53 protein-coding genes (2 of these 53 cut by a window edge) are annotated in these 57,671 nt (G+C 32.6%); 27 read left to right on the top strand and 26 right to left on the bottom strand.

Annotated features, from left to right (window positions below):
- Window positions 1-405, top strand: partial view of an alpha/beta fold hydrolase gene (locus A5893_RS08970; protein ID WP_068822233.1) — the 3' portion only. It extends 360 nt beyond the left edge of the window; 405 of the gene's 765 nt are visible here — the last part of the coding sequence; its start codon lies off the left edge, out of view; the stop codon is at window positions 403-405.
- Here the strand turns inward: A5893_RS08970 and A5893_RS08965 are convergent.
- Window positions 397-1,104, bottom strand: coding sequence for an RluA family pseudouridine synthase (locus A5893_RS08965; RefSeq protein ID WP_068822232.1), 708 nt, complete (start codon window positions 1,102-1,104; stop codon window positions 397-399). The genes A5893_RS08970 and A5893_RS08965 overlap by 9 nt on opposite strands.
- Window positions 1,105-1,197: 93 nt before the next feature.
- On the bottom strand, window positions 1,198-2,013 hold the full coding sequence (gene panB / locus A5893_RS08960; RefSeq protein ID WP_068822231.1) for a 3-methyl-2-oxobutanoate hydroxymethyltransferase: 816 nt from the start codon (window positions 2,011-2,013) through the stop codon (window positions 1,198-1,200).
- Window positions 2,014-2,226: 213 nt separating this feature from the next.
- On the opposite strand from panB, the gene carA reads away from it, so the two are divergent.
- Window positions 2,227-3,327, top strand: a complete 1,101-nt coding sequence (carA, locus tag A5893_RS08955; RefSeq protein ID WP_068822230.1) for a glutamine-hydrolyzing carbamoyl-phosphate synthase small subunit — start codon at window positions 2,227-2,229, stop codon at window positions 3,325-3,327.
- Between the two features lie 63 nt (window positions 3,328-3,390).
- Here the strand turns inward: carA and A5893_RS08950 are convergent, their stop codons facing one another.
- A complete protein-coding gene (locus A5893_RS08950; RefSeq protein WP_068822229.1) occupies window positions 3,391-4,047 on the bottom strand; it encodes a porin family protein in 657 nt (218 codons plus the stop codon).
- 201 nt (window positions 4,048-4,248) lie between these two features.
- Window positions 4,249-5,037 carry a C40 family peptidase gene (locus A5893_RS08945; RefSeq protein ID WP_068822228.1) on the bottom strand — a complete coding sequence of 263 codons (789 nt, stop codon included), beginning with the start codon at window positions 5,035-5,037 and terminating at the stop codon, window positions 4,249-4,251.
- A gap of 116 nt (window positions 5,038-5,153) precedes the next feature.
- On the opposite strand from A5893_RS08945, the gene A5893_RS08940 reads away from it, so the two are divergent.
- Window positions 5,154-5,618 carry a universal stress protein gene (locus tag A5893_RS08940; RefSeq protein WP_068822227.1) on the top strand — a complete coding sequence of 155 codons (465 nt, stop codon included), beginning with the start codon at window positions 5,154-5,156 and terminating at the stop codon, window positions 5,616-5,618.
- A 74-nt stretch (window positions 5,619-5,692) separates the two neighbouring features.
- Complete coding sequence (locus A5893_RS08935; RefSeq protein WP_068822226.1) at window positions 5,693-6,979, top strand: anthranilate synthase component I family protein; 1,287 nt, start codon at window positions 5,693-5,695, stop codon at window positions 6,977-6,979.
- A 34-nt stretch (window positions 6,980-7,013) separates the two neighbouring features.
- Here A5893_RS08935 and A5893_RS08930 read toward each other — a convergent pair whose 3' ends face one another.
- From A5893_RS08930 to A5893_RS08905, 6 genes are all read right to left on the bottom strand, one after another.
- On the bottom strand, window positions 7,014-7,817 hold the full coding sequence (locus tag A5893_RS08930) for a M48 family metallopeptidase (protein ID WP_094336718.1): 804 nt from the start codon (window positions 7,815-7,817) through the stop codon (window positions 7,014-7,016).
- Between the two features lie 10 nt (window positions 7,818-7,827).
- Window positions 7,828-8,481, bottom strand: a complete 654-nt coding sequence (gene plsY, locus A5893_RS08925) for a glycerol-3-phosphate 1-O-acyltransferase PlsY (RefSeq protein ID WP_068822224.1) — start codon at window positions 8,479-8,481, stop codon at window positions 7,828-7,830.
- A gap of 40 nt (window positions 8,482-8,521) precedes the next feature.
- A complete protein-coding gene (nadC, locus tag A5893_RS08920; protein WP_068822223.1) occupies window positions 8,522-9,370 on the bottom strand; it encodes a carboxylating nicotinate-nucleotide diphosphorylase in 849 nt (282 codons plus the stop codon).
- A 44-nt stretch (window positions 9,371-9,414) separates the two neighbouring features.
- Window positions 9,415-9,801 carry a DUF4783 domain-containing protein gene (locus tag A5893_RS08915; RefSeq protein ID WP_068822222.1) on the bottom strand — a complete coding sequence of 129 codons (387 nt, stop codon included), beginning with the start codon at window positions 9,799-9,801 and terminating at the stop codon, window positions 9,415-9,417.
- A 76-nt stretch (window positions 9,802-9,877) separates the two neighbouring features.
- Window positions 9,878-11,020 carry a magnesium/cobalt transporter CorA gene (gene corA / locus A5893_RS08910; RefSeq protein WP_068822221.1) on the bottom strand — a complete coding sequence of 381 codons (1,143 nt, stop codon included), beginning with the start codon at window positions 11,018-11,020 and terminating at the stop codon, window positions 9,878-9,880.
- 15 nt (window positions 11,021-11,035) lie between these two features.
- Window positions 11,036-11,647 carry a WbqC family protein gene (locus A5893_RS08905; protein ID WP_068822220.1) on the bottom strand — a complete coding sequence of 204 codons (612 nt, stop codon included), beginning with the start codon at window positions 11,645-11,647 and terminating at the stop codon, window positions 11,036-11,038.
- A 39-nt stretch (window positions 11,648-11,686) separates the two neighbouring features.
- On the opposite strand from A5893_RS08905, the gene A5893_RS08900 reads away from it, so the two are divergent.
- Window positions 11,687-12,571, top strand: a complete 885-nt coding sequence (locus A5893_RS08900) for a lysophospholipid acyltransferase family protein (RefSeq protein ID WP_068822547.1) — start codon at window positions 11,687-11,689, stop codon at window positions 12,569-12,571.
- The gene (locus A5893_RS08895) at window positions 12,564-13,586 is read left to right on the top strand and encodes a glycosyltransferase family 2 protein (protein ID WP_068822219.1); all 1,023 of its coding nucleotides are present in this window, start codon (window positions 12,564-12,566) and stop codon (window positions 13,584-13,586) included. Before A5893_RS08900 ends, A5893_RS08895 begins: the two co-directional genes overlap by 8 nt.
- A 10-nt stretch (window positions 13,587-13,596) precedes the next feature.
- Here A5893_RS08895 and aroQ read toward each other — a convergent pair whose 3' ends face one another.
- Window positions 13,597-14,013 (bottom strand): type II 3-dehydroquinate dehydratase, encoded by a 417-nt coding sequence (aroQ, locus tag A5893_RS08890; protein ID WP_068822218.1) that lies wholly within the window; start codon window positions 14,011-14,013, stop codon window positions 13,597-13,599.
- A gap of 83 nt (window positions 14,014-14,096) precedes the next feature.
- On the opposite strand from aroQ, the gene A5893_RS08885 reads away from it, so the two are divergent.
- Together A5893_RS08885 and xerD are read left to right on the top strand one after the other, a co-directional pair.
- Window positions 14,097-14,894 (top strand): Fic family protein, encoded by a 798-nt coding sequence (locus A5893_RS08885; RefSeq protein ID WP_068822217.1) that lies wholly within the window; start codon window positions 14,097-14,099, stop codon window positions 14,892-14,894.
- Between the two features lie 8 nt (window positions 14,895-14,902).
- Complete coding sequence (xerD, locus tag A5893_RS08880) at window positions 14,903-15,802, top strand: site-specific tyrosine recombinase XerD (RefSeq protein ID WP_068822216.1); 900 nt, start codon at window positions 14,903-14,905, stop codon at window positions 15,800-15,802.
- Between the two features lie 116 nt (window positions 15,803-15,918).
- On the opposite strand, the gene prmC is transcribed toward xerD, so the two are convergent.
- Together prmC and A5893_RS08870 are read right to left on the bottom strand one after the other, a co-directional pair.
- On the bottom strand, window positions 15,919-16,755 hold the full coding sequence (gene prmC / locus A5893_RS08875) for a peptide chain release factor N(5)-glutamine methyltransferase (RefSeq protein ID WP_094336717.1): 837 nt from the start codon (window positions 16,753-16,755) through the stop codon (window positions 15,919-15,921).
- Window positions 16,756-16,762: 7 nt separating this feature from the next.
- Window positions 16,763-18,682 carry a tetratricopeptide repeat-containing sensor histidine kinase gene (locus A5893_RS08870; RefSeq protein WP_068822214.1) on the bottom strand — a complete coding sequence of 640 codons (1,920 nt, stop codon included), beginning with the start codon at window positions 18,680-18,682 and terminating at the stop codon, window positions 16,763-16,765.
- 62 nt (window positions 18,683-18,744) lie between these two features.
- On the opposite strand from A5893_RS08870, the gene ribD reads away from it, so the two are divergent.
- The 6 genes from ribD (at window position 18,745) to A5893_RS08840 (ending at window position 25,004) form a co-directional block, all read left to right on the top strand.
- Window positions 18,745-19,788, top strand: coding sequence for a bifunctional diaminohydroxyphosphoribosylaminopyrimidine deaminase/5-amino-6-(5-phosphoribosylamino)uracil reductase RibD (gene ribD, locus A5893_RS08865; RefSeq protein WP_068822546.1), 1,044 nt, complete (start codon window positions 18,745-18,747; stop codon window positions 19,786-19,788).
- Window positions 19,788-20,645 (top strand): DMT family transporter, encoded by an 858-nt coding sequence (locus tag A5893_RS08860; protein WP_068822213.1) that lies wholly within the window; start codon window positions 19,788-19,790, stop codon window positions 20,643-20,645. Before ribD ends, A5893_RS08860 begins: the two co-directional genes overlap by 1 nt.
- Window positions 20,635-21,249, top strand: a complete 615-nt coding sequence (locus tag A5893_RS08855; RefSeq protein ID WP_068822212.1) for an IMPACT family protein — start codon at window positions 20,635-20,637, stop codon at window positions 21,247-21,249. Before A5893_RS08860 ends, A5893_RS08855 begins: the two co-directional genes overlap by 11 nt.
- Complete coding sequence (locus tag A5893_RS08850; RefSeq protein WP_068822211.1) at window positions 21,246-22,106, top strand: nucleoside phosphorylase; 861 nt, start codon at window positions 21,246-21,248, stop codon at window positions 22,104-22,106. The genes A5893_RS08855 and A5893_RS08850 overlap by 4 nt, the downstream gene beginning before the upstream one ends.
- 375 nt (window positions 22,107-22,481) lie before the next feature.
- The gene (locus tag A5893_RS08845; RefSeq protein ID WP_068822545.1) at window positions 22,482-23,063 is read left to right on the top strand and encodes a 7-carboxy-7-deazaguanine synthase QueE; all 582 of its coding nucleotides are present in this window, start codon (window positions 22,482-22,484) and stop codon (window positions 23,061-23,063) included.
- Window positions 23,064-23,096: 33 nt separating this feature from the next.
- Entirely contained in the window at window positions 23,097-25,004 is a 1,908-nt protein-coding gene (locus A5893_RS08840; protein WP_068822210.1) for an OmpA family protein, read from the top strand.
- A gap of 43 nt (window positions 25,005-25,047) precedes the next feature.
- Here A5893_RS08840 and metA read toward each other — a convergent pair whose 3' ends face one another.
- Window positions 25,048-25,992 carry a homoserine O-acetyltransferase MetA gene (metA, locus tag A5893_RS08835; protein WP_068822209.1) on the bottom strand — a complete coding sequence of 315 codons (945 nt, stop codon included), beginning with the start codon at window positions 25,990-25,992 and terminating at the stop codon, window positions 25,048-25,050.
- Between the two features lie 325 nt (window positions 25,993-26,317).
- On the opposite strand from metA, the gene A5893_RS08830 reads away from it, so the two are divergent.
- On the top strand, window positions 26,318-26,635 hold the full coding sequence (locus A5893_RS08830; protein ID WP_068822208.1) for a hypothetical protein: 318 nt from the start codon (window positions 26,318-26,320) through the stop codon (window positions 26,633-26,635).
- Window positions 26,636-26,962: 327 nt separating this feature from the next.
- Here the strand turns inward: A5893_RS08830 and A5893_RS08825 are convergent, their stop codons facing one another.
- The 9 genes from A5893_RS08825 to A5893_RS08785 all read right to left on the bottom strand — a co-directional run bounded on the left by A5893_RS08825 (window position 26,963) and on the right by A5893_RS08785 (window position 39,394).
- Window positions 26,963-28,378, bottom strand: a complete 1,416-nt coding sequence (locus A5893_RS08825) for an alanine/glycine:cation symporter family protein (protein WP_068822207.1) — start codon at window positions 28,376-28,378, stop codon at window positions 26,963-26,965.
- A gap of 577 nt (window positions 28,379-28,955) precedes the next feature.
- Window positions 28,956-32,183 (bottom strand): type I restriction endonuclease subunit R, encoded by a 3,228-nt coding sequence (locus A5893_RS08820; RefSeq protein ID WP_068822206.1) that lies wholly within the window; start codon window positions 32,181-32,183, stop codon window positions 28,956-28,958.
- Window positions 32,180-33,160 (bottom strand): DUF3644 domain-containing protein, encoded by a 981-nt coding sequence (locus A5893_RS08815; protein WP_068822205.1) that lies wholly within the window; start codon window positions 33,158-33,160, stop codon window positions 32,180-32,182. The genes A5893_RS08820 and A5893_RS08815 overlap by 4 nt, the downstream gene beginning before the upstream one ends.
- A 3-nt stretch (window positions 33,161-33,163) precedes the next feature.
- Window positions 33,164-34,624 carry a restriction endonuclease subunit S gene (locus tag A5893_RS17460; RefSeq protein WP_082911383.1) on the bottom strand — a complete coding sequence of 487 codons (1,461 nt, stop codon included), beginning with the start codon at window positions 34,622-34,624 and terminating at the stop codon, window positions 33,164-33,166.
- Window positions 34,621-35,076: a nucleotidyltransferase substrate binding protein gene (locus A5893_RS08805; protein ID WP_068822204.1), complete on the bottom strand. Its 456-nt coding sequence runs from the start codon at window positions 35,074-35,076 to the stop codon at window positions 34,621-34,623. Before A5893_RS08805 ends, A5893_RS17460 begins: the two co-directional genes overlap by 4 nt.
- The gene (locus A5893_RS08800; RefSeq protein ID WP_068822203.1) at window positions 35,069-35,329 is read right to left on the bottom strand and encodes a hypothetical protein; all 261 of its coding nucleotides are present in this window, start codon (window positions 35,327-35,329) and stop codon (window positions 35,069-35,071) included. The genes A5893_RS08805 and A5893_RS08800 overlap by 8 nt, the downstream gene beginning before the upstream one ends.
- Complete coding sequence (locus A5893_RS08795; protein WP_068822202.1) at window positions 35,322-36,917, bottom strand: type I restriction-modification system subunit M; 1,596 nt, start codon at window positions 36,915-36,917, stop codon at window positions 35,322-35,324. Before A5893_RS08795 ends, A5893_RS08800 begins: the two co-directional genes overlap by 8 nt.
- A 660-nt stretch (window positions 36,918-37,577) precedes the next feature.
- Window positions 37,578-37,886 (bottom strand): hypothetical protein, encoded by a 309-nt coding sequence (locus tag A5893_RS08790; protein WP_068822201.1) that lies wholly within the window; start codon window positions 37,884-37,886, stop codon window positions 37,578-37,580.
- Window positions 37,887-38,020: 134 nt separating this feature from the next.
- Window positions 38,021-39,394, bottom strand: coding sequence for an exonuclease domain-containing protein (locus A5893_RS08785; protein ID WP_068822200.1), 1,374 nt, complete (start codon window positions 39,392-39,394; stop codon window positions 38,021-38,023).
- A gap of 107 nt (window positions 39,395-39,501) precedes the next feature.
- Here A5893_RS08785 and A5893_RS08780 point away from each other — a divergent pair, with 107 nt between their 5' ends.
- The 9 genes from A5893_RS08780 (at window position 39,502) to A5893_RS08740 (ending at window position 51,439) form a co-directional block, all read left to right on the top strand.
- Window positions 39,502-40,218 (top strand): FKBP-type peptidyl-prolyl cis-trans isomerase, encoded by a 717-nt coding sequence (locus tag A5893_RS08780; protein ID WP_068822199.1) that lies wholly within the window; start codon window positions 39,502-39,504, stop codon window positions 40,216-40,218.
- Window positions 40,219-40,553: 335 nt separating this feature from the next.
- Window positions 40,554-40,952, top strand: coding sequence for a GxxExxY protein (locus A5893_RS08775; RefSeq protein WP_068822198.1), 399 nt, complete (start codon window positions 40,554-40,556; stop codon window positions 40,950-40,952).
- Window positions 40,953-41,493: 541 nt separating this feature from the next.
- Window positions 41,494-42,258 (top strand): ABC transporter ATP-binding protein, encoded by a 765-nt coding sequence (locus A5893_RS08770; RefSeq protein ID WP_068822197.1) that lies wholly within the window; start codon window positions 41,494-41,496, stop codon window positions 42,256-42,258.
- Window positions 42,259-42,283: 25 nt separating this feature from the next.
- Window positions 42,284-43,381, top strand: a complete 1,098-nt coding sequence (locus A5893_RS08765; RefSeq protein WP_068822196.1) for an ABC transporter permease — start codon at window positions 42,284-42,286, stop codon at window positions 43,379-43,381.
- A 468-nt stretch (window positions 43,382-43,849) separates the two neighbouring features.
- On the top strand, window positions 43,850-44,899 hold the full coding sequence (queA, locus tag A5893_RS08760; RefSeq protein ID WP_068822195.1) for a tRNA preQ1(34) S-adenosylmethionine ribosyltransferase-isomerase QueA: 1,050 nt from the start codon (window positions 43,850-43,852) through the stop codon (window positions 44,897-44,899).
- A 66-nt stretch (window positions 44,900-44,965) separates the two neighbouring features.
- Entirely contained in the window at window positions 44,966-45,646 is a 681-nt protein-coding gene (locus A5893_RS08755) for a 2-C-methyl-D-erythritol 4-phosphate cytidylyltransferase (protein WP_068822194.1), read from the top strand.
- 99 nt (window positions 45,647-45,745) lie between these two features.
- Window positions 45,746-48,565: a S9 family peptidase gene (locus tag A5893_RS08750; protein WP_068822193.1), complete on the top strand. Its 2,820-nt coding sequence runs from the start codon at window positions 45,746-45,748 to the stop codon at window positions 48,563-48,565.
- Between the two features lie 608 nt (window positions 48,566-49,173).
- Entirely contained in the window at window positions 49,174-50,367 is a 1,194-nt protein-coding gene (locus A5893_RS08745) for a pyridoxal phosphate-dependent aminotransferase (RefSeq protein ID WP_198342296.1), read from the top strand.
- A 97-nt stretch (window positions 50,368-50,464) separates the two neighbouring features.
- Entirely contained in the window at window positions 50,465-51,439 is a 975-nt protein-coding gene (locus tag A5893_RS08740) for a bifunctional heptose 7-phosphate kinase/heptose 1-phosphate adenyltransferase (protein ID WP_068822192.1), read from the top strand.
- Between the two features lie 2 nt (window positions 51,440-51,441).
- On the opposite strand, the gene A5893_RS08735 is transcribed toward A5893_RS08740, so the two are convergent.
- The 3 genes from A5893_RS08735 to A5893_RS08725 all read right to left on the bottom strand — a co-directional run bounded on the left by A5893_RS08735 (window position 51,442) and on the right by A5893_RS08725 (window position 55,221).
- Window positions 51,442-52,566 carry a PAS domain-containing sensor histidine kinase gene (locus A5893_RS08735; RefSeq protein WP_082911381.1) on the bottom strand — a complete coding sequence of 375 codons (1,125 nt, stop codon included), beginning with the start codon at window positions 52,564-52,566 and terminating at the stop codon, window positions 51,442-51,444.
- Window positions 52,567-52,712: 146 nt separating this feature from the next.
- On the bottom strand, window positions 52,713-53,984 hold the full coding sequence (locus A5893_RS08730) for a M16 family metallopeptidase (protein WP_068822191.1): 1,272 nt from the start codon (window positions 53,982-53,984) through the stop codon (window positions 52,713-52,715).
- A 1-nt stretch (window position 53,985) separates the two neighbouring features.
- Window positions 53,986-55,221 (bottom strand): M16 family metallopeptidase, encoded by a 1,236-nt coding sequence (locus A5893_RS08725; RefSeq protein ID WP_068822190.1) that lies wholly within the window; start codon window positions 55,219-55,221, stop codon window positions 53,986-53,988.
- A 180-nt stretch (window positions 55,222-55,401) separates the two neighbouring features.
- Between A5893_RS08725 and A5893_RS08720 the strand changes: the two genes are divergently transcribed.
- From A5893_RS08720 to A5893_RS08710, 3 genes are all read left to right on the top strand, one after another.
- Complete coding sequence (locus A5893_RS08720) at window positions 55,402-56,613, top strand: serine hydrolase (protein ID WP_094336723.1); 1,212 nt, start codon at window positions 55,402-55,404, stop codon at window positions 56,611-56,613.
- A 90-nt stretch (window positions 56,614-56,703) separates the two neighbouring features.
- Window positions 56,704-56,982, top strand: a complete 279-nt coding sequence (locus A5893_RS08715) for a hypothetical protein (RefSeq protein WP_068822188.1) — start codon at window positions 56,704-56,706, stop codon at window positions 56,980-56,982.
- A gap of 318 nt (window positions 56,983-57,300) precedes the next feature.
- Window positions 57,301-57,671 carry the 5' portion of a response regulator transcription factor gene (locus A5893_RS08710; RefSeq protein ID WP_068822187.1) on the top strand. 295 nt of this gene lie beyond the right edge of the window, so only the first 371 of its 666 coding nucleotides appear in the window; the start codon lies at window positions 57,301-57,303; its stop codon lies off the right edge, out of view.

Below are 57,671 nucleotides of genomic sequence, written 5' to 3'. Positions count from 1 at the left end.
AATAAATTAGTTACAATTAGTTCTAGATGGGATTATGGTAATGTTTTAGCAACTAAAGAATTATTAGAAAATGAAGATGCCGAATATAGAAGAAAGAATAATCCAGAATCTTATCATCAATATCAAATGTTAAATCCAATACCTGATTTTGATTTATTAACAGAGCAATTGCATAAAATGTGGTTCAAAAAAGAAAGTTATCCTGGCAGAGACATCAAGAATATCAAATCCGAAACTTTAATTATAAAAGGCGATAAGGATAATGTGATTCAAAGGTCATTCGTTGTTGATGTCGCTGAAAGAATTCCCAATTCAAATTTAATGATCGTTCCTTTTGCAAAACACTTGGTTTTTGAAGAAAAATCAGAAATTTTAATGAAAGCGATTAATGAATTTTTAGTTTAAAAAACTTTCAAATTTTTCCCAAAAACCATCTTTAGGTAAGGGAGCGAAAATTTTAATTCTCTCCTTTTTTACAGGATGGATAAATTCTAATTTTAATGCATGTAAACTGATGCTTTTTTTTCTGCTACCGCGAGGATAACCATACTTATTATCGCCAACAATTGGACTTCCTAAAGTTGCTAACTGCACTCGTATCTGGTGCGGCCGACCAGTAAGAGGATCGACTTCAATTAAATAATATTCATTTAAATAGCCTAAAACCTTAAAATCAAGCTGTGCTCTTTGGCTGCCTTTTATTTCTGTATTGTATGCTGTAGTAATATTCTTTTTAGGGTTTTTTACTAAATAATGTTCTAAAGTTCCTTCCATTTTAGATGGCTTTTGCCTAACTACAGCCCAATATGTTTTCTTCATTTCCCGCTCTTTAAACATTTTGTTAATGCGTTCTAAAGCTTTAGAAGTCTTTGCAAACAAAATAACACCGCTTACGGGTCTATCTAAACGATGTACCACGCCTAAAAAAGCACCATTTGGTTTATTGTATTTCTCTGCGATGTATGCTTTTACCATCTCATCCAAAGAAGGATCACCGGTTTCGTCTGTCTGCACAATCCATCCTGCTTTTTTATAAACCGCAATTAAATGGTTATCCTCATAAAGGATATCTTTTTCGGTTATTTTATAGAAATCTTCTTCCATTTTTTCAGCTGTGAGTATTGAGATGCGAGAAATTTGTAATCAAAAAAATAATCAATTATCAACAACTAACTAACTAACTAACTAACTAACTAACTAATACTGCTCTTTATCACTAGGAAAATCGCCACTTTTCACATCCTTTATATAAGATTTTACAGCACCATTAATTTGATCAAATAAATCTAAATACTGACGTAAAAACCTTGGAGTAAAACCTTTAGTTAAACCAATCATATCATTAACCACTAAAACTTGTCCATTGCAATGTTGTCCAGCACCAATTCCAATTGTTGGAATTGTAATGCTCTCACTAACTTCTTTTGCTAAAAGTGCGGGAATTTTTTCTAAAACTACCGAAAAGCAACCAGCTTCTTCAATTCTTTTTATGTCTGATTTTAATTTTTGTGCTTCAGCTTCTTCTTTTGCCCTAACGGTATAGGTTCCAAATTTATATATTGATTGTGGCGTTAAACCTAAATGCCCCATTACTGGAATTCCAGCAGCAACAATACGTTCAATTGATTCTGCAATTTCAACTCCGCCTTCCAACTTTACACCATGCGCACCAGATTCTTTCATAATCCGGATGGCCGAATTTAATGCTTCTTTAGAGTTACCTTGATAAGAACCAAAAGGCAAATCCACAATTACCAAAGCTCTGGTTGTGCCACGTATAACAGATGCGGCATGGTAAATCATTTGGTCAAGCGTAATTGGCAATGTAGTTTCATGCCCTGCCATTACCATAGAAGCAGAATCGCCCACTAAAATAATATCAACACCACCTTCATCAACTACTTTAGCCATAGAATAATCATAAGCGGTAAGCATTGCTATCTTCTCCCCCCTATTTTTCATTTCCTGTAAAATATGGGTGGTTACTCTTTTAACTTCTTTATGAACAGACATTGATTTCAGTTTAATTTATTTCTGTTGAGATTTCAAAGTTAGAAAAATGATTGCTATTAAAAATTGAAATAATACTTAGTCAATCCGACAAAAAAATATAAATTTGCATCCCGAGATGAGTATTAAACATTTCTTGTTTTCTTTAAAAAACTCACGGAACATCCTTCCGCTCTCATTCTGTTTCTTTTTAAACCTCAACAAAATTTATAAAGCATGAACGCAAATTACACCAAATTACCAGCTATTCTTCTTTTAGCAGATGGTACAGTTTATCATGGAAAGGCAGCAGGAAAAATCGGTACTACTACTGGAGAAATTTGCTTTAATACAGGTATGACCGGATATCAGGAAGTTTTTACCGATCCTTCTTACTTTGGGCAAATCATGGTTACTACCAATACACATATTGGCAATTATGGGATCAGTAATGAAGAAGTAGAGTCTGAAAGCATAAAAATTGCAGGTTTAGTTTGTAAAAACTTCAACATCCTTTTTAGTAGAAAACAAGCTGACCAATCTTTACAGGATTATTTTCAGGATGAAAATATAGTAGGAATTTCTGATGTGGATACTCGTGAAATTGTTCGACATATTAGAGATAAAGGAGCAATGAATGCAATTATTTCTTCTGAGATTTTAGATATTGAAGAACTACAAAAAAAATTAAACGAGGTACCATCTATGGATGGATTGGAACTCTCATCACAGGTGAGTACAAAAACTCCTTATTTTATTGGTGATGAAAAAGCTGATTTAAAGGTTGCAGTTTTAGATTTAGGTGTTAAAAAGAATATTTTAAGAAATTTTTCTGAAAGAGGTGTTTATGCTAAAGTTTTTCCAGCTAAAACTTCCTTTGAAGAAATGGAAAAGTGGCAACCAAATGGTTACTTTATTTCTAACGGCCCAGGCGATCCTGCCGCAATGCCATATGCAATTGATACAGTAAAAGATATTTTAGCCGCCGATAAACCAATGTTCGGGATTTGTTTAGGACATCAATTATTAGCACAAGCAAACGGCGTAGGGACATTAAAAATGTTTAATGGACATCGTGGATTAAATCATCCTGTTAAAAATATTATAAAAGACCATTGTGAAGTAACTTCTCAAAATCATGGCTTTGGTGTAATTGCCGATGAAGTTTTAAATTCTGACAAAGTAGAGGTTACTCACCTCAATTTAAACGATAAATCAATAGAAGGAATTAGGGTAAAAGGAAAAAAAGCTTTTTCTGTTCAATATCATCCAGAATCTTCTCCTGGCCCACATGATAGCAGATATTTATTTGATGATTTTGTAGAGATGATGAAGTAACATTAAAATACATTGCATAAAAAAAGAGGCTTTCGCCTCTTTTTTATTTCAAATCATTTGATATTAAAATGCATATCCAACAGTGAATGATAATACACGGTTGTTTTGCTCAATATTAGTATTACTTGTAGATGTTGGTCTAAGATTAGTTAAACCTAATCCGTAACCTGCTCCAAAATTAAGACCAGATGTTAATTGATAGCCAGCTAAAAAGTTAACTCCAAAATCAACTGTTTTTAGGTTATCAGAATTTGAATCACCAAATATTAAATCATTTTCTGTTGTTAAATTACCTATGGTGGTTTTTCTTTGACCAGCTACATTAAATCCGGCATATGGCCCAGCCCCTAAATAAAACTTTCCTGGCCCAGCTGGTAAATTAGCAACTAAATTTACCGGTATTTCAACAGCTAAAACATTATCTTCCTGTTCATTATTTCCATTTTCAAAATATTTGGCTCCCTTTCCTTGTAAAGATATACCTGGCTGTACAGAAAAATAAGTAGAAATTGGAACATCTGCATAACCTGTAAGATTAAAATTTGTAGTTGTTTTTGTTTCGTCTGAAGTATTAGCATCATCATTTACATACTTATACTTTGGTAAATTTACTCCACCTTTTAATCCAAATGTTGTTCTTGAAGAATTTGAGGTTGTTGTTTGTGCAAATGTAGAACCTGCGAATACCATTGCAGCAGCTACTAAAAATATTTTTTTCATATTATTTCAATTTAATTGTTCGGGATGCTGTATTCAATGAGCAGACCAAAAAATAAATTAAAAAGAAGGGAGTGATTAACAAGCTGTATTAAAGGTGTTTAATAAGCGTTATTTTTATTGGATTTAAATCTATAAACATTTAAAATTCTGTATCTTAATTAAGACAGAATATGATTTATAATATAATTTAGAGCGATAATTCTATAAAGTAAATCTTTTAATGATTCTTAATTTATGGGTGTATTTACCTTGCTCCAAAGAAAAAATACCTTGATTATCAATCCTATCAATTTTTACTTTTCCTGATGAATGTATTATTTGACTATTGTTTAACATGATTCCAACGTGAGTAATTTTTCCTTCATTATTATCAAAAAAAGCCAAATCTCCTGCCCTTGCTTCAGTTAAAAAATCTACAGATTTACCTTGCTCTGCTTGTTGTGATGCATCCCTCAAAATCGCTATTCCTAACATTTTAAAAACAATTTGGGAAAATCCAGAGCAATCTATACCGCTTGGCGTTTTTCCTCCCCATAAATATGGGCTGTTCAAGAATATTTTAGCAGTCTCTTGTATATCTGCTTCAAAATCTTCTTGATTTGGTATAAAAACATTGTTGCTTGGAATTTGATAAAAATCGTTCCCAAATTCACATCTACCCTCTTCATAAAATGGTAAGGAACAGCCAGCAGAAATATAAATTGGTTCTTTTGAATTTCCTTTCAAAATTAATGTGTAAGCGGCTCTGGTTAAAAACCCCAATCCAGATTTTGAATTGTTTTGCAAATCATCAGTATAAGCGATTTGATTTTCATTGACATATCCTTCATATCCATCATCAATAACTTTTACTTTAAACCAGTTTCCATCTTGTTCCAAAACCTGATAAGTATCTCCAAATAATAATTGAGAAACCATTTCTGATTGATGAGATGCTTCTTTTTTAACTGGTATTACTGATAAATTACAAATGCCTAAAGTGTTTTTCATATTCTTTATACTTAATGATATTCAAATTAACATTATTAATGTCTCACAAATATTATTAATTCCATATTTAGTATGGTGGTCTAAATTTTGTGTAAATTAACACAAATGATAACAAGATGGAAAATTTAAGCTCTTTTGAGAAAATACTGATTGCCGTTGATGATTCTGAACTTTCATACAATGCTGCAGCCTATGGTTTTAAGCTTGCGCATAAATTAAATGCAGAAGTTGCAATAATTCATATTAACGAAATGCCAGTAGTAATGAATGTAACAGGCGACCCTATTTTAGGGGATTCAGGAATAATAATTCCTGAAGTTATGGATATTCAAAAAGATGCAGCCGAAAAGCTTTTAGAAAATTTAGTTTTGAAATTTGGCAAAGGTTTAATTGTGAGAGAATACATTTTAGTTGGTGATGTTACTTCTGAAATTATTGAGATTGCCAAAAAGTATGAAGCATCAATGATAATTATGGGAACGCATGGCCGCAAAGGTTTTGATCATTTTATTTCAGGATCTGTTGCAGAGAGTGTAATCCGTCATGCCAAATGCCCTGTATTAATAGTGCCAAACAAATAATTCTTATTTATAATGTCATAGAATTTTATACACATTAAATTCTGTGGCATTAATTATTATTTTTGTTCGCCGCTATGCAAACAAAAATAATATCTAACATTTCAGAATTTAAATATAAAGCCCTTTCTTTTGCCAATACTTTTGATATATGTTGTTTCTTAGACTCCAATGGACTTGACGATCGGTATTCTAAATTTGATTGTTTGATTGCATTTGGACATCAAGATAAATTGATATTAAAACCAAACGAAGACTCTTTTTCAGCGCTAAAAAACTTTAGAAAAAAAAATAATGGTTTCATTCTTGGAGGATTGAGCTATGAGTTAAAAAATGAAATTGAAAATTTAGATTCCAAAAATCAAGATGGTTTAAATTTTCCCAATTTATTCTTTTTTTCGCCTTTACATCTTTTAATAATAAAAGGTAAAAAACTTCAAATAATTAGTCCAGATGCAAACGATATCTTTAAATTAATTGATGAAACGATTGTTAAAAAAGATATAACTGATTTAAAAGTTAATATAAAAGCTCGACTAAACCCGACTGATTACAGAAACAAATTTTTAAAGATTAAAAATGAAATTAGTTTAGGCAATATATATGAAACTAATTTTTGTATGGAATTCTATGATGAAAATTGTGAAATCTCACCAATAGATATATTTATAAAACTTAATATTAAATCCCCTACTCCGTTTGCAAACTTTTTTAAATGGAATGATAAGTATATTATTTCTGCTACTCCAGAACGCTTTTTAGCCAAAAGAAATCAGAAAATTATCTCACAACCTATAAAAGGTACGGCAAAACGAAGTGAAAATAGTGTAGAGGATATTAAGATCATGAAAAGTCTATATCTTAACCCAAAAGAAAGACAAGAGAATGTGATGATTGTAGATTTGGTAAGAAACGATTTGACGAAATTTGCAATAAAGGGAACTGTTAAAGTTGAGGAGCTTTTTGGTATTTACAGCTTTAAACATATACATCAAATGGTTTCTACTGTAGTTTGTGAAATACACAATGATACTGACAATATTGATGTGATAAAAAATTGCTTTCCAATGGGTAGCATGACCGGTGCTCCAAAAATTAAAGCCATGCAATTGATGGATCTTTATGAAAATAGTAAAAGAGGAATGTATGCTGGTGCTATTGGATATTTTGATAATGAAAATGATTTTGATTTTAATGTAATCATTCGTTCTATACTTTATAATTCATCTAACAAATATTTATCATTTCATGTAGGTAGTGCAATTACACATGACGCAGACCCAGAAAAAGAGTATGATGAGTGCCTATTAAAAATTAAAGCTATTCTTGAGATTTTGCAAAATAAAAAAGGAGATTTAATTTAATAAATCTCCATTAATCTCATCTCAGCTAATAATTCTATTTTGCCTTATAATATTTTACGGCTTCAGGTAAATATTTTTTAATATCTGCAATTCTAGTAGCGTCAGCTGGGTGGGTACTCAAAAATTCTGGTGGAGCTTGTCCATTACTTTGAGCAGACATCCTTTGCCAAAAGTCAACTGCTTTTGCAGGATCATAACCAGCCATAGCCATAAAAGTTAAGCCTAATCTATCTGCCTCTGATTCTTGCTTTCTTGAATTTGGTAATAGCACACCCGCTTGGGCTCCAATACCGAAAACTTGGTTAAAAACATTCATTCCCGCATCAGAACTAGTTACCGCACCACCTAAAATTGATCCTAAGCCCTGTGCTATCATCTGGTTAGAATATCTTTCATTTGAATGTTTGGCAATTGCGTGAGCTATTTCATGACCCATTACAGTAGCTAAACCAGCATCAGTAAGTGTTACCGGCAATATTCCTGTATAAACCGCAACTTTACCACCAGGCATACACCAAGCATTTACTTCCTTACTTTCTATTAAATTAAATTCCCACTTATAACCCGCCACTTGATCTGTGTAACCGTTTTGATTCATAAATGCAGTTACCGCCGTAGCTATTTTACCGCCAATTTCTTTTACTTTTCTACTTTGAGCAGTATTATTAACTACTTTGGTAGATGGGTCAGAAAGTAATTGGTTATAACTTTGTGCTGCCATTTGTTGCATTTCGGTATCACTAACCAAATTAGCCTGTCTTCTACCAGTTAACGGAACAGTAGAACATGCTGCAAATAAAAGAGCCAGGCAACATATAGATGCCAATTTAAATTTCATGATCATTTTTTTAAGATTGAATTTGTTTCTTTTTAAACAGATTCACTTTTGTTTCTTTTCCCCTTAATAGTCTTTCAATATTTTTTTGGTGAGTTACCAATATCAAAATACAGATTGCCATACCATATATGACGATTGCTTTTACAGATACCTGATATATAAATATCACGCTTAAAGTAAAGGTAAAACCTGCTGAAATACTACTTAAAGAAACATATTTTGTAAACAATAATACGATTACAAATACTAAAACACAAAGCAATGCTGCAGGAAGGTGCACTGCTAAAATCATACCAAATAAGGTAGCAATACCTTTACCCCCTCTAAATCCGGCAAAAACCGGAAATAAATGGCCCATAACAGCTACAATTCCTAATGCCAATTGATAGTTTACATACTGAACAGAATGCTCTGGACCTGTAACCGATAAACCGATAAAAAAAGCCAGATTGGTAGCCGTCCAACCTTTAAGTATGTCAAGTAGCATTACCGGTATTCCAGCTTTTTTCCCTAAAACCCTAAAAGTATTTGTAGCACCTGCATTTCCACTACCATATTCCCTTACATCAATTCCATAAAATGCTTGTCCAATCCAAACTGCAGTAGGGATTGAACCAAACAAATAGGCAACAATTAATGCTCCAATAGAATAAACAGAAATCATTATTTAATAAGGGGTTTAGTTGTCATTTATATTCCTATTTCTATAATTCAACAGCTTTTAAACTCATATCTAAACTTTTAATAGAGTGAGTTAATGCGCCCATCGAAATATAATCTACCCCACATTTTGCGTAATCTAAAGCATTTTGTTCGGTAATGTTTCCCGATGCTTCGGTTTTAAATTTTCCATTAATAGCCTTAACTGCAACTTTTAAATCATCAAAATTAAAGTTATCCAATAAAATCCTATCAACTCCACCAATTTTTAAGACCTGATCAAGTTCTGTTAAATTTCTAACTTCAATTTCTATCTGTAGATTCAAATTATTTTCTTTCAGATATTTTTGTGATGATGTTATAGCTTTTTCGATTCCTCCAGCAAAATCAACATGGTTATCTTTGATCAATATCATATCATACAAACCAAATCTATGATTTACACCACCGCCAATCTTAACTGCTTCTTTTTCTAAAAATCTAAAGTTTGGAGTTGTTTTTCTTGTATCTAAAACTTCAGTTCCCGTTCCTTCCAATAAATTTACAATCCTTTTAGTAGTTGTACTGATACCACTCATCCTCTGCATCGTATTTAATACCAATCTTTCTGCCAGTAAAATAGATTGAGATTTCCCATTAACATAAAGTACAATATCGTTTGGTTTAACAGCTGTTCCGTCGTTAATTTTAACGTCAACTTTAAGATGAGGGTCTACAGCTTTAAATATTTGAAGTGCTATCTCTACTCCAGATATTATTCCATTTTCTTTAATTAGGAGTTTTGCCTTGCCAATAGCGTCTGATGGAATGGTAGATAAAGAAGTGTGATCGCCGTTACCCACATCTTCTTTTAAAGCATTTTCTATAAATTGTTTAAGTATTTCTTTTTCCAAGAGCGACGTTTATAAGTTTCAAAAATAGAAATTTTCTTGTTTGATTAGTTTTTATTTTCTTCTATCCTGATTTGGGTTAGTTTAATCTCAGACCCATTTCCTTTCAATTCAAAACTAATTCTGTAAGCGCCTTTAGCGCAATTGTATTGAATTACACCAAATTTATAACTGGCGTTAGATACTACTTTATGAATAATCTTAGTGCTATTTGCAGGGTTTTTAGAGAAAAAATCCTTTAAAATTAAATTAGCCTGATTAGCAGAATAAATATCATCCTGATCCATAATTGATAGCTCGATGGTGTTAGAAAAGTAAGCAGATAATCCCTTTACATCTCCATTTTTAAACACACTATTTAAATCGTCTATAACATCAAATCCAAACGATACCTTGAAGAGCATTAAAAATAATAGGGTGAGTGAATATTTCATGGTTTAAATTTATTAAAATTTGTACATAAACAATGTTATTGTAAGTTTTAAAGCATTTTAAAGTTCTAATATTTCATTATTCTTTAAACCAACCTTTTCTACTAAAATAAAAAATTTGGGCAATTGCAATTGCAAGCATTAAGCCTAAAACATACAAATAACCATTTTTTGAATAAAGCTCTGGCATATTGTTTTTAAGAATAACACCCGTTACAGGATCTTGATGTGCAAAATTCATCCCATAAATTCCGGCAATAAAGGTTAAAGGAATAAATATAGCCGAGATAATGGTTAAGGTTTTCATTACTTCGTTCATCTTATTACTCATTAAAGAAAGATAAAGATCTAATAAACTAGTCGTGGTTTCCCTCATACTTTCAATCAAATCAATTACTTGAATACTATGATCATAAGCATCCCGAAGAAAAACTTTAACCTTTGGATTAATGAGAGAATTTGTAGACCTCAATAAATCGTTTAATTTATCCCGCTCTGGCCAGGAACTCCTTCGCATCGCAATCATTAATTTTTTTACACCCTGTATTCGGTACATCAATTGCCTTCTGGGCTTTTGATAAAGATGGTCTTCTACAATTTCTAATTCGTCCCCCAGCCTGTTCACTATATTAAAATAATGGTCAATAACCGTATCCATTAAAGCATAAAGCATATAGGAAGGTCCTAGTGTTCTGATATTGTCCTTCGCATTTTTCCTCAATCTATTTCTAACCGGGTCCAAAACATCATCATAATCTTCTTGAAAGCTGATCAAAACATTTTTAAAAAGCAAGAATGATATTTGTTCGTTTTTGAGATGCAATCCATTATCTAATTCTAACATCCTACTGATCACAAAAATAAAATTTTCGTAATCTTCATTTTTAGGTCGTTGATAGGTATTTACTATATCTTCCATCACTAAAGAATTCACATCAAATTCTTTTTGGATAAAATCTAAAACATCTTGCGATCCTAAACCTTTAACATCTATCCAACTGGTATAATCTGGATATTTTTTAGTGAATGCGATAGCTTCTTGGATATCGCTTGTGTTTAATTCTTCTAAATGATTACTAATGTATGCGTAAACAAATATTTTGCTGGGTAAAGAAGCTTCTTTAATTAAAAAATTACCGGGTACTTCGCCAGGATTGTTTTTCCTCTTACGTTGTGTGATATTAATTTTATTGATACTAATTTTTGGTAGAGGGATTTTCACATCTAAAAATTTAATCTAAAAAAACTTACTGGCTTGCGGACCTTGAGTAAACAGTAAATCTAATATACTGATATTGTTTAAATACGGGTTTCTATCTTCAAAAACTTGATGATATTTTTTATTCTCATAACCAGTTGTTTTCCTAAAATCTAAAGAACTCCTAAAATCTTGTTTATCATTATATTTTGGATGATACTCTATTGTTAAGGCATAATCTATCTTAAGCTTTAAGGATTTTAATAAAATTTCAAGTAGCTGGAGGTTGTAATCAAACAAGAAATCAAATTTTTGATGATAAAAAGGTGCAAAAGCATCTTCATAAAATTCGAAATAAGCAGAACTTCTGTAGCTAGTGCACAAACTTAACCAATGGATACGTTGCCAATTATCATCATTACAAATGCGCAAATCTTTATATGGAGTGCGTTTTATATCTCCCTTTTTTACGGGTACACTTAACTCTAACTTTCCGTTTGGGCCAGCAATTACTGCTCTATTTCTATAAGTTTGTTTTGGATAATGCTCTTGATGTTCAATCAGTATTTCGGTTCCTTTAAGGGATTGTAGGTTTTTAAAAAATTCTACATTAGGTAGATAAAACAAAGGGAAGACAGCACCTTTTTCCATTTCAAAATTTTTATGTTTGCAATTAATTTAAGCAAATTAATGATAAATAAAGGGCTTTCTAAAGTAGGTGCATTTTTTTTATACGTCTTTTCTTTAATTCCTTTACCTGTATTGTATCTTTTTGCTGATTTAATTTTCTTCCTATTATATCATGTTTTGAAATATAGAAGAAAAGTTGTTCAAGAAAATTTGAGAAATTCTTTTCCTAATAAATCAATTGAAGAATTACATCAGATAGAGAAAACTTTTTTCAATTATTTTGCTGATTTACTGGTAGAAACCATCAAAATGCTTTCGGTATCGGCCACTTTTTTAAAGAAAAGATACACTGTAACTAATGAAGAAATAGTTGCTAAATATGAACAAGAAGGCCGAAGTTATTTAATTGCTGTTGGCCATTACGGCAATTGGGAATGGAATACCATAGTTACTCCTCTAATGATAAAAGCAAAACCACTGATCATTTATAAACCTTTAAATAATGATGTTTTTAATGAGGTTTTTAAAAAAGCCAGAGAAAAAAGCGGAACAGAAATGATTAGAATGAAACTAGCTTTAAGAGAGATAATTAAACGAAAAAAAGAATTAACAGCTACAGTTTTCGCATCAGATCAAACGCCTGCACATGGCGATGCTCAAGATAATATCATGTTTTTAAATCAGTTGACTCCTGTTTTTACAGGATTAGAAAAAATTGCTAAATCAACTAATTATCCTGTTGTTTTTTGTGATATGAGGCGGGTAAAAAGAGGTTATTATTCTTGTGATTATAAAATTGTTTGTGAAAACCCATCTGAAACTGTGGAGTTAGAAATCACCAAAAAGCATGTTGAATTATTAGAAAATAGAATTAATGCCGAACCTGCATTTTGGTTATGGTCTCACAGAAGGTGGAAACATAAACCTAATTTAAATAATGAATAGTCCAAAAGTTGCCATTGTTATTTTAAACTGGAACGGTCAAAATTACTTAGAGAAATTTTTGCCTTCTGTTTTTAATTGTCCGTATCCCAATCTGCAAATAATTGTTGGCGATAATGATTCTACGGATGAATCATGCAATTTTTTAAAAGCAAATTTCCCTTTGGTTAAAGTGATTAGAAATGAAAGAAATTTTGGTTTCGCCGAAGGTTATAATAAAGTTTTAGCCCAGGTAGAAGCTGATTATTATATTCTTTTAAATTCTGATGTTGAAGTTACGAATGGCTGGATAAAACCGGTAATAGATTTAATGGAAAGCGATGAAAATGTTGCCATTGCTCAACCAAAAATCAAATCCTTAATAAACAAAAATCAATTTGAATATGCAGGAGCGGCTGGATGTTTTATAGACAAATGGGCTTATCCTTTTTGTAGAGGTCGTATTTTTGATTTTGTGGAGGAAGATAATGGTCAGTACGATGATAATAAAGAGATTTTTTGGGCTGCTGGTTGCGCTTTATTTATCAAATCATCCATCTGGAAAAGAGTTAACGGATTAGATGAACGCTTTTTTGCTCACATGGAAGAAATTGACCTTTGTTGGAGAGTTAAAAACTTAGGATATAAAGTAATGTATTGTGGACAATCAACAGTTTACCATGTTGGGGGCGGTACTTTAAATGCTGAAAGCCCATTTAAAACCTATCTCAATTTTAGAAATAATCATTACCTCATTAAGAAAAACATCAAACCTTTAAGGGCAAATTTTTTAATTCCTTATAGGTTTTGTTTAGACTTTTTAGCCATTATTAAATTTATGGCAGATGGTAAATTTAGAAATGCAGCAGCTGTTTCTAAAGCACACAGAGATGTAATTAAGGCTTTTTATAACAATTCGGTTAAATACAATCGAGATGTTTCTAAAACCCCAAATTTGGTTGGCAGATATAAGAGAAGTATTGTTATTGATTATTTTTTACTAGGAAATAAAAAATTCAAGGATCTAAGAAATGATTAATCCTTCAATATTACAGCATAAAACTTTGTAAAGCTAATTCATAACTCATCATCCCAAAACCAGTTACTATTCCTTTACAGTTTTTAGCCATCATGCTCAGGTGACGAAACTCTTCCCGGGCGTAAACATTTGAAATGTGCACTTCTACAACAGGGGTTTTAATTGCAGCAATTGCATCGCCTATGGCAACTGAAGTGTGCGTGTAAGCTCCAGCATTTATCACAACGCCATCAAAAGAAAAACCAACTTCATGTAATTTATTGATAATCTCTCCTTCTACATTACTTTGAAAATAAAATAATTCAACTTCTGGAAATTTCGTTTTTAAGGTTTCAAAAAAACTTTCAAATCCTTCATTTCCGTAAATTCCTGGCTCACGTTTACCTAAAAGGTTTAAATTTGGTCCGTTGATAATTTGTATCTTCATGCACTCAAACTTATCATTAAATTTTTAAAACAAAAAGTGGATTGGCAATCGGTTAGAAACTTAGAGTATAGAAATATCTTGTAATGAACAAAGAATTTAAAATAATACCAATTAATTTATTAAATGAATACACTTCTAAATTAAATCCACATGTTTTTGAAAAATTTAACCAATTAGAAGATAGTGATTTAAGTATTGAAATTTTTAGCTTTTACACTTCTGTTTCTGCAGTGTTTTCCTCTAAAATTGAAGGAGAAAATATCGATTTAGATTCTTTTATAAAATATAAAAGGTTTGGAAATGAATATCTGCCAGATTACACCCAGAAGATAGATGATTTATATGAAGCTTATATTTTTGCTATGAAAAATATAATCAACGAAAAAAACCTTAATTTAACTCATAGCCTAATTACCAAACATATCTTAAAAAAAACTCAACAAGGTAAATTTAGAACCAATAATATGTTTGTAGTTACTAAAGATGGTAAAATTGAATATGTTGCTACAGCCCCAGAAAAAGTAAAAGAGGAAATGAGAAAGTTTTATTCTGATTTAAAAATTCTGCTGGTTCAAGAGTTAACCTTTGGTGAAGTTTTATATTATGCTGCTATGATTCATCTGGTTTTTGTGAAAATACATCCATTTAACGATGGAAATGGAAGGATGGCTAGATTAATTGAAAAATGGTTTATAGCCCAAAAACTAGGTGAAAAAGCCTGGTATGTACAATCGGAAAAGAATTATTATGATCTTCATCAAACATATTATCAAAACATTAGAAAGTTAGGTTTAGATTATGAAGAGCTAGATTTTGAGCAATCATTGTCATTTTTATTAATGCTTCCTAACGCTATAAATAAAATTAACTCAAATTTTTAAAACAAAAAGTGGATTGGCAATCAGCAAGAAAAGCGTTTAAGAATTACCTAAAATTAGAGCGTTCGCTTTCAAAAAACTCCATTGAAGCTTATTTAAGGGATATTGAAAAAATTGAGCAGTTTTTAAGCTATCAAGACAAAAAAATTGAACCTTTAAAAATTAATACTCAGGATTTAAAAGATCTTATAAATTGGGTTAACGAACTTGGGATGTTAGCAACAAGCCAAGCCAGATTAATTAGCGGAATTAAATCTTTCTATAAATTTTTAATAATGGAGGATTTAATCACTAAAGATCCATCAGAACTAATTGAAGCTCCAAAAACCAGAAGAAAATTACCAGATGTTTTAACTATCGAAGAAATAGAAAATTTAATTGGCGCCTTGGATTTAAGCAAACCAGAAAACATCAGAAATAAAGCAATGCTTGAGCTTTTATATAGTAGCGGTTTACGTGTTACAGAGTTAATAGAGCTAAAAATATCCAACTATTATCCTGATGTAGAATTTGTAAAAATAACTGGAAAAGGAAATAAAGAAAGGTTGGTGCCTATCGGCGAGACTGCCATGAAACACATTGCCATTTACAGAGAAACGGTAAGGAATCATCAGGAAATAAAAAAAGGACAAGAGGATTTTATGTTTTTAAACCGAAGAGGAAATAAGCTGAGTAGGATTATGGTTTTTATGATTATTAAAGATTTAGCGTTAAAAATTGGTTTACAAAAAAACATCAGTCCCCATACATTTAGGCATTCTTTTGCTACTCATTTAATTGAAGGCGGAGCAGACTTAAGAGCAATACAAGAAATGTTAGGTCATGAAAGTATTACAACAACAGAGATTTATACGCATTTAGACAGGGATTTTTTAAAGCAGACGATAAAAGAGTTTCATCCGAGAAATTGATATTTTATTTGCCACTAATTTCACGAATCTTCATTAATCTTAATGGATAATATTAAGAATCAATTAAGATTTTTCTTTAACGAATTACCATCAAGAAAATCCTTAAATCAAGAAAATCAAGATTCAGAGGAAAATATAGCCTTAATAATCCTATCATTTTCATTTAAATCTTTAATAATTTCAGCTTTAAAACCTTTAGATTCTATAAGATTTTTGGTCTCCAAGCTTAGATTCTGATTAATCTCAAAATATAAAACTCCATTATTTTTTAAGTTGCTCAAAGCAAAATCTGTAATTTTATCATAAAAAATTAAAGGGTTTTCATCTTCCACAAATAAAGCCAAGTGAGGTTCGTGTTGTATCACCTGATTTTGCATTTCCTCCTTTTCTTTAACATCGATATACGGCGGATTACTTACAATCACATCAAATTTAGGATAATTTGAGGTTTTAATATTTAAGGCATCATCACATAAAAAATCTACTTCTACCCTATTTAGCAAAGCATTTTCTTTTGCAATCCCTAAAGCCTTTTGGCTGATATCAATGCCTGTTAATTTAGCTTGCGATAAATTCTTTTTCAAAGCAATTGGGATGCAACCGCTTCCTGTACCAATATCAATAATTTCAACAACTCCTTTATTTTTAAAGTCGTTAATAATTAAATGTACCAATTCTTCCGTTTCAGGTCTTGGAATTAAAACAGCTGGACTAACTTTAAATTTCAATCTGTAAAAATCAGCTTTAGCCAAAACATACTGAATAGGGATTTCTTGCTGTAATTTACTAAGCTGCTGCTGGTAAATTTGATATTGATCTTCATTTAAATCAACATCTATATTTGTATTGTGGATGCCAAAATCCTCCATTAACATTTTATACAATATTTCAGCTTCATCTGTTGTATAAATATGATTTAAAACGGATTTAAATAGTGTTTTATCTGCTAACAATGGAATATTATTTTTTCAAAGGTAAGCTAAAGTAAAAAGAACTTCCATTCCCTAATTCACTTTCTATCCAAAACTCACCACCGTTTTTACGTACAAACTCGTCACATAATAATATTCCTAATCCTGTACCCTTTTCCTCTTTGGTGCCGCTGGTAGTATAAAAAACACGACTTAATACCTTCGTGACCTGTTCAGAAGTCATTCCTACACCATTATCTTTAATGCAAAAAATTAGTTTATTATCTTTTTTATCAGAATTGATAACAATTTCATCTCCATGTTTAGAAAACTTGATGGCGTTGGCAATTAGGTTTCTAACTACAATAGAAATTGATTCCTCATCTGCGTAAGCAAAACGAAGGTGAATAAGATTACTAAACTTTAATTTCTTCTCATCAATCTTTTGATGTAAAACTTCAATGTTATCCTTTGTAATTTGATAAAGATCGATTTCTTTCTTATTTAATTTTTGTCCCTGCATCTGAGATTTTGCCCACATCAACAAATTGTCCATCAAATTAGCAGTATTCCTAAAATTTTTATCCAACTCATTCATAAATAAATTGAGCTCCTCATCATTTAATAAATTGCTATGATAAAGCTCCAACATACCTTTTAAAGATAAAATTGGACTTCTTAAATCATGAGAAACGATAGAAAAAAACTTACTTTTCCATTGGTTAAGCTCTTCTAGTTCCTTTTTTTGCCTGTTAATTTCTTCATTTTGCAGGGTTAAAATGTTATTGGTTTTATCCATCCTTTTACCCCTCTCAAAAATCATCCAAAGTAAGTAAACAGTTAAAATCAATAATATGATAAAGCCTAAAAGAAAATAATTTATATTCTGAATTTTAATTTCCTTTTTCAAGTTTGACTTTTTTAAGGCAATATTTTCGGTCTGCTTTTGCTGTGCACCGTAATAAACCCTAAACTCATCAAGCTGTCTGTATCTGTCTTTATTATACAAACTATCGTAAAGTTGATTATAGCTTTTCTCAATTAAAAAAGCGCTTTTATAGTTTTTACTATTTTCTGCCAAGCGTGATAAAGACTTGTAAACAGTCAGTTTTTCTTGACTTAAATTATGCAGAGTAGATAGCTGCAATCCTTTGTTTAAAAGCTGTGCTGCAGTTTTAGAATCATCAAAATTTAAATAAATGTTACCTAATAAATTAAGATTATTTACCACCTGTACAAAATCGCTAATTTGTTCTGATATTTTTATAGACATCCTGGCATCAGCCCTTGCCTGAGTATAATTACTTAAATTTTTATACGCTACCGCCCTTTCAAAATAATTTTTAGCCAACCAATTTTTATTTTTAGATTGATTAGCAATAGATTCATTAAAATATTTTATCGACTTTAAATTTTCTTCTTTCTTTAAGTAGAGAAAACCAATATTGTGAAGCACAGCGCCAATATATGGATGGTGTTGGTCGATTTTTTTTAGGTTTTGTAAAGACTGGTTAAAGATAATTAGAGATTCGTTATAATAACCTAAATTCAAAAGCAATAAACCTTTAGTGTTATTAATTTTAGCCAATAAAAATCCGTCATTAATATTTTTTGATAAGGTTAATGCTTTGTCTATTTGTGCTAAAGCAATGGTGTAGTTCTCTGCAGCATTAAAAGATGCACCAATATTATTTAAGGCTTCTGCCTGCCCTTTTTCATAATGCAAATGCTCTGCAAGCCCCAATGATATTTTAGAAAAAGTTAAAGACTGGATATAATCCTTTTCTAAAACATTGCTTGCTAGGTCATTAATTTCATCAATTACCAGTTTGCTTGGTTTCTTTTGCTGTAGTTTATCAAAAACAATACTGATAGAATCTCTATTATTTTCTCCCTTCTGAAAATTAGAATAGTCCCTTGATCCAAAAAACAAAGACCCAAATACAATTGAAAGTAAAAGTTTTAGCATTTTATATTTGAGCAATAGGTTTTATTAAACCAGTAGTGTGTAATTAGTACCTTTGGTACGTGATAACTAATGAATCGGTTTTTAAAAGAGCCATATATTTAGCAAAACTAGGTTTGGGGCATGTAAGTCCTAATCCAATGGTTGGTGCTATAATCATAGTAAAAGATAAAATTATTGGTGAAGGCTACCATCAAAAATATGGTGGACCACACGCTGAGGTAAATGCTATTAATCAAGTTCTTGAGAATTACAAAAATGCTGCCGAGCTTTTAAAAGAAGCTACAATTTACGTAACGTTAGAGCCTTGCTCGCATTTCGGAAAAACCCCACCTTGTGCAGATTTAATTATTAAACATCAAATCCCAAATGTTGTAGTTGGCTGTTTAGATCCTTTCGAAAGTGTAAATGGTAAAGGGATAGCCAAATTAAGGGCGGCCGGAATAAATGTGATAACTGGTGTTTTAGAAACAGAATGTTTAGATTTAAACAAGCGTTTTTTCACTAAAGTTTTAAAGCAAAGACCCTATGTAATATTAAAATGGGCGCAAACACGAGACGGATATTTTGCTCCAACTCTTGGTAATCAACAATGGATATCAGGGTCAGAAGCAAAAAGATTAGTACATCTATGGCGATCTCAGGAAGATTGTGTTTTAGTAGGTAAAAACACAGCATTAACAGATAATCCTCAATTAAACGTCAGATTAGTTGCAGGTAGAAACCCAATTAGGGCAGTAATAGATCAAAAATTAACTTTACCAAAAACCCTTCACCTATTTGATAACACCACTAAAACTTTTGTTTTTAATGATGTTTTAACTGATATAAAAGATAAAACCCTTTATATTTCTATCGAGGATTTTAAAAATTTTCTACCTCAATATATTCTTTTCCAGCTTTATTTACAGGATATACAATCTGTAATTATCGAGGGAGGAACTAAAACATTACAGTCTTTTATAGATGCCGATCTATGGGATGAAGCAAGAATTTTTACGGCTACAAAAATTTGGGGCGAAGGAAAAAAATCACCTAATTTAAAAGGAGAATTGATAAGTCAGGATAAAATTGGTGAGGATTTATTAACCGTTCTAAAACCATTATAATGATTTACGTCCTGATTGCTATTATTTGTAGTGTAATTGTGAGCATCAATTTTAAGCTTTTTAAAAGATATGACACCAATGCCTTCCAGGCCATTGTTTTTAACTATCCTACTGCCGCAATATTCTGCTACTTAGTTTTTAAACCTGATTTATCAATAGCACCAAATCCTACTGAATGGGGCTTGTTTATTATTATCGCTGTTCTATTAATTTCTATTTTTTATTTTATAGGTAAAAGCATTGCCACTTCTGGCATTGTGTTAACTGCAATTGCTCAGCGATTATCGCTCATCATTCCAGTTTTATCCGCTTTTTTGATATTTTCAGAAACGCCTACAATTATAAAGTTAGTAGGTTTAACATTAGGATTAGTAGCCATTTATTTCTCTAAACCATATGGAAAATTTGATTTTAAAAATATCATCAACTGGTATCCTCTAATTGTTTTTTTAGGAACCGGGATTCTTGATATACTTGTTAACTTCCTTACAAAATTAGAAACCCTAACCTTTACCGCATCATTGGTTTACATTTTTGTCATAGCTACAATTTTAGGATTTTTGAGTTTATTGGTTCAATATTTTAAAGGGAATCTAAAATTTCAGGTCAAAGCGGCATTAGCCGGAATTGTTTTGGGAATATTTAATTTTGGAAGTATTTATTTCTACATCAAAGCCTTACAAATAGAAAGTAATCAACCATCAGTCGTTTTTTCTTCTTTGGATATCGGTGTAATTGTGATGGGTTCTTTAGTGGGAATTTTGCTTTTTAAAGAAAAACTGACTAAGCTAAATAGCTTTGGTTTGTGTTTAGCGTTAATAGCAATTATCATTTTAAACTTATCAAATGTTATTTAACGATGTTTATAAAACCATCTCAAAACCTTCAGAAGGTATATTTAAAGATAAAGCAAGCAAGTTTTTAGCCTTTGCGTATCCATTTGTACAAGAGCAAGATTTAAAAAACATAATCGCTCATCTAAAAACCGAACATTCTAAAGCCAGGCATTTTTGTTTTGCCTATCGCCTTACGCCTGATAGAAACGTTTTTAGGATTAATGATGATGGTGAACCTTCTGGTACTGCAGGACGACCAATCTTAAATATTTTATTATCAACTGATTTAACCAATATTTTAGTAATAGTTGTGAGGTATTTTGGCGGGACTTTATTAGGTGTTCCCGGATTAATAAATGCATATAAAAAAGCAACTGAAGATGCAATTACACAAGCAATCATTATCGAAAAAACTGTTCAGGATATTTACCAGTTATCTTTTGATTACCTACAAATGAACGACGTGATGAAATTGGTGAAAGATGATCATCTGGAAATAATTGACCAGAATTTTGATTTAAATTGTGATATGAAAATTGCAATTAACCAATCAGGATTGAATAAAATAATTGATAAATTAGAAAAAATTGAAGCCTTAAAATCCACTTATCTTTATACGATATGAAAAGCATTTCAGAAGCAGATTTAATCATCAATGCAGATGGTAGCATTTACCACCTAAATATTTTACCGGAAGATGTAGCTGATACCATCATCACGGTTGGCGATCCTGACCGTGTGGAAGAAGTGACCAAACATTTTGATAGCATAGAACTTAAAAAAGGCAAACGTGAGTTTAAAACTCAAACCGGCTATTTAGGAAATAAAAGAATCACCGTTATTTCTACAGGGATTGGAACGGATAATATCGACATTGTTTTAAACGAATTGGATGCCTTAGTAAATATCAATTTTGAAACAAGAACTGTTAATGAAAACCTTAAAAGTTTAAATATTATTAGAGTAGGAACTTCTGGAAGTATAAGAGAAGACATTGAAGTAGGTACAATTTTAGCATCAACTCATGGATTAGGTTTGGATGCTTTAATGTCTTATTATGAAAAAGATATAAGTATAGAAGATAAATTTCTCCTCCAAACCATTACCCAACATTTACCCAAACTAAATTCACAACCTTATTTAACCTCAGGTTCAGAAATGTTATTGAAACAAATAGCTTTTGATATGCCTCAAGGAATTACAGCAACTGCTCCAGGATTTTACGCACCACAAGGCAGACAAGTAAGGGCAAAAATTTCTCAACCAAATTTGATTGAAAAACTAGGTTCTTTTCAATTAAAAAACCAACGCATTACCAATCTAGAAATGGAAACAGCCGGTATTTATGCCTTAGCAAATGCGCTTGGCCACCATGCTTTATCTGTAAACGCTATTTTGGCGCAACGCATCAAATTGCAATTTGCTACAAATCCCGAAAAAATAGTTGAAAACATGATTGTTAAAGTTTTAGAGAGGGTATAAGTTTTACATCTTTAAATTAAGGTTTTTTTCTTGTCCCGTCATATCGACTACAGGAGACATCTAATTAGCAAAGTTGCCGTCTTTCCCATGGTATGTGATTTCACAAACTTTTTAGTTTCGGTCTGTGAGGACACAGACCGAGGTTAAAGTATTAATATTTTTTCCATGGTCTGTGTCTTCACAGACCAATTTTAGTTTCGATCTGTGAGGACACAGACCGAGGTTGAAAATTTCATTCAATAAGAATAATTCAATATCGCTATTCATACTAAAATCATAATTGAATAAAAAATCCTCATTAATCAAAATAGCCTTATCTTTGCCCGCTTGAAAACACAAAATATTATTCCAGAAGACGGCTCACTACTACCTTTAATGGAAGAATTCTACACCATTCAAGGTGAAGGATTTAACTCTGGAAAGGCCGCTTATTTTATTCGTTTAGGAGGTTGTGACGTAGGTTGCCATTGGTGCGATGTAAAAGAAAGTTGGGATGCCAATTTACATCCTCTTACCTCAACAGATAAAATTGTAGAAAATGCGATCCAATATCCTGGTAAAGCAGTTGTAGTTACCGGAGGCGAACCTTTAATTTACAATTTAAATAATTTAACCCAACAATTAAAGGCAAAAGGAATAGTCACATTTATTGAAACTTCTGGTGCTTATCCGCTTTCTGGTAATTGGGATTGGATTTGTCTTTCCCCAAAAAAATTTAAAGCTCCACGTAAAGATATTGCCCCTTTTGCCAACGAATTAAAAGTAATTGTATTTAACAAAAGTGATTTTATATGGGCAGAGGAACACGCAGCAATGGTTTCACCAACTTGTAAACTTTATCTGCAACCAGAATGGTCAAAATCTGCAGAGATGACTCCTTTAATTATTAATTACGTAATGAACAATCCCAAATGGGAAATTTCGTTACAGACGCATAAATTCTTAAATATTCCGTAAATATTTATAGTTTTAGCTTTTATAACCGCTTAAATGAAACCTATTTGCTTTTTATTCCTAATGATGTTGGCTTGCCAATTGGGTTTCTCGCAAACCCAATATTCAAGCAATAACAGGTCGGCTATAAAAAGTTATGAGAAAGCCCGTTATCAATTAGATTTAAACAATTTTAAGGAGGCTGAAGACGAACTTAAAATAGCCATAAAACAGGACGAAAAATTTATTGAAGCCTACTTATTATTGGCAGATGTTTACCGGGTAACCTTTGATAATTTAAACGCAAAAGCAGCCTATAAAAATGCGTTTGCCATTAATCCTAATTTTGCTCCAGATCGTTATTTTTATTATGCAGAGAGCCAATTAAAAACTGGCGATTATCAGGAAGCAAAACAAAATTATCAGCTTTTTAAAGATAAAGCGCATCCAGCCTCAGATAAAATGGCTCTAGCAGATAAATACATAGAAGATTGTGTTTTTGCCTTAAAGGCGATAAAAAATCCAGTAAATTTTAAGCCCGAAAATTTAGGACCTGGCGTAAATACCAAAGAAGAAGAATATTTTGCTGCTTTAACAGCCGATGAAAGCACCTTGATTTTTACCCGTCAGATTAACCGTAACGAGGATTTTTATAGAAGTTTTAAAACTGATACCGGCTACACAACTGCCAAATATCTAAGTGATAACATCAATACGCCAAATTATAATGAGGGAGCTCAATGCATTTCTCCAGATGGGCAATACTTGTTCTTTACAGGCTGTAATCGGCCTGATGGATTTGGCCGTTGCGATATTTACATTTCACAAAAAGAAGGTACCAATTGGAGCAAGCCTTTAAACTTGGGTTTCCCCATTAATACCAAAGGATGGGAATCTCAACCTTCTTTATCAGCAGATGGACATACACTTTATTTTGTGAGCGATAGAAGAGGCGGTTTAGGAAGTTATGACATTTGGAAAAGCGTTTTACAAGCTGATGGAAAATGGGGAGTGCCAGATAATTTAGGTTCAACTATTAATACTCCTTTTGATGAACAGTCTCCATTTATTCATCCTGATAACAAAACTTTATATTTCTCTTCTAATGGATGGCCAGGTTTAGGAAATAAAGATATTTTCATTAGCCGTTTAGACACCTCCGGAAATTGGGGAAAGCCTCTTAATTTGGGATATCCTATCAATACTTATGGGGAAGAAAATGGTTTGACCATTAATGCTTCCGGAACAAAAGCTTTTTTCTCCTCTAACAATTTTAATGGCTTCGGAGGTTTTGACATTTATTCTTTTGATTTACCTCAAAACTTGCGACCAGAAGCTGTTAATTATGTAAAGGGAATTGTATTTGACGCAGAAACTAAGCAAAAATTAAGTGCAACCATAGAAATTATTGATCTAAAAAAATCTGAATCCATTTATGCATCTATGTCTGATGTGATTGACGGTACTTTTTTGGCCACCCTGCCAGGTAATAAAGAATACAGCATAAATGTAGCTAGAGATGGCTATTTATTTTATTCAGAAAATTTCTCGATTAAGAAAAATACTGTTGGTAAACCTATTTTACTAGAAGTGCCCTTGCAAAAAATTGCCGTAGGTAAAAAAGTAGTATTAAAAAATATCTTCTTTGATACCAATAAATTTGATCTGAAGCCCGAATCTAAAACTGAATTGGAGAAAATGATTGATTTCTTAATAGAAAATCCTAAAGTAAGTATTGAGCTTAGTGGTTACACAGATAATGTTGGCGATGATGCCTATAATCTTGAGCTTTCTAAAAACAGGGCAAAAGCAGTTTTCAACTATTTGGTTAACAATAAAATCGCCGCTAACAGATTAAGTTTTAAAGGCTACGGAAAAACCAACCCAATGTCTACCAATAGCACAGAAGAAGGTAGGGCTAATAATAGAAGAACTGAGTTTTTGATTACTAAGGTTGGTGATTAACAATTAGCAATCCGAATAATATTGAGAAAAAGTCAGGAATAACCTAATTATTATTCTTCAACTCGCCCAACTTCTCTACATCCTTCAAATCAAACGGAGTTTCCTGATAAACGAAATAATTTAACCAATTATTAAACAACAGATTCGCATGACCGGTCCAGCAAACCAGTGGCGCATTTTCAGGATCATCACCCCTATAATAATTTTGCGGAATAGCAACATCAATCCCTTTCTCCACATCCCTTACATATTCGGTGTGTAAAGTTAGCGGAGCATATTCAGAATGTCCAGTCAAATAAAACTCACGACCACCTCTTGATGAAGCAATGGCAATCCCTGCATCCTCAGATTCAGATAAAATAGTTACGTCTTTTTTACTTTCAATCTCTGATTTTAATATCGTGGTATATCTGCTATGAGGAATAAAAAATTCATCATCAAAACCCCTAAACAATGGATAACCTTTTTCTGTAGCGGTATGTTTAAAAACGCCGGAAAGCTTTTCAGCTAATTCGGTTTTTTGGATGTGATAAAAATGATAAAGTGCAGCTTGCGAGGCCCAGCAGATGTATAAAGTAGAAGTAACATGAGTTCTTGCCCAGTCAAAAATTTGGATAGCCTCCTCCCAATAATTAACCTCTTCAAATTTCAATAATTCTACCGGCGCACCCGTAATAATCATCCCATCATAATAGTTATTCTTTACGGCACTAAAACCCTTATAAAATTGCTCTAAATGCTCTTCAGAAGTGTTTTTAGAAGTATGCGAATCCAATCTTAAAAATTCTACCTCCACCTGTAATGGGTTGTTAGATAGCAACCGTACAAAATCAGTTTCGGTAGTAATTTTAATAGGCATCAAATTTAAAATCAACACCCTCATTGGGCGAATATCCTGAATATCAGCCCTTAATTCGCTCATCACAAAGATATTCTCTTCTTTTAAAAGTTCTATAGCAGGGAGATTATCTGGAATTTTTACTGGCATATCAATATTTGGTTACTCGGATTTCTTATTTCCGCAAAAATATAAAGAATAAATTAGAAGCAGCATCTCCATTAAGTAATATATCATTAACAATGGCAGTAGCATAGAAACATTATTTTTGGGCGTTTTAACACGCTTTCCGTTCATACGGCTGCAGGCCTTAATCACCAGGCCGGTATCCACTACAATCGTTAACGCAAATCCATCATAAAACTAAAATCATCGTTTCAAAATTGTAGGTTAATCATAGGCATAACAAATCTCAAAAATCACCTTCCAATTTCTATCTTAAACTAAAAGCTAAAAATGATATATTTGCCGCAATATGGGTTACGCAAAAGAAAGAGGAAAATTTGAAAAATTAACCTCAAAAATTAATGGATTGTTAATTTATGATGATAAAAGCCTGGCTATCATTACAGATATATTCGAGCAATATTCTCATTCTGTCAGGATTTTAAAAAACAAAAATCCCGAAGCTTTTACCCCACTCTATCAAAACGAATTAGAACAAGTAAAATTGGCTAAACAAGCTTTAAAACAAAGCGAAGAAGCAGACAGACAGGATAATTTCATTAAATATAGAGATGTGCTATCATCTGCTTTAAATAGCACAATCAAGGCAACCGAGGAAACTACCTAGTTTTTAATATAGCTTTAATTAGGTTTAAATACAAAATCTTCACTTCTTATAAATGGTTTTCTAATTGAATAATTTTTTAAACTCATTTTAAGTGTCCCCCGCTGGCGGTGGTTGTAGGTGGTTAGCCAACTCTATATGTGTTTAAAACATATAACTTAGTATTTACTGTCCCCTCAATAGGGGGATACCTTTCTTCCTCGGTCTGTGTCCTCACAGACAGAAACCACTAAATCTTTTTCTTCCTCGTACTGTGTCCGCACTGATCTAAACCTCTTAATTTTGTTCTACTTAGCAGATTCAAAAGACTTTATCTTCTTCCCCTAATAGCTACCACTCTTCAGTATTTTCAATTCCGGCATCTTTAGCTACAAAAACAGGATCCTTACCTAATTTCCTTTGTCGTTCATAATCCTTGAGAACTTTTAGGGCTGGCTTTCTGAGCAGCACAATAGCAACAACGTTTAACCAAGCCATAATGCCTACACCAATATCTCCTAAAGTCCAGGCTGCTTCAGCAGTTTTAATGGTTCCGTAAAAAGTAGCAACCAAAATCAATATCCTCAATAAATAGACCCATATTTTATTTCCTGATTTGTCCAGGTAACTCAAATTTGTTTCTGCAATATAGTAGTAAGCCATAATGGTAGTAAAGGCAAAAAACAATAAAGAAATAGCAATGAAACCCGCCCCTAAAGAAGGGAAATGTGATGCAATGGCTAACTGGGTATATTCTGCTCCAATTTTTGCCCCAGGTATATTTTCTACAATAAAACCTCCTGATGAGTTAAGTACATTATATTTTCCGGTAAATAAAATCATTAAAGCGGTAGCGGTACAAACAAATAAGGTATCCACATAAACTGAAAATGCCTGTACCAAACCTTGCTTGGCAGGATGACTTACCTCTGCGGCGGCGGCAGCATGCGGAGCAGTTCCTTGTCCTGCCTCATTAGAATAAATCCCTCTCTTCACTCCCCAAGCCACAGCCATTCCAAATATGCCGGCAAATGCAGGTTCTAAATCAAAAGCCGATCTGATAATGAGCGAAAATACCGAAGGAATCTGAGTAAAATTAATCCCTATAATCACCAACGACATTAAAATATAACCCCCAGCCATAAATGGTACCACAATTTCTGCCACTTTACCAATCCTTTTAACCCCACCAAATATGATGAGTCCTAATAAAATAGCCACTCCAGCACCTGTATAAGCCACTGGGATATCAAAAGCATTTTTTACACTTAAAGCGATACTATTACTTTGCACTCCCGGTAATAAAATGGCAGTACTAATTACTGTAGCAATGGCAAATACAATGGCATACCATTTAATTCCCAAACCTTTTTCTATATAGAAAGATGGGCCTCCTCGATATTGCCCATTATTTACTTGTTTATAAACCTGACCTAATGTTGCCTCTATAAATGCTGATGCACTTCCTAAAAAGGCAATCACCCACATCCAGAATACCGCACCCGGCCCTCCCATTGCAATAGCAGTAGCTACTCCAGCAATGTTTCCCGTTCCAATACGTCCAGAAATTGCAATGGCAAAAGCTTGAAAAGAACTCACTCCCTTTGCAGAACTTTTTCCATCAAAAAGTAACTTCACCATTTCTTTGAGATACCTCACCTGCAAAAAACGAGTGACTATAGAAAAGTAAATTCCTACACCCATGCATAAGATGATTAAGGCATTACTCCAAATTAAGTCGTTGATACCATTGATGATTTTGTCCATTCAGTTTGATTTTATATTATTTCTCCTAAATAAAGAATTTATTTACTCATTTAATTCATAAACCTCATTTTTTTTAAAGCGATTGAGTTAAAATTTCAACTTTTATGGTGAATTGCAGATTAAAAAGTTAAGATTTCTTTTAATAAGCGATTTTATGGTCAAGAATTAAAAATGGGGATACCTTGAAATCTAATAACTTCCCATGATATAAGTGTCCTCGGCTAGTGGGGGTTGGGAGTGGTTAGCCAAATTAGAAATATTTTTATTTAAACATAAACTTAGAGTTTACCTCCCCCTGCCCCCTCCAAAGGGGGATATCTTGCAACCGTAATAATAAAATCTTGATTTTTTAAAAGGCATTAAGTTCTGTCAAATCCTTTCCATAATATAAGTGTCCCCAGCTGGCGGGGGTTGGGGGTGGTTAGCCTTTTGAAAATAATTGCGAGTAAAAACCTGTCACGATTTCTCGGGAAAGCAATCTGTTTTAATAATGAAAACATTTCTAAGCGGATTGCAATCCTTGCTATTTGTAAATTCAAGATGCGCTATCCCTAACATTTGGAACAGCTAGGTTGGCTTATTCTGTTGTAAAGAAGTCTGCCATTAATTCTGCTTGTTTTAAAACTGTCTCAATTGCTTTTGCTTGTTTGTCTGGCGGATAACCCCATTTTGTCAAGGTTCGCTTAACAATTACCATTAGTCTTGCTCTTGCACTTTCTCTGATTGTCCAGTCTATAGTTGCGTTTGCTCTTACTTTGTCTGTAATTTCTCTTGCAATTTCTTTGAGTTGGTCGTCACCCAAAACCATTACTGCACTATCGTTTACTTCTAAAGCATTGTAAAATGCAACTTCGTCTTTTGTCAATCCAAGTCGCTCACCTTCTTTATCGGTTTCTTTAATTTCTCTTGCAATGTTGATGAGTTCTTGAATAATTTCGGCTGTTGTAAGTAAGTTATTTTGGTAGCGTTTTATTGCACCTTCCAACATTTCTAAAAGTTTTTTGCTCTTTACTAAATTAGTTTTAGAACGTGTTTTTATTTCATCATTCAATAATTTCTTCAAAAGTTCTAAAGCTAAATTTTGATGCTTCATTCCTTTTACTTCTAAAAGAAATTCATCAGATAAAATTGAAATGTCTGGTTTTTCCATACCAGCTGCTTCAAAAATATCCATCACTTTGTCGCTACTTAATGCTTTGTCAACTATTTGTTTGATTGCGGTTTCTATTTCAATATCAGATTTGCCTGTTCCTGTTCCTTCAAATTTTACAAGTCTTGCTTTTACTGCCTGAAAAAATGCAATGTCGTCTTTGATTTCCATTGCTCTTTCGTGTGGAATTGATAACGCAAAGGCTTGGCTTAACAATGTTACTTCTCTAATGAAACGAGTTTTACCATCTTCTAAACCTAAAATATGTTCTTCTGATTGCAGAATGATTGACATTTTTTCTTTTGCTTCTACATTGAAAAAACGTCTATAATTAAATTTGAAACTATTCGCATAATACGCTTCAGGTTCTTCGGCAACTATATCATTTTGTGTTCTTGCTTCTTCATTAAAAAACTGCTGAACTACTTCAAACTTTTCATTCATCAAGGCAATTGCTTTTTCTAAATCCAAAGTTGGTTCGCCTTTTCCTCCTGCATCTGAATAAAAAGACAATGCTTTTTTTAAGTCTGTTGCTATTCCTAAATAGTCAACTATCAAACCGCCTGGTTTATCTTTGAAAACACGGTTTACCCTTGCTATTGCTTGCATAAGGTTGTGTCCTCTCATTGGTTTGTCAATGTAGAGAGTATGTAAACAAGGAGCATCAAAACCAGTTAACCACATATCACGAACAATAACCAAACGCAAAGGGTCGGCAGGGTCTTTCATCCGTTCTGCTAAATTTTTACGCTGTTGTTTTGTTGTGTTGTGGCGTTGCATCTCTGGACCGTCAGCACTCGTTGAAGTCATAACAACTTTAATCGCTCCTTTACTTAAATCTTCATTGTGCCATTCGGATCTTAATGCAATAATTTCTTTATATAAATCGGCTGCAATTCTTCGGCTCATTGCTACAATCATTCCTTTGCCATCAAATACTTTTTGGCGTTCTTCAGAATGGGTTACAATGTCTTTGGCTAAATTCTTTATCCGTTCTTCATTACCTACAATTGCCTCCAATTTTGTGTATTTGGCTTTGGCTTTTTGTTGGTCGGTTATTTCTTCGTCTTCTTCAAGTTCTTTGTCAAATTCTTCAATAAGGCGTTTACCCTCTTCATCTAAATTCACTTTTGCCAAACGACTTTCGTAATATATACGAACCGTTGCACCATCGTTTACGGCTTGTAAAATATCATAAACGTCTACATACTGTCCGAAAACTTGCGGAGTATTTACATCTGTGCCTTCAATCGGTGTGCCTGTAAAGCCTATGTATGTGGCGTTTGGCAAAGCATCCCGCATATATTTGGCAAAGCCATACGCAATACGTTCTCCAATTTTTTCTTTTGTTTCTTTGTCTTTTACTTCTTTGATGGATGCTTCAAAACCATATTGTGTTCTGTGGGCTTCGTCCGCTATTACTACAATGTTTTTTCGTTCCGAAAGTTGCTCGTAAACAGATTTTTGGTCTTCGGGCAGGAACTTTTGAATGGTGGCAAACACAATTCCACCGCTTGCCACTTTTAGTAATTCTTTTAAATGCGCTCTGTCTTTGGCTTGAACAGGTTCTTGTCTTAGTAATTGTTTTGAGTTTGCAAACGTGTCAAATAATTGGTCGTCCAAATCATTACGGTCTGTAATTACTAAAATGGTTGGGTTTTGCATTTCGGGCGCTGTAATCAGTTTGCCAGAATAAAAAACCATACTTAAACTTTTACCCGAACCTTGTGTATGCCAAACCACACCACCTTTTTTGTCTCCGTTTGCTCCTGATGCAATTATAGAAGATTGCACCGCTTTGTTTACAGCGTAATATTGATGATAAGCTGCTAATTTTTTTACGGTTTCTATTTGTGTAATTCCTGTTTTTGCATCTTCCTTCTTACTCTTTTCAAATACTATGAAATTACGAACCAAATCTAAAAGGGTAGAAGGGTTCAACATTCCTTTAAGCAATATTTCTAATTGTGGAATAAATCGTGATGCTTCTTTTTTTCCGTCTGCTGTTTTCCAAGTCATAAAACGACTGAACCCTGCCGAAACACTTCCTGCTTTACATTCCATTCCGTCTGATATTACGCAAATGGCATTATATGTAAACAAACTTGGAATAGTTGATTTGTAAGTTTGCAATTGGTCAAACGCTTTTCGCATTGTGGCGTTTTCGTCTGCCGCATTTTTTAATTCAATAACTACTAATGGCAAACCGTTTACAAAAAGTAAAACATCTGGGCGTTTGTTCTGATTTTTCTCAACAATAATATATTGATTGACAACTAAAAATGTATTGTTAAACGGATTTTCGAAATCTACCAATGCCACTTCATAGCTACGTTCAAAGCCATCTTGTTGATAAGGTATTTTTACTTTTTCTACTAATAGTTGATGAAAAGTTTCGTTGTTGTGCAATAATTCAGGCGAATAAATCCGCAAAACTTTTTGAATAGCTTGTTCTTGTGCATCTTGTGGAATGTTCGGATTTAAAACTGAAACCGATTTACGTAAACGGTCAACTAAAACAATTTGCTCAAAACTTTCTCTTTCCGTTGCTTCTGCACCCGGAGCAATAGACAAGCCGTGAACATACTCCCAACCCATAGATTGAAGCACTTCTAATGCAAAGGTTTCTATTTTATCTTCTGTGATTGGTTTCATTTACAAAGCTCGTCTTTATTTTCAACACAATATTTTTCAACTTCTTTTAACCAGCTATCATACCAGTACCAGAAATTTGCTACTAATACTCCAAAACTCTTGCCCTCATTTTTTGCATCAAGAGCTTTCCAAAGTTGAGTATGTTGGTACATCCCAAATTTTTTGTACCCCTTACCTTTCATTATTTTAATGATTTCTGCTGGCAGATGTTTTGGTTTTTCTCTATCTCTAATAATTCTATATTCTTTATTTAAACCAGCAGCTTCGGGTGAATCTGCTTTTATAAACTCTATTACTTTATCTGCTTGCCCTTTGGTATTGGCTGTTTTTGGGACATACAAAACACGATATGAGTATTGTGGATTGTTGTAATCAGCATCGGAGACACTATCATCAAAATCATTAATGTAAGAGGCAATACTTTTAGGCAAATCTGTAAACTCATTTAGTTGTTTTCCGTGTTCCTCCGATATTGAAGAAAATTGTAAAGAAAACGATAAATATTTATCAATACCATAGTTTACGCCAAACAAACTTTTTACATAGTGATTGTAATTGAGGCAACAGGCCTGAAATCTTGCGCTGAGATAATCATCAATTCTTGTTGTCATTTGATGTTCTATTTCGTGTCTAAGCCCAATTAGAAATTTAAGATTAGCTTTAGGAACACTTTCAATTGGACAATTATCATCGTTTAAACACCTTTCTAATTCCCAAAATTTAAAAGCACCTCTCGAAGTTTTATCATACTTCTTGATTTTTGGACCTTGCTTATAATATCTATAATCAATTCTCTTATCCTTATAATAAGCGTGTAAAAAGTATGTCCAAGAAATATTTGCTAAAACGATAAAACTTTCGGATTTAAAGGCAATATTGGGATTATTAAAAATTTGGACGGCACAAAGCATTGCTTCCCTTGATTTGGTCAAGAGTTCTTCTTTGATTGAATACAATTTTCGTTGCCTTTTTGACATAATTTATAAATCTACCCTTACCTCACCATTCATCAACTTTGGCAACAAAGTATTTCTTATTTGGGTTAAGGTGCGGATTTGTTTATGATTATCAATCAATTTATCAATCATCGGGGTAATTCTTTCATTGTATTGGTCAAATAATTCTTTTGGAGGAATTGAAATCATTGCTTGTTGCAAATGCACTCTTTGAATATGTCCCATAGTTGTTGACTTAGATTCTGCAATAACTTTAAATTCGGGCAAATGATGCTTAGTTGCCAAATAATAAAACCATTTTGGATATTTTTTTGACGAAACTTTAAATAAATGCTGATTTAATGCACCTTCTCCACCTGTCCAAAACACAACTTCTAAGCTTCCACTCCAAGAAAACAAAACATCACCATCTTGAACAATATATTGCAATGGAATATCTCTGCTGCATTTATCTGAATTTTCAGAAATGCCTTGTTTCATTTCTCTAATTTTGATTACGGGTAGATAATCAATTTTAGCAGGAAATTTTTGCAAAGCTAAACCATTCAAATAATCTGTAATTTCGGGTAAACTTTTCTCTTCCCAACTCTCCTCCGCTTCTTCCACAAACCACTGCCTAAAAAGCGTTTCAGCCAATTGCTCTAATGTTTTGTTTTGGCGGTGTAGCAGGTCTATTTTATCATCTAAACTGCTAAGGATGGTGGCAATTGCGGTTTGTTCTTGTAAGGGTGGTAAGAGAATATCAATCGATTTGATTTCTTCAAAATTGATGTTAGGCTGTGCCGATTGCCCAGACATATTATTTACAAAATCAATAACACTTTTTTGTCTTAAATAGTAATGAATAAATTTAGGTTTAGCTTTTTCTTGATTTAATCGAATAATTGCTAATGCCTGATTTGTATTTGCAGGAAGCATATCTTCTGTAACCAAACCATTCTTGCCAAGATAAATCCCTGCCATTGAATACAGAATGTCGTCTTTTGCTAATTGAGAACGTTTTAATTTTTGATGCACTGCCTCATCAATAAAAACAAAAGTTGATTTATCAATTTTACCATCATAGCTTACGGCTTCAGACTTTATATAATTGATTCCCTTATTAATGAATTTTCCTCCTAATGAGGATGGTGTTGTCCCTTTGGTAATAAGTTTTGTTACATCACCCAATTTACATTCCTTCCACTTACTATACAACTCAATCCCCACACGGTCAATATGGTCTTTTAAATCAGGTTCTTTTATGCTGTGGTAGTTTATCAAATCAATTTTATGGGTAATGCCATTTTCTTCAAATGCCACACTCATCGCAATAATATCATCGGTGGTTAGTTCTTGACCTTTTATGGCAATATCAATATCGCTATCAGGTCGGTAATTGCCTTTGGCTCTGCTACCAAAAACAAGGGCTTTATCCACTTTTGAGTGTTGCTCAAAAACGGCTATAAGTTTATCAATAATATGTTGCTCCAATCCAAATTTCATTCGGTGTCGTTTGGGTTAAAAAGGTTTTTCTCTTCGTTTATTTTTTCTAATTGTAAACGAGTTTCTAACTGAATGAACAAATCGTGGTAAGTATCTAAAATATTTTCGGCAATGTCGTCTGCTGTTTCACCATCGTAACTGTGTGAAGTTAAATCACGGGATTTCTTCATTGCTTTCCACGCTTCTTCACCTTTAATAATGCCATCTTCTAGAGCCTGTGTAATAATTACATTTGGACCACCATTGTCATTGGGGCGGTTGTGGTGTCGCAAATAATCTTGCAAGGTTTTCCATGCCAAATCAAAAGTAAATTCAAAACCTTGTATCAAGCCTTGTTGTTCCAAGTCTGATAAGTCTCTTTCTTCTGCCAAAGCCACAGCTTCGCCAAGTCTTGCTAAGGCTTTTCGGTAATTATTAAACCGCTGTATCCAGCGTATATCTTCGTTAGCCATTGGTTGGTTGTGTGCTTGTCCAATTAATAATTATTTGTTTACCATCATCGAAAACCCTGAATCCAAGGCTTTTCTTTTTCAAAACTTCGGTTCCTTTAAACGTAAAGGATTTTGCAAATGGTTTGCTTTCGTGTTTAATATTGACAATCAAAGTGTCAAATGAAGAAATCCCATCAAGGTGAACTCTATAATTCACTGATGTTTCTTGCCTAGTTGATGGTCTTATAGTTCTGTTTCTAATTATCTCAGCCATTTACAGGTAGTTTTATTTTTGATAAATTTTCAGTAATCTTCTTATTCAAATCTGCCTCTTCGGCAATTTGTTTTTCCAGTTCTGTTTTCAATGAAGTAAAGCGTTCAACAAAATCAAAATAATCGTCTTCATCTGCCAGTCCAACATATCTACCCGGAGTTAGCACATAATTTAGTTTTGCCACTTCTTCAATAGTTGCCACTTTGCAAAAACCAGCTACATCTTCATAATCTCCATCTGGGTTACGCCAGTTGTGGTAAGTGCTTGTTATTAAATTTATATCACCTTCGCTTAAATCACGGTTTTTGCGGTTTATTAAAAAGCCCATATTTCTGGCATCAATAAACAAGATTTCGTTTTCACGTTTTCTAAAACCACCATTGATTTTGTTCCGCGATAAAAACCATAAACAAGCTGGTATTTGTGTATTTAGAAATAATTTGGTCGGCAGGTTTACAATACAATCCACCAATCCTTTTTCAACCAAGGCTTTTCTTATGTCACCTTCGCCAGTTGTGTGGGTTGTTAATGCACCTTTAGATAAAACAAACCCTGCTTGCCCTGTTGGTGCTAAATGATACAAGAAATGTTGTATCCAAGCATAGTTTGCGTTTCCAGTTGGAGGTGTTAATTTTTCGCCCAACACTTTCCATCTTGCATCATCACGTAATAGTTCACCACTCCAGTCGCTATCATTAAACGGTGGGTTGGCAATAATATAATCGGCTTTTAAATCTTTGTGTGCATCGTTCAAAAAGGAACCTTCATTGTTCCATTTTACATTACTGCTATCAATGCCACGAATGGATAAATTCATTTTTGCCAAACGCCAAGTCGTTTGGTTGCTCTCTTGTCCATAAATGGAAATGCGGTCGGCAGGATTTAATGCTAACCCAACTTTCCCTTTTTTCTTGTAATTGTCTTGATGAGATTTGATGAATTTTTCGCTTTGCACAAACATTCCTCCACTACCACAACAAGGGTCAAAAACTCGTCCTTCATAAGGTTCAAGCATTTCAACCAACAATTTCACAACGCTTTGCGGTGTGTAAAACTGTCCGCCTTTTTTTCCTTCTGCCAATGCAAATTCGCCCAAGAAAAATTCAAATACTTGACCAAGTAAATCTTTGCTTTGTGCTTCTTTTGTTCCCAAAGTTGCAGAGCCAACAAGGTTTACCAGTCCGCCTAAACTGGCTTTGTCAAGTTTTTCTTGTGCAAATACTTTTGGTAAAACACCACGCAAAGAAGGGTTGTCTTTTTCAATAGCGTCCATTGCATCGTCAATGTCTTTCCCAATGGTCGGTTGTGTTGCTCTGCCTTGTATGTAAGTCCAGCGAGCCATAACAGGAACGAAAAATATTTTGTCTGCCAAGTATTCGTTTTTGTCTTCGGGGTCTGCACCTTCGCTTTTTTGAGCAACTAATTTTTGGTATTGTTCTTCAAAAGCGTCTGATATATATTTCAGGAATATCAAACCCAAAGCAACATGTTTGTACTCGGCAGCATCCATATTTTTACGGAGCTTGTCGGCTGCTTTCCAGAGTTTTTTCTCTAGTGGTTCTTCTGTTTCAACTTTTTGTTTGGCCATTATAAATTAGAATGTGATATCATTTGATTTAAAAAAAGAAAAGATAATTTCCTCATGATATACTTTAGAAAAGTAATTAGTCATCATTATTCCACGCATAGGTTTATTTAGGCTAACAAATTAGCTTAATCTATAATCTAAACCAAAAAAATATTGCTTTAGGTGAAAAATACTAGATTAAATTCATCCTATAGGTTTTGCAACAGGGATGGTAATTAAAATTTTGAAAAAATTTGCCCGCAGGGCCGCAGCGATAGCGGAGTAATGAACAGCCCGGCTGTTGCCCTTAAAATTCTTTTCATTATTACCTATAAATTAATTTTATTGACTCAATAGTTAACTACAGCACAAAATACCTAAACCATAGGATAACTATAGGATAACCATAAGAGAACCATAGGATAACTATAAAAAAGCGTAAGCCTAAATTTGTTTTATTTTAAAAACGGATTTGAAAAACAGGATAATGAAAATATACTCCTAAAGAAAGTTTGTGATAAAACTCAATTGAGATAGATTAGCTTATAGTTGTGGAATAATCTGACAAATAATTTCTGTACATAAATTTATTCTTAAAACAGGCTGGCATCCTAAAAAACATAAAGCACAAAAAAACCGCCCCAAACTTAACTGAAGCGGCTTTAAATAAATTAAATAAGATTATAGTATCAATAAAATAATGATGATTACTAATAAAGCAGTTACAGAAAGATAAATACCACCATTGCTAATTGCATTGGCTTGTTTTTTCATATCTCTTAATTCTGTTCTTAATTCTTGTTTTTGAGTACGGGTTAGGTTAGACCTATCCATGTTTCTGATTTCTTCTACTCTATTGGTCAATTTTAATAACTGAGTTTGTTGTTGCTCTGTTAATGGCTGATTATCCTTTTTAGTGTCAGCTGAAGCTACATTTACACTTCCAATTAATAAAAAGAATGATAATGCTACGTAAATTAATTTTTTCATGTGTTTTGTTTTATGGGGTTAATTATGTTTAGCATAGAATAAAAATTAAGCCAAAATTAAATTGTAGCGTTTAAGGTTAATTTATAAAGGATTGGTTATTTATAAATTTAGATTTGTCTGTTTAAAAGTACAGTTTAATTGAGTATTACTTGTTGATGCGGATTTTGTAATGCAAAATCAAATATCAGCTTTTCTATAAACTGGTAGGATGGATAAGGTTGCAACAGAGATTTAGCTTTTTCTAAATTATCTGGTAATTGATGCTCTGGTAAGTAACCCATTCCGTAGAAAATGCCTTTTTCCATTAGGATACAGCTTTTTTCTAATCGGTTTCTGCCGTTATCTATAATTAAAAACGAAGGTAAACCTTGCATTAAATGTCCTATTAAGGTATTTACTTTTTGGTTATAATCTGCTACATTATCCTTTTGTGCACAGATACAATTACCTGCCAATAATGCGATGCAATCTTCGGTGGTCTTTTGCAGGTTGCACATTTTAGGGCAAAGTCCGTATTCTTCACACCATTTGCGTAACAGCGATTGAGATTCGGCCAGGGAATTAAATAAATAAGTAGGTTTTAAATTCTTGATCTTTTTACCTACGCCAAACCTTAAAAATCCTTTTTGGTCTTCATAAAGATAAAGGCAATGCCTCCTTTCTGGTTTCTTTGCGGCACTATTATTTGCTGGCCACAGGCGTTTAATTTCGATGTTCTCCAAAATCATGGCCTGTAACTCGGTACCACAAACCTGATGAGAAATCTTCCGGATCTCTCTTAAAAAATCTTGTTTATTTCTATGCGGACTATTGTTAGAAAAATGGCTTAAAATCCTTCGATATAGGTTTTTAGCTTTCCCCACATAGATAATTTTATCCTTTTTATCCTTAAAATAATACACTCCGGGTTGTCTTGGGATATTTTCTATCTGGCTTCTAGAGATAAATGGTGGCAAAGCTTCTTCTTTCGCCTTTGCCTTTAAAGCTTCCTGGATATATCCGTTTTCATCTGCTTGCACCATCATTTTAAAAATGGTAGCTGTTGCAAATGCATCGCCCGCAGCCCGGTGTCGGTTTTGGATAGGAACATTTAAACTCCTGCTCAATTTACCTAAACTGTATGAGGGTAAACCAGGAAATATTTTTCGGGCCAACCTTACCGTACATAATTTTTTATTGCCTAAAGTATAGCCTTCTTTTTTAAGGTGATGGTTTACAAAAGAATAATCGAAATTGACGTTATGGGCAACAAATATCTTTTGATCTAGCAGTTCGAATATGCGAGGGGCAACTTCCTCAAATGATGGCGCTTTACTCACCATCTCGTTTGTAATGCCCGTTAGGCTTTGTATAAAAATGGGTATTTCCTGAAAAGGATTGATTAAGGTTTGATATTCTTCGATTATATTTTCCCCATTATGGATAAAAATAGCAATCTCTGTCATACCATGGGCACTGGCATGACCTCCGGTAGTCTCGATATCTACAATTGCATACAAATTATCCATTGCCCAAAACTAGTACATTTCGCTAATATTCTTAGCAATTAAATTCAAAAATCTTTAGGAACGAATTTCGTTTTTATTTATATCTTCACCCGATTTATTTTTAACGTATGAAATTTAAGGTAATTTTAACATTAGGCTTAGCAGCCAGCACTTTATTTGCAAACGCACAAAGCAAAAAAGCAAAACAAAAAGCTAAAGAAACTATGGAAGAAAGCGCACCAGCACCAATGTCGGAATTAGATTCTGCAAGTTATTCTTTTGGATTAAAAATAGCTATGGGCTTAAAATCTGATGGGGTAAAAAGTTTAAACTACGCTTTACTGAGCCAGGCAATGGATGATGTTTTTAACGACAAAACTTTAAAAGTAACTGACGAACAAGCCGGACCAACCATCAGCAGCTTTTTAAAGAAAATCAGCGAGTCTAAATTTGCAGCAGCAAAAGATTCGGGAATCACTTTTTTAAACAATAACAAAAAGAACCCAAAGATAACCAGTTTACCTAGCGGCTTACAATACGAAGTAATTACCATGGGAACGGGCGCAAAACCAGCAGCAACAGATGAGGTTACCGTAAATTACAGAGGAACTTTAGTAGATGGAAAACAATTTGATAGTTCTTACGATAGAAACGAGCCTTTAACTTTACCATTAAACAACGTAATACCAGGATGGACAGAAGGCGTTCAGTTAATGCCAATTGGTTCTAAATTCCGTTTTTACATTCCTTATGAATTAGGTTATGGAGAGCGTGGAGCAGGTCAAGACATTCCACCTTACAGCACTTTAATTTTTGATATCGAATTATTGAAGATTGGTAAATAACTTTTAAGATCTTATTTTAAAAAGGGCTGCTTTTAGTGGCCCTTTTTTTTGTGGGGGGAAATGTGGGGATTTTCATTTGTTTGAATTTTTTATTTGATTAAATTTTTCTTTTGTCTGAATCTTGATGAACAGGATTAAAGGATAAAAAGGATTTCTAATCCCTTTAGCATTAAGAAAATCCTGAAATCGTGAAAATCGAGATTCTGACAAAATATAATCCTGAATCTTGATGAACAGGATTAAAGGATAAAAAGGATTTTTAATTCCTTTAACCTCAAGAAAATCTTTAAATCAAGATTCTGATAGTTAACTTAGTAATTCAAAAAAGTTTTAATATGATTTTAACATTAGAGGAAATTACATTTAAGATTATTGGCTGTGCCATGAAAGTTCATAATACACTGGGCAATGGCTTTCAAGAATTAATTTATCAAAGATGTTTGTCTATTGAATTAGAAAAGGCTCAACTTTCTTTTGTTCGAGAACAAGAACAAACTATTTATTATGAAGGCGTAGACGTAGGTACAAGAAGGGTCGATTTCTTTGTAGAAGAGAAAGTATTAATAGAAATTAAGGCGCTAATAAATCTGGAAGATGTTCATTTGGCTCAAGCTAAAAATTACTTGGTTGCTTATGACATGGAGGTTGGTTTGCTGATTAATTTTGGTGCCGTAAGTCTGCAATACAAGAAAGTATATCATTCAAAAAAACATCCTATAAAAAAAGCCAAATAGTCTGAATCTTAATTAACAGGCAAATAGTCTGAATCTTGATTAACAGGATTAAAGGATAAAAAGGATGTTATCGTCTAAGAAATCCAGAAAATCCTGAAATCGATAAAATCAAAATTCTGACAAAAAATAATTCTGAATCTCGATTACCAGGATTAAAGGATAAAAAGGATTTATAACCATTTGACATCAAAAAAATCCTGAAATCACGGAAATCAAGATTCAGACAAAAAGTTTGCAAGTCAAAATCAAGAAAATCCTTAAATCGAGAAAATCAAGATTCTGACAGAAAATAGTTTTGAATCTCGATCAACAGGATTAAAGGATAAAAAAGATTTATAACCCATTTGACATCAAGAAAATCCTTAAATCGAGAAAATCAAGATTCAGAAAAAAAGTTTGTAAGTCAAAAATCATGAAAATCCTGAAATCGAGAAAATCAAGATTCAGACAAAAAGTGGCAAAAAAAACCGTTCATCCTAAAAACACCACATTTCATCTACAAAATTTTCGATAATCAGTTCCAAGCGTTTACATTTATCGTATGGAAAAATCGCCAATAATAACGGTAGAAAATTTAGTCAAGAATTACGATAAGTTTGAAGCTGTAAAAGGAATCAGTTTTGAGGTAAAGGAAGGTGAAATTTTCGGCTTGCTAGGTCCCAACGGAGCTGGAAAAACCACCACTTTAGAAATTATGGAAACCTTGAGGGATAAAACCTCGGGTAAAGTGATGATAGGTGGATTTGATTTAGAAAAATCGCCAAATGATATTAAACACATCATTGGTGTTCAATTACAAGCTGCGGGATATTATCCAAACCTTAATTTAACAGAACTCATCAAGCTTTTCTCCGGACTATACGGAATAGACGTGAATGCGATTGATTTGCTATCAAAAGTTTCTTTAGTTGATAAAGCCAAAGCGAAATACAAAGAGCTTTCCGGCGGACAAAAACAGCGGTTCTCTATTGCTACTACATTAATCAACAAACCAAAAATCATCTTTTTAGACGAACCTACAACTGGTCTCGACCCTCAAGCCAGAAGAAATCTTTGGGATTTAATATTAGAAATTAGGTCTACTGGAACGACCATCGTTTTAACCACACATTATATGGATGAAGCAGAAGTTTTATGTGATAGGATTGCATTTATCGATAATGGTAAAATCATAGACATCAATTCTCCAGACCAGTTTATTGATGATTTAGTGGCATCAGGTTTTGAGCGTAAAAAAGAAGTGAAGAAAGCCAATTTGGAAGATGTATTCATCCATTTTACAGGCAAAGATTTAAGAGAAAGTTAATCGGCAATTTATCATATCAAACAAAATGAAAATTAAAAAATATAGTCATATAAAATCTACCATAGCCATTGCTAGGGCAAGTTTTAAATCCATTTTAAGAAGTCCGTCTGCAGTGGTTTTCTCCTTATTATTTCCATTGATATTTATCGTTGTTTTCGGTTTTATTGGTGGAGGTGGCATTACAGTGGATGTTGGTTTGGATAACAAAAGTGACACCATCAATCCCATTTATAAAACTTTAAATCAAATTAAAGTGGTTCATTTTGTGGTTGAAGATGATAAAACCATGAACCAGGATCTGGAAAAAGGACGTATCGACGCCGTTATAAATATCCAGAAAAACCCAAATGGTTTACCTGCTTATTTTGTTAACGTAAAATATACCGAAGCAAGTAAAGAAAAAGGAAGCATCTTAAAATCAGTGCTTAGCAATGTTATTTTACCGATAAATACCAAAGCTAATGATGCACCGCCGCCAGTTGCAGAATTAAGGGAAACTACCATTTCTGGCCGGGAATATAAAACCATAGATTTCATTTTACCAGGACAATTAGGCTTTGCATTATTAAGTACAGGCGTTTTCGGGACAGCATTCGTTTTCATTAGTCTGCGTTTAACATTAGTAATCAAACGGTTTTTTGCAACACCAGTCACTAAAGCAAGCATTGTTTTAGGTGAAGCAATAGCCAGGATAGTATTTGCGCTATTCACCGCTATTTTCATCATTTTAGTAGGCCATTTTGCTTTCGGCTTTACGTTAATAAATGGCTTCACAACTGTGGTAAACATGTTAATTCTATCCACTTTAGGGTTAATTGTGTTTTTAGGATTTGGCTTGGCAGTTTCTGGAGTCGCAAAAAATGAAAGTATCGTCCCTCCTATTGCAAACATCATTACTTTACCTCAATTTTTACTTTCAGGCACATTCTTTTCTATATCCGCTTTCCCAACCTGGTTGCAACCAATTAGCAGGGCTTTACCCTTAACTTATTTAAACGACGCCTTAAGAAAAGTTGCCTTTGAAGGAGCAACACTATGGGATGTTCACCATCAAATTTTAATACTATTAATTTGGGGAATAGGCATATATGCACTTGCAGTAAAAGTTTTTAAATGGGAATAATTTGGGCGTTTTAACACGCTATCCGCTGTAGTTTTTTTGCATTTGCTAATTGACAATTGCAAAAAAAGCTGCCGCTCCTATCGTTAACGCAAAACAGAATCTCAATAAAAATTTGAATCTCAATAAATAACACAACAAACAACAAGTTAAAATAAAGAAAATCATGATTCAGACAAAAAAAATCCTGAATCTTGATGACCAGGATTTAAGGACAAAAAGGATTTTCACCCATTTTAAATGAAGAAATTCAAGATTCAAGACAGATTCTAAATCAAGAAAATCCTGAAATCGAGAAAATCAAGATTCAGACAAATTCTAAAATCAAGAAATCAAGAAAATCAAGATTCTGACAAAAAATTTCAAACAAAAAACATACAATTTTTACCATTAAAACCTTAATTAAATTCACATTAATTATTTGATTTTATTTTTCTTAAATTTGCGCTCCAAATTACTGAATAAATTTATATGAAGTTATCACAATTCAAATTCCATTTACCCGAATCTCTAATTGCTCATACCCCATCAGAAAGTCGCGACGAGTCCCGTTTAATGGTTTTAGATAAAAAAACCGGCAAAATTGAGCACAAAATATTTAAGGATGTCCTTGGATATTTTGAAGAAAAAGATGTGATGATTTTAAATAATACCAAGGTTTTCCCTGCTCGTTTATACGGTAACAAAGAAAAAACTGGTGCAACTATAGAAGTTTTCTTGTTAAGAGAATTAAATAAAGAATTACGTTTATGGGATGTTTTAGTAGACCCTGCTCGTAAAATAAGAGTTGGTAATAAACTATATTTTGGTGATGATGATTTGTTAGTTGCCGAAGTTGTTGATAACACCACTTCAAGAGGACGTACAATCCGTTTCCTTTTTGATGGTACAGATGAAGAATTTAGACAAAACATAGAAATTTTAGGCGAAACTCCACTTCCTAAATATATTAAACGTAAACCAACCGCAGAAGATAAAGATCGTTACCAAACCATTTTCGCTAAAAACGAAGGTGCTGTAGCTGCCCCAACTGCTGGTTTGCATTTTAGTCGTGAGTTAATGAAACGTCTGGAATTAAAAGGAGTTGATTTTGCAGAAGTAACACTACATATTGGTTTAGGAACTTTCAGACAAGTTGAGGTTGAAGATTTAACCAAACATAAAATGGATTCTGAGCAAATCATCATCGAACAAAAAGATGCTGATATTGTGAACAAAGCCAAAGAAGAAAAAAGAAGAATTTGTGCAGTAGGTACTACAGTAATGAGATCAATTGAATCTGCAGTTTCTGCTAACCACACTTTAAAGCCAGTTAACGATTGGACTTCAAAATTCATTTTTCCTCCTTACGATTTCAGCATCGCAAATAGCATGATTACTAATTTCCATACACCAGAATCAACCTTATTAATGATGGTTGCTGCATTTGGAAACTATGATTACGTAATGAATGCTTATGAACAAGCAGTAAAAGAAAAATATAGATTTTTTAGCTATGGCGATGCCATGTTGATTATCTAATTTGATATATAATATTTTACAAAAAGACCGATTTTATCGGTCTTTTTTGTTTAATTGGATTTAATTATGAGCCATCAAAATACTTTTTATACCATTATTGTAGCCGGCGGAAGTGGAAGCCGCATGAGTAGCGATATTCCTAAACAATTTTTAAAGGCTAATGGTTTACCTATTTTGATGCATACCATCAATACATTTCATCTTAACAAATATCAACCTCAAATAATTTTAGTTTTGGCTAATGCCGATGAAAAGCTTTGGCATGATTTAATTGAAGAGTATTCATTTAAAGTTCCACATCAAATTGTTTTTGGCGGAGAGCAAAGATTTTATTCCGTAAAAAATGGTTTAGAAAAAATAAAAGAAGAAAATGCAATTATTGCCATTCATGATGCAGTTCGTCCTTTAGTTTCTCAAAACACAATTAGCAATTGCTTTGAGACTGCCGTAACAAAAGGAAATGCAATTGCCGCAATCCCTTCTAAAGATTCCATCAGAAAATTAACTAACGGCAAAACCGAAGCTTTGGATAGGAAAGAAATTTATCTGGTCCAAACTCCGCAAACCTTTCAACATCCTCAGCTAAAAAAAGCTTATCAACAAAATTATCAAGACTTATTTACCGATGATGCCTCTGTTGTAGAAAATGCAGGCTTTGATATCAATTTAGAAAAAGGCGACGAGTTTAATTTTAAGATAACTTTTAAAGAAGATTTAATTATTGCTGAAACTTTGTTGAATCTTTAGAATAAAATCAATTTCAAAATCAGATTAATTGTAATATTTCAGTGCTAATCTGGTAATAAACAAACAATTCTTGCATATTTATAAATTAAAATTTATGATATGCGTAAAATCTTACTCCTAATTTCATTCTTATTTACTACTTTTTATGTTTCTGCCCAAAAGAAACCATTAGACCACTCTGTTTATGATATTTGGCAAAGTATAGCTAATGAAAAAATCAGTAATAAAGGTAATTTTGTAGGTTATTCAATTACACCACAAGCTGGCGATGCAGAATTCCATATTAAAAAATTAAAATCTAACCAGGGTTTTCAATATCCAAGAGGAGAAGATTTCAAATTTTCAATTGACGAGAAATTTGCCGCCTTTACCATAAAATCAACTTATCAAGAAACTCGTCAGGCAAAGATCAAGAAAAAGAAATCGGATGATTTACCCAAAGATTCACTCGGGATTTTAAACCTCAAAACTTTAGAACTCATAAAAATTCCAAGAATTAAGTCCTATGCTTTTCCAGAAAAGGTTGGAAATGTTTTGGCTTATCTAGTGGATAAAGACCCAACGGATACCGTAAAAAAGAAAAAGCCTGTTTCAAAAACTGACAATGATTTTTTCTTTGCGGATGAAACTCCGGCTGCTGCTGCAAAAGAAGGAACAAACTTAACCTTGAAAAACTTAGAAAACGGAACAGAAACTATTTTTAAAGGCGTTACAGATTATCAATTGAGTAAGTATGGTAATTTTATAATGTACGTATGTACCGGAATTAAAAAAGATTCTAGCTTAAAAGCTGGCGTTTATTTATATGATATTCAAAAGCAAAAATCTAAATTGTTAACCAGCGGAAAAGGAATTTATAAGAACCTTTCTTTTGATGAGAAAGCAACGCAATTGGCTTTTACAGGTAACAAAAGTCCAGAAAAAGCATTGACTAAGATCCATCAACTCTACTATTATAATTTTAAAACAGATTCGGCGACTATCATTGCAAATGAAAACACCATTGGTATGCCTTCCAAATCAAGCGTAAGCGAAAATGGAAAAGTATTTTTTAGTAAAAATGCAGGACGTTTGTTTTTTGGAACTGCCCCAATCCCAACTCCAAAAGACACCACAATTGTTGATTTTGAAGTCGCTAAACTGGATATATGGAATTATAAAGATGATTATTTGCAACCTATGCAATTAGCAAATCTTAGTAAAACGCTAAAGAAAAACTATATGGCTATGATTGATTTAAAAAGCAATAGCTTTATGCAACTAGGTTCCGAAGAGTTAGAAAATATTGATTTAGCTGATGAAGGAAATGCAAATTATGCATTAGGGACTTCAGATTTTGGGAACAGAATTTCCATACAATGGGAAGGTGGTTCTAAAAATGCAGCGTATATCATCAACTTAGAAAGCGGAGAAAAAAAGCTCATTAACGAAGCTTCAAAAGCTAATTATCAATTATCGCCAAAAGGCAAAAACGTAATCTGGTTTGATGATAAATCTCAAATTTGGTATGACTATAACATTGTATCCGACAAAAAAACGCAATTTATTGCACCTGCTAACATTAAGTTTGGTGATGAGGAAAACGATGTTCCGGATGACCCGAATAGCTATGGTTTTGCTGCTTTTACAGAAGATGAAAATGAAGCTTTAATTTATGATAGATATGATATTTGGGCTTTTAATACACAAACAGGTACTGTAAAAAATATCACAAATGGATATGGGAGGAAAAATAACATCACACTAAAATATGTCCGTTTAGATGCTGAACAGAAATTTATTTCCGCTAAAGAAACTATCCTGCTTTCTGCATTAAACAATAGAACCAAGCAAAACGGTTTTTTTGAGAAAGATATGGCTAAAACTTCTGATCCAAAATTATTGGTGATGGGTAACTACAGCTTTTCTCGCCCGATAAAAGCAAAAGAAGCAAACGTATTAATCTATGAAAAAGACAATTATGAAACTTCACCCACTCTTTTTGCTTCCGCTGATTTTAAAAAAGAAGAAAAATTAGCGACTACAAATCCTCAACAATCAGATTTTAATTGGGGAACAGCAGAATTGGTACATTGGACTACGCCAAAAGGTTATCAATCTGATGGGGTTTTATACAAACCAGAGAATTTTGATCCCACTAAAAAATATCCAATGATTGTTTATTTTTATGAGAAAGTAACCGATAATCTTTACAATTATCAAGCTCCTGCCCCTACTCCTTCCCGTTTAAATATCTCTTATTTTGTAAGCAATGGTTATTTGGTTTTTACGCCAGACATCAGTTATGAAACTGGCCATCCTGGTAAATCTGCAGAAGAATTTATCAATTCTGGTGTAGAGATGTTAAAGAAAAATAATTGGGTTGATGAAACTAAAATTGGCATCCAAGGGCAAAGTTGGGGTGGTTATCAAGTTGCTCATTTAATAACAGTAACCAATATGTATACAGCTGCTTGGGCGGGTGCGCCAGTTGTAAATATGTTCTCGGCTTATGGTGGTATACGTTGGACTAGTGGCCTAAACCGTCAGTTTCAGTATGAAAAAACGCAGAGTAGAATTGGTGCAACCATTTGGGAACGTCCTGATTTATACATTGAAAATTCTCCGCTTTTTAAAATGCCTAGCGTACAAACACCAGTTGCAATTATGGCAAATGATGCGGATGGTTCTGTGCCTTGGTATCAGGGCATTGAAATGTTTACTGCCTTACGCCGATTAAATAAGCCTGTTTGGTTGTTGGTATATAATGGCGAAGACCATAATTTGGTACAAAGACAAAATAGAAAAGATATTTCCATAAGGGAACAGCAATTTTTCGATCATTATTTAAAAGGCGCTCCTGCTCCAGAATGGATGGAAAAAGGAGTTCCTGCAACTGAAAAAGGCAAAGATTGGGGCTTTAAATTAATGGATAAATAGTTTATTATTTAGTTTAGCAAAATTACTTAGGTCTGTGTACTCACAGACCGAAATAAACATATTCATTTCCTCGGTCTGTGTCTTCACAGAACGAAATAAACATTTCATATTTCTCAGCTCTTTAACAATTACAACTATTGTGGTCTGTGGGGACACAGACCACGGACAAAAGTTGATGGATAATTAGGTTGATAATATATATTATGAGATCTCATTCCCTCGGTCTGTGTCCTCACAGACCGAAATAAACATTTTATATTTCGCGACTCATTAACAATTACAACTTTTGTGGTCTGTGAGGACACAGACCACGGATAAAAAGGTCTGTGAAAAAACAGACTACGGATGAAAGCACACAAACCACGGATAAAAAATTTTTTTCTTCTTACCGTCGATCCGCTAGCTAGCGGAGAGACATCTCATTTGTAAGGTTGCCATTTTAGTTGATTACCTATTTATGAGATGTTTTCTCCGCTAGCTCGGATTAACATAAAAGGGATTTATTGACTCAGTGAATCAAATTTTAAACAAAAAAGCTATTTACATTTCATTAAATCATTTAAACATAAAAAAAACTATTTTTATATATTTGCGGCTCAACGTAAACCATGAGTATTTTATCAAATAGAATCAATAATCTGGCAGAGTCCCAGACTATAAAGATGGCCAAATTAGGTCGTGAACTTTCTGCAAAAGGAATCAATGTAATTAACTTAAGTTTTGGCGAACCAGACTTCCACACACCTCAATTTATTAAGGATGCAGCGGCAGAAGCTATGGCAAATAACTTCACCTATTACACCCCTGTTTCTGGTTACCCAGATTTGAGAAAAGCAATTGCAGATAAGCTTAAACGTGAAAATAATTTAGATTACAATTTTGACCAAATTGTAGTTTCTACAGGTGCAAAACAAGCTTTAGCAAATGCGTTAATGGTGATGCTAAACCCAGGTGATGAAGTAATAATCCCAACTCCTTACTGGGTTTCTTATTCAGAAATGGTAAAACTGGCAGAAGGTGAATCTGTTTATATCAATGCAACAGCAGAAAATAATTTCAAGATTACTGCTCAAGAATTGGAAGCTGCCATCACTCCAAAAACTAAAATGTTTATGTTTTCTTCGCCTTGTAACCCAACAGGCAGCGTTTACAGCAGAGAAGAATTGGCTTCTTTAGTTAAAGTTTTTGAAAAATATCCAAACATTTATATTCTTTCTGACGAGATTTATGAGCATATTAATTTTATTGGTGGCCATGTTTCTATAGCAGAATTTCCTTCAGTAAAAGACCGTTGTATTGTGGTTAATGGTTTTTCTAAAGCTTACGCGATGACGGGTTGGAGAATTGGTTATTTAGCTGCCCCTAAAGAAATTTCAGATGCTGCAGATAAACTTCAAGGACAAATTACCTCTGGAACTTGTTCTATCACTCAAAAAGCTGGTGTTGCAGCATTAAATGGCGGATTAAAAGAAGTTCATGAAATGCGTGATGCTTTTCTAAAAAGAAGGGGAATTGTACATGAATTATTGAGCCAAATTGAAGGTGTAAAAGTGAATTTGCCAGATGGTGCTTTTTACTTTTTTCCTGATGTTTCATCTTTCTTTGGCAAATCTGTTGATGGAAAAACATTGAACAATGCAGAGGATATTTCTTTATATTTATTGAATACAGCCCATGTTTCTACTGTTACAGGAGAAGCTTTTGGTAATGAAAAATGTATTAGAATTTCTTATGCTGCTTCTGAGGATGAATTGAGAGAAGCGTGTAAGCGAATTGCAAATGCTTTAAACAATTTAAAATAAAACACATTATGAGCGAAGTCGATTTAAGAGATTTCGATTTCGCTCATTCTGATAAAATTTAATCCTTCATTCATTCAAAAACTCAATCATTAATAAATTGTATCCAGAACTCTTTAATAGCTTTAATAATCTAAATATCCTCATTATTGGAGATGTAATGATGGATGCTTATTTATGGGGTAAAGTAGATCGGATTTCTCCCGAAGCACCCGTTCCTATAGTTTCGGTAAATAAAAAAGAATCAAGATTGGGTGGTGCGGCAAATGTGGCTTTAAATATAAAAGCATTAGGAGCTAAACCTATAATCTGTTCTATAATTGGGGATGATAAAGAAGGTGAAGAGCTATTAGAATTATTTGTAGAATCAGGAATTGATGCTAATAGTTTAGTAAAGATTATTGGAAGAAAAACAACAGTTAAAACGAGGGTAATTGCGCAAAACCAGCAAATACTAAGAATTGATGCTGAAACGGATATTGAAATTAATATAAGTGAAAGTAATCTAGTTTTAAATAAATTTAAACTGGTTTTAGAGCAACATAAAATTGATGCTATCATATTTCAAGATTATGATAAGGGATTGATTACGCCTTATTTAATTGATGAAGTTATCAAATCGGCGAAAGCCAAAAACATTCCCATTATAGTTGATCCTAAAAAAAGAAATTTCCTTTCCTATCATCATGTTGATGTTTTTAAACCCAATCTAAAAGAGTTAAAAGAAGGTTTAAAAGTAGATTTTGACGCAAAAAATTTGGCTGAACTTAAAAAAACTGTTGCTTCTTTACAAGATAAAATAAATGCAAAAAGTATTTTACTTACACTTTCAGAATTAGGTGTTTATGCAGTAAATCAAAATGAAGAAAGATTAACTCCTGCACATATAAGAACAATTGCAGATGTTTCTGGAGCTGGCGATACAGTGATTAGCGTGGTTGCTACTTGTATTGCAGCCGGTACCGATATTTTTGTAGCAGCTAAATTGGGAAATTTAGCAGGTGGTTTAGTTTGTGAAAAAGTTGGTGTTGTCCCAATTGATAAATCATTGCTATTACAAGAAGCAATTAAATAGCCTTAATCGTTTGCAAAAGTTACGATAAATGTAGTTCCTTTATCTACTTGTGTTTCCACTTCAATAATGCCTCCCATTTCTTCAATTTGAGTTTTTACCAAATACAAACCCAATCCTCTTCCATCTTTATTTTGATGAAAAGTTTCATTTAAACCAAAAATTTTGTTTTTAACCAAATTAAGGTCCATTCCTAAACCGTTATCACTTACCAGCAATTGCTTTTTATGATCTAAAATTCTTGTTGATATTTTTATTTCTGGAGTTCTGTTTGGACTGGAATATTTAACTGCATTGGTAACTAAATTTTGAATAATACTACTTAAATATCCTTTATCAAAAGGAATGGTATCAAAAGCTAAAAAATTTAGAACAACTTTAGCATTTTGCTTCTTTAATAAATTTTCAATGGACTCAATGATGTTTTTAGAAATATCAGAGATATTTTCATTCGTTTTTAAATGATGAGCTCTTTCTTTATTTTGAAGGTCGTCTATATATTTTTCTAATTTAGAAAAAACCGATTCTGTAGATTTTTGAATTAAAGTAATGATGTTTAAAGTTTCTATATCCTCAACTTTAGTTTGGTCCATTAAATCAAATAATGCTAAAATATTAGAAATAGGCGCTCTTAAATCATGTGAAGCCACTCTGGCAAAGTATTTCAGTTCTTTATTTACAACTTCTAATTTTTGATAAAGTTGATTTTTTTCTTCTTCTATTTTCTTTCTTAGCGTAATATCTTTAGCGATCGCAAATACTAATTGACGGTCAGTAATGGGTATAGAAGTCCATGATAACCAAACTATTTCCCCAGATTTTGTGATATATCTGTTTTCATAATTGAGTAATGGTTTCCCCTTAAACATTTCATCTCTGGTTCTTACAGTGTTGTTTTTATCATCAGGATGTACAAAATGATTTATGGAATGTGAAAATAATTCTTCTTCAGAATAACCTAGAGTTTTAATTACGGCAGGGTTTACTCTTTTAAATTTTGCATTAAAATCTGCTATGCAAAGTAAGTCGTGGGTATTATAGTAAAGAGAAGTTAAATCATTAATGAAAGCTTTATCGTCTTCTAAAAATTGATTGTTTTCATGATCAGAACTTACAGCTTGATTAAGCATATCTATTTAGTAGTGAGAATAATTCTTTCGCTAAAATAGAAATTTAAGTTTGGATTTTTTAAATTTTAAACTTCTTAGATAAAAAAGAAAAGATTAATTAATAATGAACTCAATTATTAGGATAAATTTTAAAAAACGCTATTTTTTTATTTTTTACCAACTATAACTTTGTAAAAAGAAGAATAATCCCAATACTTATTGGCTAATTCTCTTAACCTTTCAGGAGTAATATTCTTAACGGTTGTTATATAAGTTTCATAATAATCATATCCTAAGCCAAAAAAATGAATGTTTTTAAATTTTTCTGCATGGCTAAATGCATTTTCTAAACTGCCCAACAAACTTCCCATTAAGTAATTTTTAATAAGATCTAATTCATCCTCTTCTATCAAATCGGTTTTCAACAGATTAACCTCTTTTTCTATTTCTGTTAAAGTTTGTTGGGTAACATCTACACCAACTTCTGTGGCTATAAAAAAGTAACCTGCTTTTTGTAAAGATGCAATCCCAGAACCAATACTATAGGTATAACCTTTGTCCTCACGAATATTGTTCATTAACCTGCTTCCAAAATAACCTCCTAAAGCTGTATTTAAAACCTGTAACCCTACAAAATCTGGATGTTTACGGTTTACAAATGGAATTCCTATCCTAATTGCAGATTGTAATGCATCAGGTTTTTCTATATAATGAAGTTTTTGATCAGAACTTAAGCAATTAACCTCGAAATCTCCATGAACATTTTCACTTGTCCAACCTCCAAAAAGTTCATCAATTAATGTTAACAAGGATTTTTCTATCTTCCCAGAAATAACAATTGTGCAGTTTAAAGGATGATAAACTTTTTTATAATAAGCTAATAAATCTTCTCTTTTTACATGATCATAATCTTCTACTTGATTGGAATAACCGTACAAACTATCTCCAAAAATAGCCTCTGTAAATGCTCGCTTAGCTAAATTTGCATTTTTCTCTAAACCAACTTTTAATTTTTGCTTTTGGTTTGTCAATAATATATTTAATTCTTTATCAGGAAAAATAGCTCCGGTTAACATTTCCTTGATAATTGGTAATGTTTGAGGAAGGTATTTGTTTAAAGAAAATAGATTTAACGAAGATTGATCGTAACTAAATTCGGCTTGAAAAAAAGCTCCGTAATAGTCAATTTTTGAAGCAATTTCTGCAGAAGATAAAGAATGTGTTCCTTCTGAAATCATGCTATTGGTAATGCTGGGCATTATTGGCTTATCTAATTGCCAACTTGAGTTTTGAAATATAAACTCGAGTCTTACTAAACTTTGTTCGCCAGCATCAATTACAAAAACGGGAATTTTATTTTTTAATTCATGTTTTTCGGCTTTAATAAATTCTATTTCTTCTATCTGCTTAAATGCAGGCGGATTAATTCTGTCTAACATCTTATTTGGCTAAATAATATAAAGTAGTAGCTGCTTCTTTTTTAAAAAGTGAATTAGCTTGTTTTTGAATATCCGCTGCATCAATTTTTAAATAATTTTCAATATCTGTATTGATAAGATTTGCATCTCCAAAAAGCTCATAGAAGGCTAAATTCATGGCTTTATCCAAAAGACTCATCTCCCCAAATTCTTTGGTAGATTCATATTTGTTTTTCACTTTGGTTAGTTCATCTTCATAAACAAGTTCTTCTCTTAAAAATTCTAACTCTTTCCAAATACATTCATCGGCGTAAGCAATATCAATATTAGGAAGTAATTTACCTTCAATTACAAACATACCTGTATCCATACTTCCATAATTATAAGCATTAATTTGGCTAAAGATTGGGTTTCGTTGTACCAGATTTTGGTACAATCTGGATGATTTTCCTTGAGATAAAATATCAGAGATTAAATCGGTTTCAGCGTATCCCGCTTCCATCCTACCTGGCATTTTAAAAACTTTATAAATTGCATTTGAGGGCACATCTGCCTTTAAGACTTCCTTAACTTCTTTTAGTTGTAAAGGTTCCTGAGGTAAATTCCGATTATATTTTTTGCCGGCTGGTATAAGTGCAAACCATTTTTCTGTAAGTTTTTTTACATCCGCTAACTTTATCGCACCTCCAACAATCATAATTGCATTTTGAGGATTATAATGCTTTTCAAAGAAAGCCTTCACATCTTCTATTTTAGCATCCTCAATATGGGATAATTCTTTTCCTATAGTTGGCCATTGATAAGGATGATTTTTATAAACCAAGGGTCTTAGCTTTAACCAAACATCGCCATAAGGCTGATTTAAATACCTCTGTTTAAATTCTTCGCAAACTACATTACGCTGTACTTCTAGGCTTTTTTCTGAGAAAGCCAAATTTAGCATCCTATCAGACTCTAACCAAAAAGCTGTTTCTAAATTTACAGCTGGCAAAGTGATATAATAGTTTGTAATATCGTTACTTGTAAAAGCATTATTCTCTCCCCCAACACGCTGTAAAGGCTCATCATAAGAAGGAATATTAACGGAACCGCCAAACATTAAGTGCTCAAAAAGATGTGCAAATCCCGTTTGATTTGGGTTTTCGTCCCTTGCGCCAACATCATATAAAATATTTAAAACGGCCATTGGTGTGGTATGGTCTTCATGAACTAAAACCCTTAAACCGTTTTCTAATGTAAATTTTTCAAACTTAACCATTGTAATTTCTTAGAAACGCAAATTTAGTTTTATCAGGCAAATGGTTGTCATTGATTTATATAAATATTAAACGTTACCAACATTTTTTTGCTATTTAAATAATTTTCTAATTTTAAAACATTGATAATACCCATAATGAAGAATTTTTCTATCTATTTTATTTTAATCGTAACTTTCATAATGATCAAGTTCAGCTCTAAAGCGCAAGAAAATAATCCTTTAAAATATATACTAGAAAATAATCCTAATCTTTTTAAAGAAATTTTAAATGATCCTAATAAAAAAGAGATACAAATAATTTATACTCAAATAGATAGAGATATTAGAAATAAACCCCATTTTATAACCTATAAATATAATGTAAACAACAAGCATTATTTTTATCCTGCAAGCACCATAAAACTACCTGTAGCTATTTTTGCACTTGAAAAGCTTAACCAAATTAATTTAAACGGTGTAGATAAAAATACTTCGTTAAGGATAATGTCAAATTTTAATGAGGGAACTGAAGTATCTGAAGATACAAGTGCTTTAAATGGAAAACCTAGCATTGCTAACTATATTAAGAAAATATTATTGGTGAGTGATAATGATGCTTTTAACCGCCTCTATGATTTTGTAGATAGAACCTTAATAAATAAAAAATTAAAGTATTATGGTTTTAAAAATAGTAAAGTAATGAATAGGTTATCTGCTTCCGATACCGATGAAAGTACGAGAAGTACTAACCCTATTGAGTTTTACAACGACGAGGGTAAAATTTTATATAAAAAACAATTTTCTTACGATCGTTTTAACTATCCGATGAAACTTGATAACTTGATACAAGGAGTAGGTTATTTAGATCAAAATGGAGAATTAATTGCTAAACCAATGGATTTTTCTGGTAAAAATGTGTTTCAATTATCTGATCAGCATGAGTTAATGAAAAGGTTATTTTTTCCAGAGCATTTTCCCAGTAAAAAGAGGTTTTTTCTTAACCCTGAAGATTATGACTTTTTATATACTTATATGAGCAAATATCCTACAGAAAACCAAAATCCAACTTTCAATTCACCTAACTATTACCCTACTTACTGCAAATTTTTATTTTATGGTGGAGATAAAAACGCTTACATAAATCCAAATATTAGAATATTTAATAAGGTTGGCGATGCTTATGGATATACAATTGATAATGCTTATATAATTAATTATCAAAATAAAGTAGAGTTTATTTTAAGTGCTGTTATCCAATCAAATAACAATAATATTTATAACGATGATCAGTATGAATACGATGAAATTTGCTTACCATTCCTCAAAAACTTAGGACAAAAAATATATGAGTATGAAACAAACAGATTCAAAAAATATCTACCAAATTTTGATAAAATGCTTAAATACAAATAATTTTTTAACAAATACATAAAAATTAAAATCTTGGCATAGCATTGGTATCGATTTAAGTATACAGAACGTATAGTCTAAAAAAATACCATTATGAAAACAACCCTTGACTCTAACTTTAACAACGAAAATGAAAACTTTGGTGGTGAATTTTCAATATTAAATTCAAACAGATTTGAAAAAAATACGCTAAGCCACGATCAAACTAAATCTAATCTATATACAGCATTTTTATACTTATTATCAATAGTGAGTATAACTTGTTGGATAATTTCATTGAAAGTTTTGCCATTCGGCGATATTTTTCAATTTTTGTTAGGTGCGGTTGTTCTTTCTGTAAATTTGATGGTTTTCAAATGGACTAAATTGTAAAATCATTTGATTTTTCATATTTGGTTTTTAAATTCTAAATAAGTAAGGTGTTATACTTATTTATTTTTTATTCTTTAAAATCTAATCTGAATAGTTTTAACTATTTCGCAACTTAATACAAAATATAATACTTAGGATACGAAAATTATCTTTAAGTCTCCCTTACCCTTTCTAAGATTATTGCTTTAATTTTGGTGCTAGATTTATTTACCAGCTAAATTTTAGTTTTTTATTTTTAAAGCCACATTTCTGAGCTTATCTATTCAACTATTGATAGCTTTACTTTCTCTATAGAGCCTAATTAATGCTCTACCCAAAATGAAAATACTAATAGTTGAGGATGAAAAATATTTAGCAGAGAGCATGCAAAAATATCTTCAAAACGAGGATTATTTTTGTGAAGTTGCCACCGATGTTGATGAAGCAAGAGAGCAAATTTCTATGTTTGATTATGATTGTATTCTTTTAGATATTATGTTACCAAAGGGAAGCGGTTTAGATTTATTGGAGGAAATCAAAGCCGCAAATAAACTTGATGGGGTAATCATTATATCAGCAAAAGATTCTGTTGAAGACCGGATTTTCTCCCTAAAATTAGGCGCTGACGATTATCTCTCTAAACCTTTTCATTTAGCAGAGTTAAGCGCCAGAATAGAATCTGTTATTAGAAGAAGAAACTTTCAAGGCAA

The organism is Pedobacter psychrophilus, from assembly GCF_001652725.1.
Lineage (GTDB): Bacteria > Bacteroidota > Bacteroidia > Sphingobacteriales > Sphingobacteriaceae > Pseudopedobacter > Pseudopedobacter psychrophilus.
The sequence above is the reverse complement of the archived record's forward strand: the minus strand, read 5'-3'. Positions and strand labels throughout refer to the sequence as shown.

Excerpts from the sequence above, each read along its gene's own strand:
- A5893_RS08965 (WP_068822232.1), bottom strand. The coding sequence starts at position 1,104 with ATGGAAGAAGATTTCTATAAAATAACCGAAAAAGATATCCTTTATGAG.
- panB (WP_068822231.1), bottom strand. The coding sequence starts at position 2,013 with ATGTCTGTTCATAAAGAAGTTAAAAGAGTAACCACCCATATTTTACAG.
- carA (WP_068822230.1), top strand. The coding sequence starts at position 2,227 with ATGAACGCAAATTACACCAAATTACCAGCTATTCTTCTTTTAGCAGAT.
- A5893_RS08950 (WP_068822229.1), bottom strand. The coding sequence starts at position 4,047 with ATGAAAAAAATATTTTTAGTAGCTGCTGCAATGGTATTCGCAGGTTCT.
- A5893_RS08945 (WP_068822228.1), bottom strand. The coding sequence starts at position 5,037 with ATGAAAAACACTTTAGGCATTTGTAATTTATCAGTAATACCAGTTAAA.
- A5893_RS08940 (WP_068822227.1), top strand. The coding sequence starts at position 5,154 with ATGGAAAATTTAAGCTCTTTTGAGAAAATACTGATTGCCGTTGATGAT.
- A5893_RS08935 (WP_068822226.1), top strand. The coding sequence starts at position 5,693 with ATGCAAACAAAAATAATATCTAACATTTCAGAATTTAAATATAAAGCC.
- A5893_RS08930 (WP_094336718.1), bottom strand. The coding sequence starts at position 7,817 with ATGAAATTTAAATTGGCATCTATATGTTGCCTGGCTCTTTTATTTGCA.
- plsY (WP_068822224.1), bottom strand. The coding sequence starts at position 8,481 with ATGATTTCTGTTTATTCTATTGGAGCATTAATTGTTGCCTATTTGTTT.
- A5893_RS08915 (WP_068822222.1), bottom strand. The coding sequence starts at position 9,801 with ATGAAATATTCACTCACCCTATTATTTTTAATGCTCTTCAAGGTATCG.
- A5893_RS08905 (WP_068822220.1), bottom strand. The coding sequence starts at position 11,647 with ATGGAAAAAGGTGCTGTCTTCCCTTTGTTTTATCTACCTAATGTAGAA.
- A5893_RS08900 (WP_068822547.1), top strand. The coding sequence starts at position 11,687 with ATGATAAATAAAGGGCTTTCTAAAGTAGGTGCATTTTTTTTATACGTC.
- A5893_RS08895 (WP_068822219.1), top strand. The coding sequence starts at position 12,564 with ATGAATAGTCCAAAAGTTGCCATTGTTATTTTAAACTGGAACGGTCAA.
- aroQ (WP_068822218.1), bottom strand. The coding sequence starts at position 14,013 with ATGAAGATACAAATTATCAACGGACCAAATTTAAACCTTTTAGGTAAA.
- A5893_RS08885 (WP_068822217.1), top strand. The coding sequence starts at position 14,097 with ATGAACAAAGAATTTAAAATAATACCAATTAATTTATTAAATGAATAC.
- A5893_RS08870 (WP_068822214.1), bottom strand. The coding sequence starts at position 18,682 with ATGCTAAAACTTTTACTTTCAATTGTATTTGGGTCTTTGTTTTTTGGA.
- A5893_RS08860 (WP_068822213.1), top strand. The coding sequence starts at position 19,788 with ATGATTTACGTCCTGATTGCTATTATTTGTAGTGTAATTGTGAGCATC.
- A5893_RS08855 (WP_068822212.1), top strand. The coding sequence starts at position 20,635 with ATGTTATTTAACGATGTTTATAAAACCATCTCAAAACCTTCAGAAGGT.
- A5893_RS08850 (WP_068822211.1), top strand. The coding sequence starts at position 21,246 with ATGAAAAGCATTTCAGAAGCAGATTTAATCATCAATGCAGATGGTAGC.
- A5893_RS08845 (WP_068822545.1), top strand. The coding sequence starts at position 22,482 with ATGGAAGAATTCTACACCATTCAAGGTGAAGGATTTAACTCTGGAAAG.
- A5893_RS08840 (WP_068822210.1), top strand. The coding sequence starts at position 23,097 with ATGAAACCTATTTGCTTTTTATTCCTAATGATGTTGGCTTGCCAATTG.
- metA (WP_068822209.1), bottom strand. The coding sequence starts at position 25,992 with ATGCCAGTAAAAATTCCAGATAATCTCCCTGCTATAGAACTTTTAAAA.
- A5893_RS08830 (WP_068822208.1), top strand. The coding sequence starts at position 26,318 with ATGGGTTACGCAAAAGAAAGAGGAAAATTTGAAAAATTAACCTCAAAA.
- A5893_RS08825 (WP_068822207.1), bottom strand. The coding sequence starts at position 28,378 with ATGGACAAAATCATCAATGGTATCAACGACTTAATTTGGAGTAATGCC.
- A5893_RS08820 (WP_068822206.1), bottom strand. The coding sequence starts at position 32,183 with ATGAAACCAATCACAGAAGATAAAATAGAAACCTTTGCATTAGAAGTG.
- A5893_RS08815 (WP_068822205.1), bottom strand. The coding sequence starts at position 33,160 with ATGTCAAAAAGGCAACGAAAATTGTATTCAATCAAAGAAGAACTCTTG.
- A5893_RS17460 (WP_082911383.1), bottom strand. The coding sequence starts at position 34,624 with ATGAAATTTGGATTGGAGCAACATATTATTGATAAACTTATAGCCGTT.
- A5893_RS08805 (WP_068822204.1), bottom strand. The coding sequence starts at position 35,076 with ATGGCTAACGAAGATATACGCTGGATACAGCGGTTTAATAATTACCGA.
- A5893_RS08800 (WP_068822203.1), bottom strand. The coding sequence starts at position 35,329 with ATGGCTGAGATAATTAGAAACAGAACTATAAGACCATCAACTAGGCAA.
- A5893_RS08795 (WP_068822202.1), bottom strand. The coding sequence starts at position 36,917 with ATGGCCAAACAAAAAGTTGAAACAGAAGAACCACTAGAGAAAAAACTC.
- A5893_RS08790 (WP_068822201.1), bottom strand. The coding sequence starts at position 37,886 with ATGAAAAAATTAATTTACGTAGCATTATCATTCTTTTTATTAATTGGA.
- A5893_RS08785 (WP_068822200.1), bottom strand. The coding sequence starts at position 39,394 with ATGGATAATTTGTATGCAATTGTAGATATCGAGACTACCGGAGGTCAT.
- A5893_RS08780 (WP_068822199.1), top strand. The coding sequence starts at position 39,502 with ATGAAATTTAAGGTAATTTTAACATTAGGCTTAGCAGCCAGCACTTTA.
- A5893_RS08775 (WP_068822198.1), top strand. The coding sequence starts at position 40,554 with ATGATTTTAACATTAGAGGAAATTACATTTAAGATTATTGGCTGTGCC.
- A5893_RS08770 (WP_068822197.1), top strand. The coding sequence starts at position 41,494 with ATGGAAAAATCGCCAATAATAACGGTAGAAAATTTAGTCAAGAATTAC.
- A5893_RS08765 (WP_068822196.1), top strand. The coding sequence starts at position 42,284 with ATGAAAATTAAAAAATATAGTCATATAAAATCTACCATAGCCATTGCT.
- queA (WP_068822195.1), top strand. The coding sequence starts at position 43,850 with ATGAAGTTATCACAATTCAAATTCCATTTACCCGAATCTCTAATTGCT.
- A5893_RS08755 (WP_068822194.1), top strand. The coding sequence starts at position 44,966 with ATGAGCCATCAAAATACTTTTTATACCATTATTGTAGCCGGCGGAAGT.
- A5893_RS08750 (WP_068822193.1), top strand. The coding sequence starts at position 45,746 with ATGCGTAAAATCTTACTCCTAATTTCATTCTTATTTACTACTTTTTAT.
- A5893_RS08745 (WP_198342296.1), top strand. The coding sequence starts at position 49,174 with ATGAGTATTTTATCAAATAGAATCAATAATCTGGCAGAGTCCCAGACT.
- A5893_RS08735 (WP_082911381.1), bottom strand. The coding sequence starts at position 52,566 with ATGCTTAATCAAGCTGTAAGTTCTGATCATGAAAACAATCAATTTTTA.
- A5893_RS08730 (WP_068822191.1), bottom strand. The coding sequence starts at position 53,984 with ATGTTAGACAGAATTAATCCGCCTGCATTTAAGCAGATAGAAGAAATA.
- A5893_RS08725 (WP_068822190.1), bottom strand. The coding sequence starts at position 55,221 with ATGGTTAAGTTTGAAAAATTTACATTAGAAAACGGTTTAAGGGTTTTA.
- A5893_RS08720 (WP_094336723.1), top strand. The coding sequence starts at position 55,402 with ATGATCAAGTTCAGCTCTAAAGCGCAAGAAAATAATCCTTTAAAATAT.
- A5893_RS08715 (WP_068822188.1), top strand. The coding sequence starts at position 56,704 with ATGAAAACAACCCTTGACTCTAACTTTAACAACGAAAATGAAAACTTT.